Genomic DNA, 53,775 nt, shown 5'->3' with positions numbered 1-53,775 from the left:
TGCTCTCACCCCCCCTGTCCGAGAGCTTCATCCACCGCCAGACGACCGCGGGACAGGTGCGCTTCACCACCGTCGCCCTCTCGGAACTCGAAACGCGCATCCTGAACGCCGGGAACCGCGCGCTCGAACTCGAGAAAATGCATTTTGCGGCGCTGCGGACGGCGATCCTCGATCAGGGGGGCGCGATCGGCCGCGCCGCTCGGGCGCTCGCCGAGGTGGACCTGATCGCGGCCTTCGCCGACCTCGCCGTGGCCGAGGACTGGACAGAGCCGCAGGTGGACGACAGCCGCGCCTTCGCCATCGAAGCCGGCCGGCATCCGGTCGTCGAGCGCGCCCTCCGCCGGACCGGGACGCCCTTCGTGGCGAACGACTGCGACCTGTCCAAGGCCGAGACGCCGGCGATCTGGCTCATCACCGGGCCGAACATGGCGGGCAAATCCACCTTCCTGCGCCAGAACGCACTGATCGCCCTGCTCGCCCAGGCGGGCAGCTTCGTTCCCGCCCGCCGCGCCCGGATCGGCCTCGTCAGCCAGATCTTCAGCCGCGTCGGCGCCTCGGACGATCTGGCCCGCGGCCGCTCGACCTTCATGGTCGAGATGGTCGAGACCGCCGCCATCCTGAACCAGGCCGACGACCGGGCGCTGGTGATCCTGGACGAGATCGGCCGCGGCACGGCAACCTGGGACGGGCTCTCGATCGCCTGGGCCACGCTCGAGCATCTGCACGACACGAACCGCTGCCGCGCCCTCTTCGCCACCCACTACCACGAGATGACGGCGCTCGCCGGCAAGCTCGGCGGCGTCGAGAACGCCACCGTCTCCGTCAAGGAATGGCAGGGCGAGGTGATCTTCCTGCACGAGGTGCGCCGCGGTGCCGCCGACCGCTCCTACGGCGTGCAGGTGGCCCGGCTCGCGGGCCTTCCCGCCTCGGTGATCGAGCGCGCCCGCACCGTTCTCGACGCGCTCGAGTCCGGCGAACGCGAGAGCGGCCCCCGGCGGCAGGCGCTGATCGACGACCTGCCGCTCTTTCGCGCCGCGCCGCCGCCGCCCGCCCCCGCCACTCCCAAAGCCTCGCACGTGGAAGAGCGGCTGCGCGAGATCCAGCCCGACGACCTCAGCCCGCGCGAGGCCCTCAAGCTCCTCTACGATCTCCGGGCCCTCCTGCCCTGAGATCGCTTTCATTCTCGTGCAAATATCCCGCGGGGGGCCCGACCCGACGGGTCGGGCGGGGGGCGCGCAGCCCCCCTCCGACGTCGGCCCCGCTCAGGCGCCGGTGTTCGACGAAACGCCCACCTGCGCCGGGCGCAGAAGGCGGTCATGGATCATGAAGCCTTCGGTCATCACCTGGATGATCTGCCCCGCCTTCGTGCCCGGGACGGGCGCCTCGAACATCGCCTGATGCTGCTGCGGGTCGAACGTGTCGCCGACCTGCGGCGTGATCGGCCGCACGCCATGCTTGTTCATCACGTTGCGCAGCTCGCGAAGCGTGAGTTCCACGCCCTCGATCAGCGCCGCGGCGGCGGCCCGCTGCTCGTCTCCGGCCACCTCGAGCGCGCGGCTCAGGTTGTCATAGACCGGCAACAGGTCGCGCGCGAGGCGCGTGCCGCCATATTGCTCGGCCTCGCGCCGGTCGCGGTCGGCCCGCTTGCGGCTGTTCTCGGCATCGGCCAGCGCGCGCATGAAGCGGTCGCGCAGCTCGTCGCGCTCGGTGCGCAGCACCTCGAGCTCGTCGATCTCGGGCGCCTCCGCCAGTTCCGGCGCATCCACACTCTCGTCCCGGGGTGCCTGGTCCTCGGCCATCTCGTCTTTCCTTGCGTTCGTCATGCTCGTCATCCCTTGCCGCGGTCGGACACCAGCCGACCCACCAGCTGCGCCGTGTAATCGACGATCGGCACGATGCGCCCGTAGTTGAGCCGCGTCGGGCCGATCACGCCAATGGCGCCGATGATCTTTCGATCCGCGTTCATATAGGGAGAGACCACCAGAGAGGAACCCGAAAGTGAGAAAAGCTTGTTTTCCGAGCCGATGAAAATGCGCACCCCCTCGCCCGCCTCGGCCAGTTCGAGGAACTCGGCGATGTCGCGCTTGCGCTCCAGATCGTCGAAGAGCGTTCGGATCCGCTCGAAATCGGCCGCCTCGGTCGATCCCTCCAGGAGGTTGGCGCGCCCGCGCACGATCAGGCGCTCGGACTGCTCGCCCGGGTTCTCCCACACGGCAAGGCCACTCTGGACCAGATCATGCGCCAGCGCGTCGATCTCCCGCCGGCGCCGGGAAATCTCCTGACCGATGGTCTGGCGCATGTCGGCCAGCGTCCGGCCCTCGACCAGAGCGTTGAGGAAATTCGCCGCCTCGCGCATCGAAGAAGCGGTCTGACCCGGCGGCGGGCGGAAGACCCGGTTCTCGACATGGCCGTCGGCGAAGACCAGCACCACCAGCGCCCGGTCGGCCCCGAGGCTCACGAACTCGATATGGCGGATCGGCGCCTCGTGCTTGGGCGACAGGACGAGGCTGGCGCCGTGAGTGATCGAGGAGAGCGTCGCTCCCACCCGGTCGAGCAGCGACACCACGTCATGCTCGTTCCCGCCCATCGTGGCGTCGATCCGCTCGCGGTCCTCCTCCGAGACGGTGCCGACCTCGAGCAGCCCGTCCACGAACATCCGCAGGCCCAGCTGCGTCGGGATCCGCCCCGCCGAGACATGCGGGCTGTCCAGCAGGCCCAGATATTCCAGATCCTGCATCACGTTGCGGATGGTGGCCGCACTGACCTTCTCGGTCATGTGGCGCGTGAGGGTCCGCGATCCTACCGGATCGCCCGAGGCGAGATAGCCCTCGACAACCCGCCGGAACACCTCGCGCGAGCGGTCATTCATCTCGGATAGCATCTTGCTGCCTTGAGTCATCACCCAGCCTTCAAGCGACTGCCGACTTTAGCGAGGCGGCTTGGCGCCCGTCAATCGGGCTGGCCTTCACTAAGGGTTGCATCTGCGCGCGCGGGCGGCCTATCTGGCGCCGTTCCAGACATGAGGTTTCCCATGCGTCCTTCCGGCAGAAAGCTCGACCAGATGCGGTCGGTGTCCATCGAGCCCAACGTGATGAAACATGCCGAGGGCTCCTGCCTGATCCGCATGGGCGACACGCATGTGCTGTGCTCGGCTTCGATCGAGGACAAGCCGCCGCCGTTCCTGAAGAACACGGGCCTCGGCTGGGTGACGGCCGAATACGGGATGCTGCCGCGCGCCACCACCTCGCGCAACCGCCGCGAAGCCGCCTCGGGCAAGCAGAGCGGCCGCACGCAGGAGATCCAGCGCCTGATCGGGCGCGCGCTGCGCGCGGGTGTAGACCGCTCGGCGCTGGGTGAGCGGCAGATCGTGATCGACTGCGACGTGCTGCAGGCCGATGGCGGCACGCGCTGCGCCTCGATCACCGGCGGCTGGGTCGCGCTGCGGCTGGCGGTCAACAAACTCCTGAAGGCCGGGATCGTGGTCTCGGACCCGATCGTGGATCACGTCGCGGCCGTCTCTTGCGGGATCTACGCCGGACAGCCGGTCCTTGACCTCGACTACGCCGAGGATTCCACCGCCGGCACCGATGGCAACTTTGTCCTGACCGGCCGCCAGCGCCTGATCGAGGTGCAGATGTCGGCCGAGGGCGCGAGCTTCTCGCGGGACGAGATGGGCCAGCTGCTCGACCTGGCCGAAGCGGGCATCGGAGAGCTTGTGGCGGCGCAGAAGGCGGCGCTCGGATGACGCGGACGTTCTCGGGCGACCGGCTGCTGGTCGCCACCCACAACAAGGGCAAGCTCGAGGAGATCCAGCATCTCTTCGAGCCCCTCGGCATCACGGTCGTCTCGGCGGGTGAACTGGGCCTGCCCGAGCCAGAGGAGACCGAGACCACCTTTGTGGGCAACGCCCGCATCAAGGCCCATGCCGCGGCGAAGGCGGCCAGCATGGTGGCGCTGGCCGACGATTCCGGCATCACCATCGACGCGCTCGACGGGGCGCCGGGCGTCTATACGGCCGACTGGGCCATGACGCCCACGGGCCGCGATTTCGTCAAGGCGATGACCGACACATGGGCGAAGCTCGAGGCGGCCAACGCCCCCTGCCCGCGCAAGGCGCAGTTCCGTTGCACGCTGGTTCTGGCCTGGCCCGACGGGCATGACGAGGTGTTCGAGGGTGTGATGCCCGGACAGGTCGTCTGGCCGATGCGCGGCGATCAGGGCCACGGCTACGATCCGATCTTCCAGCCCGACGGCAGCGATCTGACCTTTGGCGAAATGGACCGCTGGGAGAAGAACCAGATCAGCCACCGCGCCCGCGCCTTCCGCAGCCTGATGGCGGGGTGCTTCCAGTGAAGCGCATCTCCAGCGGGTCGCCGTTCGAGACCGCGATGGGCTATTCCCGCGCCGTGGTGAAGGGCAACTGGTGCTTCGTCGCGGGCACGACGGGCTATGACTATGCCACCATGACCATGGCCGAGGGCGTGGCCGAGCAGGCCCGGAACTGCCTTGGAACCATCGCACGGGTTCTTGATGAGGCCGGTTTCGCGATGGCCGACATCGTGCGGGTGCAGTATACCGTCACCGACGCGGCGCTGATCGAGGCGCTGGCCCCCGTTCTGGGGGACGTGCTGGGCGAGATCCGTCCGGCCGCGACCATGGTCATCGCCGGGCTGATCCGCCCCGAGATGCTGGTCGAGATCGAGGTGACGGCCTTCAAGGGGTAGCGATGGACGACTGGCGGAACGGCGGCTTCGGGCTTTACCTGCACTGGCCGTTCTGTCAGTCGAAGTGCCCCTACTGCGATTTCAATTCCCATGTCGCGGCCACCATCGACCAGAGCCGCTGGCAACGGGCCTATCTGTCCGAGATCCGCCGTCTGGGCACCGAGACCGAAGGACGGGTGCTGAACTCGGTCTTCTTCGGCGGCGGCACGCCCTCGCTGATGGAGCCCGAACTGGTGGCCGCCATCCTCGAGACAGTGCGGGCCACCTGGCCGCTTGCCAATGATCTGGAAGTGACCCTCGAGGCCAACCCCGGATCGGTCGAGGCTGGCCGCTTCCGCGGCTTCCGCGACGCCGGCGTCAACCGGATCTCGATGGGGATACAGGCGTTGAACGACGCTGACCTCCGCCGGCTCGGGCGGCTGCATACGGTCGCCGAGGCGCGCGCCGCCTTTGATGTGGCGCGCACGACCTTCGACCGGGTGAGCTTCGATCTGATCTATGCCCGGCAGGACCAGTCGCTCGCGGATTGGCGGCAGGAACTGTCGGAGGCGCTGGCCATGGCGGCGGATCACCTGTCGATGTATCAACTCACGATCGAGGACGGCACGGCCTTTGGCGAGCGGTTCAGGCGCGGCACGCTGAGGGGCCTGCCGGAAGAGGAACTGTCGGCCGACATGTATGGGCTGACGCAGGATCTGTGCGACGCGGCCGGCCTGCCCGCCTACGAAATCTCGAACCACGCACAACCAGGCGCCGAATCACGGCACAATCTGATCTACTGGCGGGGCGGCGATTATGTCGGAGCCGGCCCCGGCGCTCATGGTCGCGTCAGTCTGGCGACCGGCCGCTGGGCAACGGAGGCACCAAAAGCGCCCGGCGGATGGCTGGAACGTGTCGAACGCGAGGGAAACGGCGAGCTGCCGCGCGTAAGGCTGGACCGCGAGGACCATGCGCTGGAATATCTGATGATGGCGCTGCGATTGCGCGAGGGCTTGGACAGCGAGCGTCATGCCGCGCTGGCCGGGCGACCACTGGACGAGCGGCGGGTCACCGACCTGCAGGAGATGGGCATGATCGAGACAGACGGCGCGCGGCTGCGCGCAACCACCCGGGGCCGCATGGTCCTGAACTCCGTCATCGCCTCATTGGCGGGTGAGTGACATGCGGCTGCTGTGGGTCTCGGCCGGTCTCACGTCGCTGGGGCTCGGAACGCTCGGCATCTTCCTGCCGCTGCTTCCGACCGTCCCGTTCCTGCTGCTGGCGGCCTTCTGCTTCGCCCGCTCGTCCGAGCGGCTGCATGACTGGCTAGTCACCCACCCCGTCCTGGGGCCGCCGATTCAGGATTGGCAACGTTCGGGCGCCATCTCGATCAAGGGGAAGCGGATGGCCACCCTGTCGATGCTGGCCGTCTTCGGCTTCTCGGTCGGGATGGAGCTGCGACCGGCCATCCTCGCCGTTCAGGCGGCCGTGCTGTGCGCCACCAGCATCTTCATATGGACCCGTCCCTCGGCATGACCGAGAGAGTGCGGCAGAGCGTATCCAGATCGTCGAGCGTATTGTAGCGGATCGTCAGACGACCGCTCTCTCCACCGGGCTCATGATCGATCGTGACCGACATCTTGAGATTGGCCGAAAGATCCGCCTCCAGAGCCCGCGTGTCCGCATCCTTGTCGCGCCCACCGCGTTGGGCGCTCGGCTTCCGCTTGTCGGACGCGCCACGGGCGAGCCGCTCGGTGTCGCGGACCGACAGGTTGCGTGAAATCACCTGACGCGCCAGATCCGAGGCGTTCGGCGTTGTGATCAGGGCGCGCGCATGGCCCGCCGTCAGCTTCCCCTCACGCAGCCAAGCCTGGACATCGTCCGGAAGTTGCAGCAATCTCAACAGGTTGGCAATGTGGGAGCGGCTTTTGGATAGGGCCTCGGCCAGCTTTTCCTGCGTGTGGCCAAAGCGATCCATCAGCTGACGGTAGCCCATGGCCTCTTCGATGGCGTTGAGATCCGCGCGCTGGATGTTCTCGATGATCGCGACCTCAAGAACCTCGGTGTCGTCGAACTCGCGCACGATGACGGGCAGCTCATGCACCTGCGCAAGCTGCGACGCGCGCCAGCGCCGCTCACCCGCCACGATCTCGTAACGGTCGGAGCCGGGGATCGCCCGGACGATCAGCGGCTGGATGACGCCCTTCTGCCGGATCGATGCCGCCAGATCCTCCAGCGCCTCGGGGCCGAAATCCCGACGGGGCTGGTTCGGGTTGGGAACCAGCTTCTCGACAGGCACCAGAAGGTCCGCGCGACGTCCGGCGCCCTGCCCTGCATCCACCTCTACCTGAATGTCTGCCATCAAGGCGGAAAGGCCGCGGCCGAGCCCCCGACGTTCCATCTTTCTCTCCATTCCTACGCGGGTTCCTGTTGGGCCGCAAACTTGTGCCGGGCCGCGATCTCGCGTGTCAGTGCCCGGTAAGCCTCACTGCCCTTCGATGCCGGATCGTAGGCAAGCACCGGAAGCGCATAGGACGGGGCCTCGCTGACCCGCACATTCCGCGGGATCATGGTGCGAAACACCAGATCCCCCAGGTTCTGCCGCGCGTCTCCCTCTACAAGTTGTGAGAGATTGTTGCGCTTGTCATACATCGTGAGAAGCACGCCCTCGATCTTCAACGCCGGATTTGCGGTGCTGCGCACCTCGCGAATCGTCAGCATGAGTTGCGACAGACCTTCGAGGGCAAAGAACTCGCTCTGCAGAGGCACGAGGACCGAGTCGCAGGCAATCAGGGCGTTCACCGTCAGCAGGCTCAGGGACGGCGGACAATCGATCAGGATGTAATCGAAGCCGAACGTCTCCATCGCCGGCTGCCTCAGCGCCTCGCGGAGAAGCTGGCTTCGCTTCTCGTTTGCCGCAAGCTCGATGTCCGCGGAGGCGAGATCCGCATTGGCAGGGCAGATGAAAAGCGTCTCGACCCGCGTCGGCTGAATGACCTCGGCCAGATCCGGCTTGTCAAGGAGCAGATCATAGCTGGTCTTCAGCCGGCTGCCGACATCTATGCCAAGCCCGGTAGAGGCATTGCCCTGAGGGTCGAGATCCACGACCAGAATCCGCGCACCCAGCTCGGCGAGTCCCGCGGCGAGATTGATCGCGGTTGTGGTCTTGCCGACCCCCCCCTTCTGGTTGGCAATCGCCATGATGCGCGGCTTTGCGGGGCGGATCGTCTCAGACATGAGCCAAGGCCTTCAACTTCAGGATGACAGCGCTGGGATCGGTGACGCTCGGGTGAATCTCTGGCTCCATGTTCCACGAAAGGCGCGCCGCCGCAATCTCGGACGCGTAGTTGGCGCCCTTCGGGAAGAGGCACATGCCCTCTGGCGCAAGATGAGGCGCTGCGAGCGCGCAAAGGTCCGTCAGAGGTGCAAGCGCGCGGGCACTGATGACGTCCGCCCGCTGGGGTGGCAGCTGCTCCACGCGCGCCGCGTGGGACGGCTACGCTGAGGTCGAGCGCGCGGGCCGCGGTGCGGAGAAACGTCGCCTTGCGCTGATCCGATTCGACAAGAACGAATCGCGACTCCGGTGCCTTTTCGGCGGCTATTAAGGCTACCACGATTCCGGGGAACCCGCCCCCGCTTCCGAGGTCGAGCCACGTCCCGAAGGTTGCCGGACGGAGATGCCAAAGCTGCGCCGAATCCTGGATGTGCCTTATCCAGATTTGCCCATCAGTCGACCTGCCGATCAAGTTGATCGCGCTGTTCCACTTGCGAATAAGATCCACATACCGCTCGAGCTTTCCCAGTGTTTCACGTGAAACATCCAGCGATTCGGCAACCTTGCAGTCATCCTCCGTCATCCTGCGGCGGTGCTCCTGTTGGTCCGGCGGAGGCGCGAAAGGATAAGCATCAGCGCGGAAGGTGTCATCCCCTCCAGGCGAGCCGCCTGAGCGATGGTGGCCGGCCGAGCGCGGAGCAGCTTTGCCGTCAATTCATGGGACAGGCCGGAGAGAGAGCCGTAATCGAAATCAGAGGGAATGCGGACCATCTCGTCGCGCCTGAGCGACTGGGCTTCCAGTTCCTGTCGTGCAATAAATTGCGCGTACAGTGCGTCTCTCGCCAGTTGTTGACGAATGTCGTACGGAAGCCGCGCAAGTTCGGGAATGGCCCGCTCGACCGCCGACGCCGCCTCCTCGCCGAATGCCATGACATCGTAAGCCGATCTGCGCGTGCCGTCTTGACTGATCCTGATCTCCAGACGTGCCAGATCCGTCGGAGTCAGCGTGGTCTGTTGCAGCACGGTCCGCCCCCGAGTGAGCGCGTCCATCTTTGTCAGGAACGCGTCTCGTCGGACCTGACCCACACAACCGAGGTCGATACCCGTCTGGGTGAGGCGCTGATCCGCATTGTCCGCGCGAAGCGTGAGCCGGAACTCCGCGCGCGAGGTGAACATGCGGTATGGCTCTGTCACGCCCCGGCTGGTCAGATCATCGATCATGACGCCGATGTAACTGTCAGAGCGGCTGAAATGCAGCGGCTCCCTCCCCAGCACGGCCAAGGCAGCATTCAATCCCGCCGCCATGCCTTGCGCGGCAGCCTCTTCATAACCGGTCGTGCCGTTGAGCTGGCCGGCGAAATACAGACCGGACACGGATTTCACTTCCAGCGTCGGAAGAAGCTCGCGCGGATCAAAATAGTCGTATTCGATCGCATAGCCGGGTTGAAGGATCGTGACCTCCTCCAGACCAGCAATGGTGCGGACATAACTTTCCTGCACCTCCACAGGAAGCGAGGTGGAAATGCCGTTCGGATAGACCGTGTGATCGTCGAGCCCTTCGGGCTCCAGGAACACCTGATGCCCCGTCTTGTCCGCGAAGCGAACGATCTTGTCCTCGATCGAAGGGCAATACCGCGGCCCGACCCCCTCGATGTGCCCGCCGTACATAGCGGACTGCTGCAGATTGTGCCGGACAATCTCGTGCGTCCGCTCGTTGGTGCTGGTGATCCCGCACGAAATCTGTCGAGCCACCGGAGCGCGGTTCAAAAAGGAGAACATCACCGGATCCGAGTCACCCGGTTGCATCTCCAGCCGGGACCAATCGATCGTCCGGCCATCAAGCCGCGGCGGCGTCCCGGTCTTGAGCCGACCGCGAGCCAGGTTCAGATCCATCAGCCGTTGCGCAAGCCGAACCGAGGGCCGATCTCCCATCCGCCCGCCCGGCCGCCTGTCGTGCCCGATGTGAATGGTGCCGTTCAAGAAGGTCCCAGAGGTCAGAACGACGGCCTCGGCATCAAGACGCGTGCCGTCTGCCAAAACGACGCCGGTCGCCCTCCCCTGATCCAGAACCAGATCGACGACCTCGCCCTCGACGATATCAAGACCAGGTTGTTCCAAGAGAAATTTCTGGATCGCTGCGCGGTAAAGACGGCGATCGGCCTGAGCCCGCGGGCCCTGAACCGCCGGACCCTTCTTGCGATTCAAGAGCCGGAACTGGATCCCTGCGGCATCGGCCGCCTGCCCCATCAGACCATCCAGCGCGTCGATCTCACGCACAAGATGTCCCTTTCCCAAGCCACCAATCGCAGGATTGCACGACATCACGCCGAGATCCGAGCGGCGCAGCGTCACCAACGCGGCACGCACGCCCATCCGTGCCGCCGCAGCGGCCGCTTCGCAGCCCGCATGCCCGCCCCCAATGACAATCACGTCGAACTGTTTCACGTGAAACATGCTCATTTCCCAATGCAGAAGCTGGAGAAGATCTCGCCCAGCAAGGCCTCCACATCCACCCGACCCACGAGAGAATCCAGCGCCCTCAAGGCCAGCCGCAGATCCTCCGCCGCGAGTTCCGTATGCGGCACGCCCTGCATTAGCTGAACATACGCCGATTCCATAGCCCCGATCGCGCGCCCCATGGCAAGACGATGCCGCTCGCGGGTAAAACTTCCGGCACCGGCGGTCCGAGCGAGAAGCCGATCCTGCAGCGCCTCCACCAGTTCCTGGATACCGTCGCCGGTCAGGCCGGACACGCTGAGGCCGTGCGTCGGGCGCATGTCCGCCTTCCCCTGCACGACCAGATCGTCGGCCTCTGGCTCGAGCCCGACAACGGGTCCAGTCTGATCCAGCAAGAAGATCCGCAGGTCGGCCGTCCGAGCCCGCGTCAGCGCCCGATCGATTCCCAGGGCTTCCACCGGATCCTGAGTCTCGCGCAGACCTGCCGTGTCCAGCAAGGTCACGGCGAGTCCGCCCAGGTTCATCCGCACCTCGATGACATCGCGCGTCGTGCCGGCAACTTCGGATGTGATGGCGGCCTCGCGCTGCGCCAGCGCATTCAGAAGCGTAGACTTGCCTGCGTTCGGGGCGCCAATGATGGCAACTTCAAATCCATCGCGAATCCGTTCGGCGACGCGGGAGCCATCCACTTCCCTCTTCAGATCCGACATCAGGCGCTCCAGAAGGCCAAGCACTTCGGGCGTCACATCAACCGGAACATCCTCATCGGCGAAGTCGATCGTCGCCTCCAGCAGCGCGGCCGCGCGGATCAGATCCGTCCGCCAGCGTTCCGTGCGCTTGCCGATGGCGCCAGAGAAAATCCGCATCGCCTGCCGCCGCTGGGCTTCGGTTTCGGAATCGAGCAGGTCTGCAAGCCCCTCCACCTGTGCCAGATCCAGCCGCCCATTGTCGAGCGCCCGCCGCGTGAACTCGCCGGCGTCGGCCAGCCGCAATCCCGGCTGTTCCGAGAGGGCCCGAAGGACCGACGAGACCGCAGCCGCGCTGCCATGAAGGTGTATCTCGGCCGAACGTTCGCCTGTAAAGCTGGCCCCTTCTGCAAACAACAGGATCAGAGCCTCGTCGAGGACCTCGCCGTTCCAGGTCAGGCGCCGCAGCGCCGCGCGTCGCACTTCCGGCAACGACACTCCGAAGGCAGCCACCGCCTCATGCGCCTGCGGCCCGGAAAGGCGCAATACCGCCACCCCGGCCTTGCCGCGTGCGCTGGCCAAGGCGTAGATCGTGTCCATTCCGGTGTCCCGTGATCCGGGTCTGTCAGGTGTTCATCGAGTCGAAGAACTCGGCGTTGCTCTTGGTTTGCCGCAGCTTCGAGATCAGGAATTCGATCGCATCGGTGGTGCCCATCGGGTTCAGGATGCGGCGCAGGACGTAGGTCTTCTGCAGGTCCGACTTGTCCACCAGCAGATCCTCTTTCCGCGTGCCGGACTTGAGGATGTCCATCGCCGGGAAGACCCGCTTGTCGGCAACCTTGCGGTCCAGCACGATCTCGGAGTTGCCGGTGCCCTTGAACTCTTCGAAGATCACCTCGTCCATCCGGCTGCCGGTGTCGATCAGGGCGGTCGCGATGATGGTCAGCGACCCGCCTTCCTCGATGTTCCGCGCCGCACCGAAAAACCTTTTCGGACGCTGCAGGGCGTTCGCATCGACGCCACCGGTCAGCACCTTGCCCGCCGAGGGCACCACGGTGTTGAAGGCGCGCCCCAGACGGGTGATCGAGTCGAGCAGGATCACCACATCGCGCTTGTGCTCGACCAGCCGCTTCGCCTTCTCGATCACCATCTCCGCCACCGCGACGTGCCGCGTCGCCGGCTCATCGAATGTCGAGGAGACAACCTCCCCTTTCACCGAGCGCTGCATGTCCGTGACTTCCTCGGGCCGCTCGTCGATCAGCAGCACGATCAGGTAGCACTCGGGGTGGTTGGTCGCGATCGAATGGGCGATGTTCTGCAGCAGCACCGTCTTGCCGGTCCGCGGAGGCGCCACGATCAGGCCGCGCTGCCCCTTCCCGATCGGCGCCACCAGATCAATGATCCGGGCCGAGCGGTCCTTGATCGTCGGATCGTCCACTTCCATCTTCAGCCGCTCGTCGGGATAGAGCGGCGTGAGGTTGTCGAAATGCACCTTGTGGCGGGCACGCTCGGGATCGTCGAAGTTGATCCGCGTCACCCGCGTCAGGCTGAAATAGCGTTCGTTCTCGCGCGGAGCGACGATCACGCCCTCGACGGTATCGCCGGTGCGCAGCGAGAACTGGCGCAGGATCTCCGGCGAGACGTAGATGTCGTCCGGGCCCGGCAGGTAGTTCGCCTCGGGCGAACGCAGGAAGCCGAAGCCGTCCTGCAGCACCTCGAGCACCCCGTCGCCGCCGATCTCGTAGCCTTCCTCGGCATGCTCCTTCAGGATCGAGAACATCATCTTGCCCTTGCGCATGGAAGGTGCGTTCTCGATCTCCCATTCCTCGGCCATGGCCAGCAGGTCGGCCGGGGTCTTGGCCTTCAGGTCCGCGAGGTTGAGACGTTCGGTCATGGCGATCTGCCGTTCATGGAGGGCCCACCGCACGGATGGGGCGCTTCGGTCAGGACTGGGAGATGCAATGGGCCGGACGGCCCTGCAAGGCCGCACATAGGCGCTGCAGCGCCGCGAGTCAATCGCCTTGGCCTGCGGCTCAGAGGCCCCAGAAGTTCCATTTGGCGACGGCCGAGAACACGATCACCAGCATGAGAAGCGTCGGCAGCTCGTTCATCATGCGGTAGGTGCGCCCTGCCCGGCTGTTCGTCCCGGCCGCAAAGTCCTTGCGGCGGGCCGCCAGCCACATGTGGAAGGCCGTCATGGCGATGACGGATGCGGCCTTCGTCCAGGGCCAGAGCATCGACCAGTCCACGATCCCCGGCGTGAAGACGAGCGCGAGGCCGAAAAACCAGGTCGCGACCATCGCGGGGTTCATGATCGCCCGCAGAAGCCGCCGCTCCATCGTCTGGAAGAGCGTGTCGGCCTCGGTCCCGGTTTTCACGACCTCCGCGTGATAGACGAAGAGGCGCGGCAGGTAGAACAGCCCCGCCATCCAGGCCAGCACCGAGATCACGTGAAGCGACTTGGTCCACAGGTAGTAGTCGGCCAGGAACGTGCCCATCGTGATCTCCTCGAAGCGGTTGGGCATCTGCATAAGAAAAGAAAGAATGAAAGGGAATGATGCAGTAGGGCGCAGGGATAACTGGATTTGCCGCTTTGCCCCGCCACTTGTCCACAGACACCCTACTGGGGGCAACGGTGTGTATCAATGTGGAGAGAATTTTCGTCGCCCGTGGAACACGTTCATTTTCATTAGGTTGCAAAGAATCGGGCCTGTGGATTATTTTCGCCGCTTCTGTCCCGTCCCTTGGGAGGGAGGAGTCGTCCACCGACGCCGTGACGCTTCTTCCAGAAGTGGACAACTGTGGCTCTTTGCCCGATAAGATGGGATCTTGACGGACGAACGGTCGCCGACAGCCCGGATTGTGCCGGATTCGCCGTCAGGAACAGAAGCAGACTATCCACAGCCTCCTCCCCATGCGCCTTCTCCTCGCCTCTGCCTCGGAAACGCGGCTCGCGCTCCTTCGGGCCGCGGGGCTGGAGCTTGAGGCCATCCCCGCCCGCATCGACGAGGAGGGCGTCCGCGCCGCGCTCGAGGCCGAGGGCGCCTCGCCCCTCGACGTGGCGGACACGCTGGCCGAGATGAAGGCGCAGAAGCTGGCCGAGCGGCATCGCGACGCGCTGGTGCTCGGCTGCGATCAGGTGCTGGCCTTCCGGCGCGAGGTCTGGGGCAAGGCGCCCGACCCCGAGGCGCTGCGCGCCCAGCTGGTCCGACTTCGGGGCCAGACCCACAAGCTCATCTCGGCCGTCGTCCTCTACGAGGCGGGTCGCCCGGTCTGGCGCCATGCCGGCGAGGTGCGGCTCACGATGCGCGACTTTTCCGACGGCTGGCTCGAGGACTACATCGCCCGCAACTGGCAGACCGTGCGTCACTCGGTCGGCGGCTACCATCTGGAAGGCGAAGGCGTGCGGCTCTTTTCCGCCGTCGAGGGCGATTATTTCACCGTCCTCGGCCTGCCGCTGCTGCCGCTCTTGAATTATCTGGGTCAAAGAGGCTTCATCCCGACATGACGGAACACATGCGCATCCCGCTTGCGGGGGTGATCGGATCGCCCATCGCCCACAGCCGTTCGCCGGCGCTGCACGGCTACTGGCTGAAACGCTACGGGCTCAAGGGCCACTACATCCCCATGGATGTGGCCCAGGCCGACCTGCGCGAGGTGCTGGCCGCGATGCCGCGGATGGGATTCGTCGGCTGCAACGTGACGATCCCGCACAAGGAAACGGTGATTGCGCTGGCCGACATCGTCACCGACCGGGCGGCGCTGATCGGGGCGGCCAACACGCTGATCTTCCGCAAGGACGGCAAGATCCACGCCGACAACACGGACGGGGCGGGATTCACCGCGAACCTGCGCCAGAACGCGCCCAGCTGGCAGCCTCAGGCGGGGCCGGCGGTGGTCTGGGGCGCGGGAGGCGCCGCGCGCGCCGTGATCGCGGCCCTGATCGAGGTGGGCGTGCCCGAGATCCGGCTGTCGAACCGCAGCCGGGCGCGGGCCGATGCGCTGCGCTCGGACTTCGGGGCCAAGGTGCAGGTCTTCGACTGGGTTCAGGCGGGCAACATCCTCGAGGACGCGACGACGGCGGTGAACACGACCTCGCTCGGCATGATCGGAAAGCCGGACTTCCGGGTGCCGCTGGATGCGCTGAGCCCGAAGGCCGTCGTGACCGATCTCGTCTATACGCCTCTCAGGACGCGGCTTCTTGCCGAGGCCGAGGCTGCCGGCTGCCGCACGGTGGACGGGCTCGGGATGCTGCTGCATCAGGCCGCGCCGGGGTTCGAGCGGTGGTTCGGTGTCCGGCCCGAGGTGGACGAGGACACCCGGGCCGCCGTGCTGGCGACATGAGACCGTTCCGCCTTGGTCTCACCGGCTCGATCGGCATGGGCAAGTCCACCACGGCGGCCCTTTTCGCCGAGGAGGGTGTGCCGGTGTGGGACGCCGATGCCGCCGTGCACCGCCTCTATGCCAAGGGCGGCGCTCTGGTCGCGCCGGTGGGTGCGCTCTGCCCCGCCGCGGTGCTGGAGGGCGCGGTGGACCGTGGCGCCCTGCGGGACTGGATCGCGGCGGACCCCTCGGCCCTGCCCCGGCTCGAAGCGGTGGTTCACCCGGCCGTCGCGGCCGACCGGTCGGCATTTCTGGCCTGCACACAGGCCGACATCGTGCTGCTCGACATCCCGCTGCTGTTCGAAAAGGGCTCGGAGGCCGAGATGGATGCGGTGCTCCTTGTCACGGCGCCGCCGTCCCTGCAGCGGGCCCGCGTGCTCGCGCGGGGCACCATGACCTCGGCGCAGCTCGAGGCGATCCTCGCCCGCCAGATGCCCGACCGCGAGAAGCGCGCCCGCGCCACCCACATCCTCGAGACGCTGGGGCTGGAGGCCGCGCGCGCCTATGTCCGGGCGCTGATTGCCCATATCCGCGAGAGTGCCCATGCGTGAGATCGTCCTCGACACCGAAACCACCGGCTTCGAACCCTCCGAGGGCCACCGGATTGTCGAGATCGGGGCGGTCGAGCTGTTCAACCACATGCCGACCGGGCGGACCTACCACCAGTATATCAACCCCGAGCGGCCGATGCCGAACGAGGCCTTCGAGGTCCACGGGCTTGGCGACGAGTTCCTGCGCGACAAGCCGGTCTTTGCCGAGATCGGCACGGCCTTCCTCGAGTTCGTGGGCGAGGCGCGGCTGGTGATCCACAACGCCGCCTTCGACATGAAATTCCTGAACTTCGAGCTGGGGCGGGTCGGGCTGCCGCGCCTGCCGTTCGAAAGGGCGCTCGACACGCTGGCGCTGGCACGAAAGCGGTTCCCCGGCGCGCCCGCGACGCTCGACGCGCTCTGCCGCCGGTTCGGCGTGGACAATTCGGCGCGCGAAAAGCACGGGGCGCTGCTCGACAGCGAGATCCTGGCCGAGGTCTATCTGGAACTGATCGGGGGCCGGCAGCCGGATTTCGGGCTGGCCTCCGTCTCGGGCACGCGCACGGGCGGCGCCGAGGGCGAATGGCGCCCGCGTCCCCGGCCCGTGGCCCTGCCGCCGCGGATCACCGAGGAAGAGGCCGCCGCCCATGCCGCCTTCGTGGCAAAGCTGGGCGACGGCGCGATCTGGCTCAAGCGGGTCTGAGCGTCACTGGACGGGCTGGGCGGCCTTCTGCGCGTCGGCGCGGCGGGCCAGCTCCATCCGGTAGAGCGCGAGGAAATCGACCGTGTCGATGTTGAGCGGCGGGAAACCGCCGTCGCGCGTCACGTCCGAGATGATGCGGCGCACGAAGGGGAACAGCAGGCGCGGGCATTCGATCAGCAGGAACGGATGCATCTGCTCTTCCGGCACGTTCTCGACGTGGAAGATCCCGCCGTAGTCGAGTTCCAGCAGGAACAGCGTCTCGGCCGCGCCGGACTTGTTCTTCGAGGTCACCTTGAACTTGGTGATGACCTCATACTGATGTTCGACCGACCGCTTGCGGGCGTCGAGGCTCACCTGAACCTGGATGTCGGGCTGCACGTCCCCGCCCTGCAGGCCCTTCTGGGCCACCATGTTCTCGAACGACATGTCGCGCACATACTGCGCGAGCACCTGCATCCTGATCTGCGGTGCCGCCTCGGCGGGCGCTCCGTTGGCATCGGTCATCGTGTCTCTCCCTGGGTCACGGGCCATTTCCGGCCGGTGTATCAGGTCGTTGGCTGCGCCTCAATGCCGCGTCCAGCCGGAATTGCCCGGCGGCCGGGACGGCGGGGCCAGAGGATCGCGCGGGGCCGGGTCCACCTCGTGATAGTCGCCCTCGATCGGCCGGTCGTCCGTCATGGGGCCGCGCCAGGTGGTCGTGCGCACCTGCACATTGCGGCCGAGCCGGCGGATCAGCGCGCGCCGCAGCGGCGGGATCAGCAGCAGAAGGCCCAGGGTATCGGTGAAGAAGCCGGGCAGGATCAGCAGGCCCGCCGCCAGCGACACGACGGCCCCGTCCGCCATCAGCGCCAGCGGATCCATCCGCCGCGGCATCTGAAGGGCGGCCTGCATCTCGACCCCCCGCCGGCGCAGCAGGACGATGCCGAGGGCCGCCGTTCCGAAGATGACGAGCAGCGTCGCCAGCAGGCCGATCGCCCCGCCGATGGTGACGAACAGCGCGATCTCGAGGATCGGAAGGGCAAGGACGGCCGCGAGTGGCCACATGGAAGCCTCCTGTATCATGCGACTTGTCGGGCGCGGCGGTGGACTTGCCGCCAGCCCTCCCCTACATAGGGAAGGATCGCTATCCGTACCAACCCCGATATGCCGCGGGACTTCAGGCCCGACGCCCCCGACCGAGGTAAAAATGAGTTCGTCCCTGATCCAACTGCTGGTGCTGGCCGGGATCGCCGTCTTTCTGATCATCAAGCTCAAGAGTGTTCTGGGCACCCGCGAGGGGTTCGAGAAACCTCCGGTGCCGCTGGAAGACCCCAGGCCGCGGCCCCGGCGTGAGTTTGAGGTGATCGAGGGCGGACCCGACCGCGACATCATCGACCACGTCACCGACGGCAGCCCCTCCGCGAAGGCGCTGGCCGGTATGAAGATGGCCGAGCCGGGCTTTTCGGTGTCGGAATTCCTCACCGGCGCCCGCGGGGCCTATGAAATGATCGTGATGGCCTTCGAGAAGGGCGAGCTGGAGCAGATCCGGCCCTTCCTCTCGGCCGAGGTGTTCGAAAGCTTCGAGGATGCCGTCAACGCGCGCGAGGCCGAGGGGCTGAGCGTCGAGGCGAACTTCCTCGGCCTGCGCGAGATCGACATCCACGAGGCCTCCTTCGAGCGCGACTCGCGGATCGGGCAGATCGCCGTCCGCTTCGTGGGCGAGCTGACCTCGGTCGTGCGCAACCGCGAGGGCCAGGTTGTCGAGGGCAGCCCCACCGAGATCAAGCGCCAGCGCGACGTCTGGACCTTCGAGCGGCACATGGGCGCGAACGACCCCAACTGGCAGCTCGTCGCCACCGGGGAGTGATGCGTGCCCTGCTCTGCGCGCTGGCGGTCTGCGTCGTGACGGCGGCGTCCGGTGCCGCCTCGGCGCAGGTGCTCGACTTCGAAGAGCTGGACGGCTGGCGCGACGACGATCATTCCGAGGCGCTGGCCGTGTTTCGCCAGACCTGCGACCTGCTGAAGGGGCCCGAATGGGCCCCGCTCTGCCAGCTTTCGGCCGACATGGCGGGCCGACCCGAGGCCGCGCGAGAGTTCTTCGAGCTGTTCTTCCGGCCCGTTCAGGTGGGCGACCCGCCGGCTCTGTTCACCGGCTATTACGAGCCCGAACTCGAGGGCTCGCCCGTTCGCACCTCGCGCTTCAACTGGCCGATCTACGCCCGCCCCCCCGAATTGCAGGATGGCACCGTCTGGCGCAGCCGCGCCGAGATCGACGGCGGGTTCCTGTCCGGCCGCGGGCTCGAGATCGCCTGGCTCGACGATCCGGTCGAGGTCTTCTTTCTCCATGTCCAGGGCTCGGGGCGGATCAGGATGCCCGACGGCCGGGTACTCCGCGTGGGCTTTGCGGGCAAGAACGGCCATCCCTATGTCTCGGTCGGCAAGGAGATGGTCCGCCGCGGGCTGCTGCGGCTCGAGGAGGCCTCGGCCCGGACGATCCGCGACTGGGTGCAGCGCAATCCGATCGAGGGGCGGGCGCTGCTGGGCCTGAACCCGTCCTACGTCTTCTTCCGCAAGCTGCCGCAGCTGGCCTCCGACAAGGGGCCGATCGGGGCGATGGGCCGGTCGATCACCACGCTGCGCAGCATCGCGGTGGACCCGCTGTTCACGCCGCTCGGCGCCCCGGTCTGGGTCGAGAAGGACGGACGGCGCCCGCTGCGCCGGCTGTTCGTGGCGCAGGACACCGGCGGGGCGATCAAGGGCACGCAGCGCGCGGACATCTTCTACGGCACCGGCTCACGTGCGGGCGAGGTTGCGGGCGAGGTCAAGGACGGCGGGCGGATGATGGTGCTGCTGCCCATCGACCGCGCCTTTGCCATGCTGCCGGAACACTGATGGCCCGGCGTCGGACGCTCCGCCCGGATGAGGAAGAGCTGTGGCAGGCCGTCGCCCGGTCGGCCCAGCCTCTGCATCCTCAGCGCGTCCGCACCCACACGCCCAAGCCCGATCCCCTGCCCCATGCGCCCGAACCGCGGGTGCAGGTGCCGGCCTTTCCGCATTTTCACGTCGGAGAGAAGGTCCGGCACGCCTCGGGCCACGATCTCGTGCCTGCGCTGCGCGACCAGCTTGCGGCGCAACCCTTGCGCATGGATGCCAAGAGCTTCGCGCGCATGTCGCGCGGCAAGCTCTCGCCCGAGGCGCGGATCGACCTGCATGGCATGACCCTCACCGAGGCGCATCCCGAGCTGATCCGCTTCATCCTGAACGCCCACGCCGATGGGCTGCGGCTGGTGCTGGTCATCACCGGCAAGGGCAGCCGGAGGCCGGACGATCATGGCCCGATCCCACAGCGGCCGGGCGTCCTGCGCCATCAGGTGCCGCACTGGCTGCGGATGCCGCCACTTGGGGCGGCGGTGCTTCAGGTGGCCATGGCGCATCTGAAGCACGGCGGCGAGGGCGCCTATTACGTCTATCTCCGCCGCCCCCGCTGAGGCGCGTCCTTCGCGCTTCGTGAAGGGTCACGACCAGATCGCGGGATCCGCGAACTCGATCGAATTGCCCGCGGGGTCGCGGACATAGATCGAGCGCGCACCGTTCGGCCAGTGGAAGTCCGCCTCGATCTCCACGCCCGCCTCCTCCAGCCGCCGCCGCCACAGATCGAGCGCCTCGGGCGGGATGGCGAAGCAATAGTGCCCCTGCCCGCGCGTCCCGTGCGGCGGCACCGGCAGCGCGGGGTTTGTCGGGGGCTTGGCTGTTTCCAACGGGTTGAAGACCAGCAGCACCCCGTCTCCCACCCGGAAGAAGATGTGCCGGTTTCCCGCGCGGGCCAGCACCGGCAGGCCGATCAGCCCGTGATAGAAGGCCTCGGCCGCGGCCAGATCGTCGGTATAGAGCGCGGATTCGAGGGTGCCGAGGATCGGAGGATGGGTCATGGGGATGCTCCTGTGCCGCAAGGAGGTGCAACGCTCTGCCGCCGGATCAGCTCCACCGGCAGCAGCTCGGACGGGCCGCCGAGGGTGCGGGTGTCGATCATGGCCGACAGCAGCTCGCCCGCCCGGCGCCCGATCAGGCGGCGCGGCTGCCGGATCGTGGTCAGCGCCGGCGTGAGATGGGCCACCACCTCGATATCGTCGAAACCCACCACCGAAACATCCGCCGGAACCGCGATGCCCGCGTGCTGCAGGGCCCCCATGAAGCCGCAGGCCATCTCGTCCGAGGCGCAGAAGACCGCCGTGGGGCGGTCCTTCAGACCGAGCCATGTCATCGCCGCCGCCGACCCCGAGGCCAGCCCGAAGTCGCCGCGGAAGATCCAGTCGTCGCGCAGCGGCAGCCCGAGATCGCCGAGCGCCCGTCTCACGCCCTCGAGCCTGCTTTCGGTCAGCACGTTGCCCGCGGGGCCCATGACATGGCCGATGCGCCGGTGCCCCATCTCGTGCAGGTGCCGGATCGCGATCTCGGCCCCGGCCGCATTGTCCACCCGCACCGAGGGCAGCGCCTCGCCCATCCATTCGCAGGCCAGGATCACCGGCGGGCGCCGCCGCGTGGCCAGCGCCTCGAGGGGCAGGCTGCCGTCAAAGATCACCACTCCGTCGGCCAGCCCGCTCTCGAGATAATGGGCCAACCGGCCAGCCGGGTCCGTGTGCGTGTCCGCGATCAGAAGCCCGTAACCCGCAGGCGTCAGGACGGAGGCGAGGCCCGACAGGATCTCCGAGAAGAACGGATTGGCGAGGTTCGGCACCAGCGCGAGGATGCTGCCGGTGCGCCGCCGCCGCAGGTTCCTCGCCATCGAGTTCGCGACGTAACCCGTGTCGCGCACCGCGCGCAGGACGGCCTCGCGCGTGGTCTCGGCCACGCGCTCGGGGTGCGACAGGGTGCGGCTCACCGTGGCGGTCGAGACCCCCGACAGCCGGGCAACATCCTGAATCGTGGCGACTTTCTGCGGCATCTCACCCCCCGGTTCGGCGCCATCCTGCGGTGCAGGAGAATCGTTGTAAACGATTGTTGCGTGCCTATAGTGAATCTGCAAACGATTACATCAACGACAGCGGTCGCGATGGGGACGTTGCGCCGGTGGCGACCGGAGGGAGGAAAGCGCTTGAAGACGATCAAGGGGCCTGCGCTGTTTCTGGCGCAGTTCGCGGGCGATGCTGCGCCCTTCAACTCGTGGACGTCGATCACCCGATGGGCCGCCGACTGCGGCTACGCCGGCGTCCAGGTGCCGACATGGGACGCGCGGCTGTTCGATCTCGACCGGGCGGCCGAGTCGAAGGACTGGTGCGACCAGTTTCGGGGAGAGGCCGCCGAGGCCGGCATCGAGGTGACCGAGCTGGCAAGCCACCTGCACGGCCAACTCGTCGCGGCCCACCCGGCCTATGACACGATGCTCGACGGCTTTGCCGATCCGTCCGTGCGCGGAAATCCCAAGGCACGGCAGGAATGGGCGGTGGACCGGGTGATGAAGGGCCTGACCGCCTCGCGCAATCTGGGGCTGAAGGCGATGGCCACCTTCTCGGGGGCGCTGGCCTGGCCCTATCTCTATCCTTGGCCGCAGCGCCCGGCGGGCCTTGTCGAGACCGCCTTCGACGAACTGGCCGCCCGCTGGCGCCCGATCCTCGACCATGCCGAGGAGTGCGGGATCGACCTCTGCTACGAGATCCACCCGGGTGAGGATCTGCACGACGGAGTGACCTTCGAGATGTTCCTCGAGCGCGTCGGCGGCCACGCCCGCTGCAACATGCTCTACGATCCGTCGCACTATGTGCTGCAGGCGCTGGATTACCTCGACAACATCGACATCTACGGCAGCCGCATTCGCATGTTCCACGTCAAGGACGCCGAGCTGAACCCGACCGGGCGGCAGGGCGTCTATGGCGGCTTCCAGTCCTGGGTGAACCGGGCGGGGCGCTTCCGAAGCCTCGGCGACGGGCAGGTGGATTTCGGCGCGATCTTCTCCAGGCTCACTGCGCTCGACTTCGACGGCTGGGCGGTGGTCGAGTGGGAATGCGCGCTGAAACATCCCGAGGACGGGGCGCGCGAAGGGGCGGAGTTCGTGCGCAACCACATCATCCGCGTCACCCCCAACGCCTTTGACGATTTCGCGGGCGCGGGCACCGACGAGGCCGCCAACCGCGCCATGCTGGGGCTCGACCGATGAGCCGGTTTGCAGGGCGCGAGGGGCCGATCCGGCTCGGCATGGTGGGCGGCGGCAGCGGGGCCTTCATCGGCGCGGTCCACCGGATCGCGGCGCGGCTCGACGGGAAATACCAGCTGGTGGCGGGGGCGCTCTCCTCGACGCCCGAGAAGGCGCGCGAAAGCGCGGCGGCCCTCGGCATCCCGCGCAGCTACGACGATTTCACCGCCATGGCCAAATCCGAGGCCCGGCGGCGCGACGGGATCGAGGCGGTGGCGATCGTCACCCCGAACCACATGCACGGGCCAGTGGCGCGCGAGTTCCTCAAGCGCGGCATCCATGTCATTTGCGACAAGCCGCTGACGGCGACGCTGACCGAGGCCAAGCGCCTCCAGCAGGCGGCCGAGAAGGCGGACGCCCTCTTCGTGCTCACGCACAATTACACGGGCTATCCGATGGTGCGCGAGGCGCGCGCGCTGGTGGCCTCGGGGGCGCTGGGGCGGCTGCGGGTGGTGCAGGTCGAATATCCGCAGGGCTGGATGGCGGCGCCGGTCGCCAACAAGCAGGCCGAATGGCGCAACGATCCGGCGCGCAGCGGCGCGGGCGGCTCGACGGGCGATATCGGGACGCACGCCTACAACCTCGCCCGCTTTGTGTCGGGCCTGAAGGTCGAGGCGCTGGCGGCGGACCTGTCCCAATTCGTCGAGGGGCGGCAGAACGACGACAACGCCCATGTGATGCTGCGCTTCGAGGGCGGGGCGCGCGGGATGCTCTGGTGCAGCCAGGTGGCGGTGGGGCACGAGAATTCGCTCCGCCTGCGGATCTACGGCGAAAAGGGCGGGCTCGAATGGGCGCAGGAGAACCCGACCGAGCTTTGGCACACGCCCCTGGGCGAGCCCAAGCGCCTCATCACCCGCATGGGCGCAGGCGCCGGGCCCGAGGCCGCGCGGGTGAGCCGCACCCCCGCGGGCCATCCCGAGGGCTTCCTCGAGGCCTTTGCGACCATCTATTCCGAAGCGGCCGAGGCGATCGTCGCCTACCGCGCGGGCAAGGCTGCGCCCGAGGGCGTGACCTATCCGGGCATCGCCGACGGGTTGGAGGGCATGGCCTTCATCGACGCCTGCATCCGCTCGTCGCGGCGCAACGCCGCCTGGGTGGTGCCATGACCGACCCCGTGCTCGCGATCCGCAAGGTCTCGCGGCTGTTCGGGCCGGTCCAGGTGCTGTTCGATGTGGATTTCGACCTCTGCCCCGGCGAGGTCCATGCGCTGATCGGCGAGAACGGCGCGGGCAAGTCCACCACGATGAAGATCCTCGCGGGCTATCTCGCGCCCTCGGCGGGCGAGGTGCTGCTCGATGGCCGGCCCATCCACTTCCCCTCCTCGCGCGAGGCCGAGGCTGCAGGGATCGTGATGATCCACCAGGAGTTCAACCTCGCGACCCCGCTCACCGTCGAGGAGAACATCTTCCTCGGGCGCGAGCTGAAGCGGGGGCCCTTCCTCGACCGCCGCGCCATGCAGGCCGAAAGCCGCCGCCTGCTCGAGCGGCTGCACTGCGCGGTCGATCCGGGTGCGCGTGTCTCCTCGCTGTCGGTGCCGAACCGGCAGATGGTCGAGATCGCGAAGGCGCTGGGGCTGAAGGCGCGCGTCCTCATCATGGACGAGCCGACGGCCGTGCTGACCCACCGCGAGACCGACACGCTGCTCGAGCAGGTGGACCGCCTGCGCAGGGCGGGCACCGCGATCCTCTACACCTCGCACAAGCTGGATGAGGTGGCGCGGATCGCCGACCGAGTGACGGTGCTGCGCGACGGGCGGCGGGTCATGACGGTTCCGGCGAAGGACCTCAGCGAGGACCGGATGGCGGAGGCGATGGTGGGGCGCGAGCTGTCGGACCTCTTCCCGACCAAGGGCACGCCCGCGGCCGAGCCGGTGCTTGAGGTGACGAACCTCACCGTGCCGGGCTTCGTGCGCGACGCCTCGTTCACGCTCCGGCGGGGCGAGGTGCTGGGCTTTGCGGGCCTCGTGGGCTCGGGGCGGACAGAGCTGATGGAGGGGATCGTGGGCCTCCGCCCGGCCACGGGCGAGGTGCGCATGGCGGGCCACGACCTGCCCCACGGATCGGTTGCGGCGGCGCGCGCGGCGGGCCTCGTCTATCTGACCGAGGACCGCAAGGAGAAGGGCCTGCTTCTCGGCAAGCCCTTGACCGAGAACCTGACCCTCCTCGCGCTCGACCGCTTCGGCCGGGTGCTGATCGACAAGGCCGCCGAAGAGCGCGCCCTGACGCAGGCCATCTCGGACTTCGACATCCGCGCGGGCGACCGCGGGATCAGCGCGGGCAGCCTGTCGGGCGGGAACCAGCAGAAGCTGCTTCTGGCCAAGACCATGCTGGCCGAACCGCAGGTCGTCATCATCGACGAGCCGACGCGCGGGATCGACGTGGGCACCAAGCAGCAGATCTACGGCTTCATCGCCCGCCTCGCGGCCGAGGGCCGCAGCGTGATCGTCGTCTCGTCCGAACTGCCCGAGGTGATCGGCGTGGCCAACCGCATCGTGGTGATGAGCGCGGGCCGGATCGCTGGCGAGGTCGAGGGCGACGCCATTACCGAAGAGAACATCGTCCGCCTCGCGATGGGGCTGAACCACCGGAAGGCCAGCGCATGAGTGCCGTCACCGTTCCCCGTCCCCGTTTCCAGCTTTATGTTCTCGGACCGCTGCTCGCCCTCTTCGTGCTGATCGCGCTGGGGGCCTGGCTGAACCCGAACTTCCTCAGCTATGGCAACATCACCAACGTGCTCGCGCGCTCGGCCTTCATCGGCATCATCGCGGTGGGCATGACCTTCGTCATCACCTCGGGGGGGATCGACCTCTCGGTGGGCTCGATGGCGGCCTTCATCGCCGGCCTCATGATCCTGTCGATGAACGCGCTTCTGCCCCACATGGGCGCGGGCGTCCCGGTCATTCTGATGGGGGTACTGGTGGCGGCCTGCGCGGGGCTGCTCGCGGGCTGGCTCAACGGGTTTCTCATCGCCAAGGTCGGGATCGAGCCCTTCATCGTGACGCTGGGCACCATGGGCATCTACCGCTCGCTCGTCACCTGGCTGGCCGACGGGGGCACGCTCTCGCTCGATTTCGGGCTGCGCGGCCTCTACCGGCCGGTCTATTACGGCGGGATCTTCGGCATAGCCTGGCCGATCATCGTCTTTGCGATCGTCGCCATCCTGGGCGAGATCGTGATGCGCCAGACCGCCTTCGGCCGCCATGTGGCCGCCATCGGCGCCAACGAGCAGGTGGCGCGCTACTCGGCCGTCAAGGTGCCGCGGGTGCGGATCGCGACCTATGCGCTGCTGGGCCTGCTCGTGGGGCTGGCCACCATCATGTATGTGCCGCGCCTCGGCTCGGCCTCGGGCTCGACCGGCGTCCTGTGGGAGCTTGAGGCCATCGCCGCCGTCATCATCGGCGGAACGGTTCTCAAGGGCGGCTATGGCCGGGTCTGGGGCACGGTGGTGGGCGTCCTGATCCTCAGCCTGATCGACAATATCCTGAACCTCGCCTCGATCGTCAGCCCCTACCTGAACGGCACGATCCAGGGCGTCATCGTGATCCTCGCTGTCGTGCTGCAGCGGGAGAAGAAGGCCGCCGACGCGCGGTAGATCCTTGGGAGGTATGTGATGAAACGGAGACAATTTCTGACGAGTGCCGCCGTGGCCGGTGTGGCGGCGGGTGCCGGCGCTCCCGCGCTGGCGCAGGAGAAGGTCGGCACCATCGGGATCGCCATCCCGTCGGCGACGCACGGCTTCATGGGCGGGCTGAACTTCCACGCGCAGGACACGATCAAGCGCCTGCAAGAGGTCTATCCGCAGCTCGACTTCGTGCTGGCGACCGCGGGCAACGCCGGCAAGATGGTCAACGACATCGAGGACATGGTGGCGACGCGCAACATCAGCGCCCTCGTCGTCCTTCCGTTCGAGAGCGAGCCGCTGACCTCGCCCGTGCAGGCGGTGAAGGAGGCGGGCATCTGGGTGACGGTCGTCGATCGCGGCCTGTCGGTCGAGGGGATCGAGGATCTCTATGTGGCCGGCGACAATCCCGGCTTCGGGCGCGTGGCGGGCGAGTATTTCGCGCAGAACCTCGAGTCCGGCAAGAAGATCGTCGTCCTGCGCGGCATCCCCACCACGCTCGACAACGAGCGGGTCGAGGCCTTCAACGCCGCCCTCGAAGGGTCGGGGATCGAGGTGCTCGACATGCAGCACGGCAACTGGAACCGCGACGACGCCTTCAACGTGATGCAGGATTTCCTGTCGAAACATTCGCAGATCGACGCGGTCTGGGCCGCCGACGACGACATGGCGATCGGCGCGATGGAGGCCATCGCGCAGGCCGGCCGCACCGAGGAGATGTGGGTCATGGGCGGCGCCGGCATGAAGGAGATCATCCGGCGCATCGCCGATGGCGATCCGCAGCTTCCGGCGAACGTGACCTACCCGCCGGCGCAGATCTCGACCGCCATCGAGCTGACGGCGCTGAAGCTCGTCTCCTCGACGCCGGTTTCGGGGCGCTTCATCATCGGCTCGCAGCTCGTCACGCCCGAGAATGCCGAGCAGTTCTACTTCCCCGACAGCCCCTTCTGAACAAGGTGGAGCGCGGCACCCCCATGCCGCGCTCCGGCCGCCCTACTCGGCGACCTGGGCGAGCAGCGGCTCGAACCGCGCCTTCGCCGTCCCCTTCATCGGCACCCCCGCAACCTCCTCGTGGTTGACCGGCGCGCCCACCTGGATCAGCGCCACCATCCCCATCGAGAAGTGCGGGGCGCATTTGACGCCGTAGAGCCCTTCTTCCGTCAGCGTCACCGAGACGTCCTTGCCCATCTTGCCCTTGAAGGCCTCGGCCCCCTCGGGAAGCATGCCCTTGATCGTTTCGGCGTTGTGGCCCTTGTCGGTGGCCTTGAAGAGGATCGTGTCCCCGGGCTGGGCCGCGACGAAGGCGGGCTCGAACACCATGGCGCCGTCGGCGCCCTTGTTGAGCATGATCACCTCATGCGTGGCGGCTTGCGCCGCGGTGCCGAGAACAAGCATGAGCGTGGCCGCGGCCGTTATCTTCTTGAGCATCTGGCTTTCCTTCCAACTGATGCCCTTCGCATAACAGGCGCGGTTCCGGCCCTTGTTGTGCTGCCGCAAGTTCAAATTGCGAATCACGCTTGCCGCTTCACCGGGCAGCGAGTGGCCGTTCAGGGGCCAGTTCATGCGCAAAAACGGCTTATCATGCCGCGCTGCGCAGCATGCCGCCTCCCACGCCAATTTTCATTGACGCATTCTGCAAGAGTCCCCACCGTCTCGCCATGCGGCCAAAGTCGCAGCAGTAACGACCGATCTGGAGGATGAACATGACCAAACCGGCCGAGACTTCCCGCACCATCTACGACACGATGACCCATCTTCTCTCGAGCATGTCTGCCGCGCCAATGGGGGCGATCATGGCCAAGCGCGCGCTGGACATGCAGCAGGGCATCGCCGGCGAGATGAACCAGGCCGCGCATGACTGGCTCGACCGCCGTCAGGCCGCGGTCTCGAGCCTCGTCGGCACGGCGCACAAGGTGATGGACAAGGGCTTCTCCGACACGGCGACCTTCAGCTCGATGCAGGAATGGTATGGCGGCATGGTCGAGCGTCTCGCCGCCGACATGAAGAGCCCCTACGACCTCATGCTGGCCTGCAGCGCGCACATGGTTCCCCCCACGGCCAAGCCCGCCGAAAAGCCCGCATCGACGATCCGGCGCGCCGCCTGAGGCGCCCCACGACCGGATGCCGAAGCCTGAGCCCTTCGGCATCCGCCACGGCCCGGCGCCTTTGGGGCGCACAGGGTCCGGCTTCCCGTCCAGCGCATGACTGCCCCTTCCGCCGATCCGTTGGCGGGCCTCGGCCGCACGCCCGGCGGACCTGCGGCCAGCATGCAACAGGCATCCGTCCGCGATCGGAAACATATTCAAAAGTATATGTTTCCATACCTCAAAGAGATTGTCCGGCCGTCCAAACCTTATGTATGGTGAGAAAAAGTGGCCACGGAGCCGGCTTTTCCTGCTGGTTCGGAAGGCCGGGGATGGTCGGAATGAAGTTGAACATTGAGCGGTTGAACCGGGACGAGCTGTTGGACCTCTATGGTCGGATTTCTGCGGCGCTGGATGCCTGCGAAAGCCGTCAAATCGCCAGAAAGGCGAAGGAAGAGGTCGCCAGGATCACGGGTGAGGCAGGAGAGAGCGGGCCGAGGGTGAGTTACTTCAACCCCACCAACCGCTCCGTTTCATGGAACGGGCGTGGGCGCTGCCCGAACTGGTTCAAGGTCGCCATGGCTCAGGGTCGCACGCCGGAAGAACTGGCGGCGCTCTGAGCGACGGCGCCCTCGGATAATTCTCGTTTTCGCTCCCCCCGGTCGTCGGAGCCCGCCATCCGGCAGGCGCCGAGGACCGGGGGCGGCGTCAGAGCCAACCCTCGGCTCGGGTCTCGGCGGTGCAGGCAGAGACCGCCGCCTGATACTCGGCAATCAGACGGCGGCACAGATCGGCTGCCTTGGGAATGTCGCCGATCCCGCCGACGCCCTGCCCCGCCGACCACACGTCCCTCCAGACCTTGGCCTCGGATTCCATGTCGAGATGCGGAGACGCGCCCCCCTCGGGATCGATGCCCGCGGTGGCCAGGCTCTGGCGCAGGAAGCTGGCCGGGATGCCGCTGACCTTCGGCGTATAGACGATGTCGGCGGCCGTGCTGTCGGCCACCATCCGCTTCTGCGCCTCGGGCACCATCGCTTCCTCGGTCGCGAGGAAGCGCGTTCCGAGATAGGCCAGATCCGCCCCCATCATGCGGGCCGCCGCCACTTCATGGCCCCGGTTCATGGCGCCCGACAGGACGATCGTGCCGGGAAAGAAGGACCGGATCTCGGACACCAGCGCGAAGGGGCTGAGGGTGCCGGCGTGCCCGCCCGCCCCCGCCGCCACCGCGATGATCCCGTCCACCCCCGCTTCGGCCGCCTTGCGCGCGTGCCGCGCATTCACGACATCATGGAACACCAGCCCGCCGTAGCCATGAACCGCCGCCACCAGTTCGGGCACCGCGCCGAGCGAGGTGATGATCAGCGGCACCTTTTCCTCGATGCAGATGGCGAGGTCGGCCTCGAGGCGCGGGTTCGACTTGTGGACGATGAGATTGACGCCGAAGGGCGCGGCATCGGGCACCAGACGGCTGCGGATCGTCCCGATCCACGCGCGGAACCCGTCACTCGTGCGCTGGTTCAGCGCGGGGAAGGTGCCCAGGAGGCCCGCGTTGCAGGTCTCCACCACGAGGTCGGGGCCCGAGGTCAGGAACATGGGTGCGGCGATCACGGGCGCCTTGAGGCGGCCCTTCAGGGCCTCGGGTATGGGCATGGTCTCCTCCTCACGATTGGGCCGAGGTGACACCCGCTTGCCCGTGCGGGTCAACCGTTCCGCTGCGTCCTAGAGCGGCAGGAGCAGCGGAACGAGGCCCACGCTGACGATGAGGCACAACAGCGTCAGCGGCACGCCCACCTTGACGAAATCCACGAAGCGGTAGTTGCCCGGCCCCACCACCAGCATGTTCACCGGCGAGGCGACCGGCGTCATGAAGGCGGCCGAGGCCCCCAGCGCCACGATCATGGCAAAGGGCTGGGGCGAGGCGCCCAGCCGCTCGGCCAGCGCCACGGCCACGGGCGCCATCAGCACCGCCGTCGCCGTGTTCGAGATGAACAGCCCCAGCACCGTCGTCACGCAGAAGAGCGCGCCGAGGATCATCCGCGGCCCGGCATCGCCCAGAAGGTCGATCAGCGCCTCGGCCGCCAGATCCACGCCGCCCGTCCGCTGGAGCGCGATGGAAAAGGGCAGCATCCCCACGATCAGCACCAGCGTCTCCCAGCGGATCGAGCCGAGGGCCGAGCGCATGTCGATGCAGCGGAAGAGGCCGAGCAGCAGGCAGCCCACCAGCGCCGCCTGCACGTTGGACACGAGGCCCGAGATCATCAGCCCGACGACCAGCGCCAGCACGGCGAGCGCCGCCGGCGCGCGGCGCCGTTCGGGCGCAACATCGTCGGCCTCGCCGGGCAGGTCGAGCAGGATCATCTCGCGCTGCCGCCCCGAGAGCCGCCGGATCGCCCGCCATGGCCCGACGACCAGCAGCGTGTCGCCTCCCCGCAGCTTCTCGTCCGCCACGGGCGTGGTCAGGGGGTGCGCGCCGTGCTTCAGCGCCACCACGGCCAGGTTGTGGACCGACCGGAAGCGCAGATCGACGACGCTTTGGCCGACGAGGGGCGAGGTTGCCGGAATCATCACCTCGGCCATGCCGATGTCGGACACGCGGTCGGCGAAATAGTCTCCGGTCGGCGGCAGCTCCTCAAGCCGCCAGCGCGCGCAGAGCGCGGCCAGATCGACCTCGGTCCGCGCCGCATCCAGCAGCAGGATGTCCCCCGGCCGGAGCCGGGTCGATGCCGTCGGATGGACCAGCTCGGCCCCGAAGAGGCCGCGCCGCTCGATGGCGAGAATGGTCATGCCCTGGCTGGACAGCAGGCCCGTGTCCGAGACGGGACGGCCCGCGAGCCGGGAGGCAGGGCTCAGCCGCAGCCGTGCCTCATGCCCGGCAAGGCCATATTCCGACACCCAGTCCCCCAGATGCCGCCGTTCGGCCGGGGCCGCGCCGTCCGCCGACCCGAGGAACCGGCGGGCCACCAGCATCCAGAGGATCGCCATGACGAGGATCGGCAGACCGAAGGGCGCGAAGGCGAAGAACGAGAAGCCCTCGTGCCCGCTCCGAACCAGCTCGCCATGCAGGACGAGGTTCGGGGGCGTCGCCACAAGCGTCGTCATGCCCGCCGTCAGCGCCGAAACCGAGAGCGGCATCATCAGGCGGCCGACCGGAATGCCCGAGTCGCGCGCGATGCGCAGGACCACCGGAATGAAGATGGCGACCACGCCGGTGGAACTCATGATTGCCGACAGGGCCGCCACGGACAGCATCAGGAACACGATCAGCCGCGTCTCGCTGCCGGCGGCGCGGGCGATCACCCAGTCGCCGAGCCCCTTGGTGACCCCGGTCCGCACCAGCGCCTCGCCGATGACGAAGAGCGCGCCGATCAGGATCACGTTGGGATCGGCAAAGCCCGAAAGCGACTCCTGAAGCGTGATCGCTCCGGTGAAGGGCAGGGCAACCATCATGATGACCGCCACGGCATCCATGCGCGGGCGGTTCATGGCGAACATCACGACAGCGGCACAGAGCAGGGCGAGAACAAGCGCAAGCTCGAGCGTCACTGCAAGTCTCCTTCCGGGGTCGGAGACTGCCGGGAGGGCGGCCGCTTGTCCAGCCGCCTTCCCGCAAGGTCACGGCAACCGCCCGCGCGCGGGGCGCCGCGCGGGCCGTTGATATCAGCGGATGACCGCGCCTCCGACACCACCGACCACGGCGCCGGTGATCGGGTCGTCGGCCAGCACTTCGCCGGCCACCGCACCGCCGAGGGCGCCGGTTGCGACGCGCTGGGTCCGGGTCTCGCCGCAGGCGGCAATCACGAGGCTCGCCGCGAGGGCGGGCAGCAGGAACTTGGGCATGGTCATGGCAATCCTCCGTGTCGGGTCCGGGCGGTGGTGTCCGCCCGGATCATTACGCAGAGGAATGCGCGCAGCGACAGGAACGTTCCCCGCGGCGATCGATTTGAGCGGACAACCGCGAGTGGGGCCGTCAGGCCAGAGCGGCGCGTGGAGAGAAATGGGCAATTTCCCCACGGTGGAGGGCGCGCAGGATCACCTCTTCCTCGTCCGTTGCGATGACGGCTGCGGCCACGCGGCTGCCGGGGGCCGAGATCACCCCCTCGCCCGAAAGGTTCGCAGCCGGATCGGGGATTAGCCCCAGCCAGCCGAGCCCCGCCATCACCCGCGCCCGGATCTCGGGCGCGTGCTGGCCGATGCCGGCCGTGAAGACCAGCGCGTCGATCCCGCCCATGCCCGCCGCCAGCGCGCCGATCTGGCGCAGGACGAAGCGCACGAACAGCTCCACCGCCTCTGCGGCCTCGGGCCGATCGCTCTGCAGCAGGTCGCGCATGTCGGGGCTGATCCCCGAGACGCCCAGAAGCCCGCTCTTGCGGCCGAGGATCGCCTCGATCTCGGGCCCGGTCAGGCCCTGCCGCAGGAAGTGCAGGATGACGCCGGGGTCGAGTTGCCCGCAGCGCGTGCCCATCATCAGCCCGTCGAGCGCGCTGAATCCCATCGTGGTATCGACGCTGCGCAGGTTCTCCAGCGCGCAGAGGCTGGCGCCGCTGCCCAGATGCGCCACGATCACCTTGCCCCGTCCGGCCTCGCCCAGAACCTCGGGCAGGCGCGTCGCGATGTAATCGTAGGAGAGCCCGTGAAAGCCGTAGCGCAGGATGCCTTCCTCGGCCATCGCGCGGGGCAGGGCGTAGAGCCGGGCGAGGCGGGGCCGGTCGTGGTGGAAGGCCGTGTCGAAGCAGGCGATCTGCGGCACCCCCGGCCAGCGCGCCTCGACCGCGCGGATGCCCGCGAGGTTGAAGGGCTGGTGGCTGGGGGCCAGCGGCGAAAAGCTCTCGAGCCGTTCGATCACCTCGGGCGTCAGCAGCACCGGCGCGTTGTAATCCGGGCCGCCATGCACGACGCGGTGGCCGGCGGCGTGCAGCTCGAGCGGTCCGAGCCGCCCCTCGAGCAGGCCCAGCAGCCACAGCGTCAGTTCCTTTGCGTCGCGGGCATCGGCCGGCGCGCGCAACTCGAGAGTGCCGTCGGGCAGGCTGGCCTTCAGTCGCGGCGCAAGGCCGATCCCTTCGACCAGACCGCGCACGAGAGGGGTGGCGTCCTCCACGTCGAACAGGCCGAACTTGACCGTGGAAGAGCCGATGTTCAGGACGAGCCAGACGGGTTTCATTCGGCCACCGGCTTCGTGGGCCGCGCCTCGGCGTGAAGGCGAGCGAGGGCGGCCGAGGTGAGGCGCGCCGACGGGCCGTCGGCCCGGCTGGTGAGCATGATCGGCACCTTCGCCCCCAGCACAAGGCCCGCGGCCTCGGCGCCGCCCAGATGGATCAGCTGCTTGGCGATCATGTTGCCGCTCTCGAGGTTCGGTGCCACAAGGATGTCGGCCCGGCCCGCCACGTCCGACACGATGCCCTTGGCCTTCACCGCCTCGAGCGAGATCGCATTGTCATAGGCCAGCGGCCCGTCGATCAGCCCGCCCACGATCTGGCCCCGGTCGTGCATCTTGCAGATCGAGGCCGCAAGAAGCGTCGAGGGGATCTTGCCCGTGATGGTCTCGACCGCCGACAGAAGCGCCGTGCGCGGCGTCTCGATCCCCAGCGCCATCACGAGGTCGATGGCGTTCTGCACGATGTCCTTCATCGTCTCGAGATCGGGGGCGATGTTGATCGCGGCGTCGGTGATGAACAGCAGCCGGTCCACGTCCGGCACGTCGAGGGCGAAGACATGGCTGAGGCGCCGCTCGGTCCTGAGACCCTTGTCGCGGCAGAGCACGGCCGAAAGAAGCTCGTCGGTGTGCAGCTTGCCCTTCATCAGCGCACCCGCACGTCCCTCGCGCACCAGATCGACCGCCACCTCGGCCGCGGCATGGCTGTGCGGCGCGTCGATGATCCGGCTTTCGTCCAGCGTGACGTTGGCCGCCGCCGCCGTGGCGAGGATCCTTGCACGAGGCCCGACCCAGAGCGCGGTGATGATGCCCGCCGCCTCGGCCTGGATGGCGCCCAGAAGGCTCAGGTCGTCGCAGGGATGGACGATGGCGGTGGGCAGGGGCGGCAGGGCGCGCGCAGCGAGGATCAGGTTGGCAAAGCGCGCGCCGGGCGTGTGCAGCCGCACCTCGGGCAGGTGCGAGACCGGCCGGCGCACCTTCTCGCGGGGCGCCAGCACCAGCGCCTCGCCGGTGATGACCATCTCGCCGGACTGGTTGAGGCAGACGCAGTCGAGCGTGACCTTGGCCGAGGCCATGTCCTTTTCCCGCACCGTCACGCGGACAGTGATCTTGTCGCCGGGCGAGACGGGCCTGCGGAACCGCAGCGACTGTCCGAGGTAGATCGTGCCGGGGCCGGGCAGGCGGGTGCCCAGCACCGCCGAGATCAGCGCGCCGCCCCACATCCCGTGCGCGATCACATGGTGAAAGCCCGTCTCGGCCGCATAGGTCGCATCCAGATGCGCCGGGTTCACGTCGCCCGACATGACGGCGAACAGCTCAATGTCCTCGGGGGTGAGCACGCGGTCCACCTCGGCGCTGTCGCCGATCTGCAGCTCGTCCAGCGTCCGGTTCTCGACCGTGGTGATGGAAGGATCACATCCGAACATGTCGGCCTCCGTCGATATGGGTCACGGTTCCGGTGACGCCCGAGGCGGCATCGGAGGCGAGGAAGGCGGCCACGGCCCCCGCCTCGTCGATGGTCACGAGCCGCCGCTCGGGCGAGCGGGTCCGGGCATCCTCGATCAGCGCGTCGAAATGGTCGATGCCGCTGGCTGCGCGGGTCGCGATCGGGCCGGGCGAGAGAACATTGGCCCGGATCCCCTGCGGCCCCAGTTCGGCCGCCACATGGCGGGTGCAGGCCTCCAGCGCGGCCTTGACCGGGCCCATGATGTTGTAGTGATCGACCACCTTCTCGGCGCCATAATAGCTGACGGTCATCATGCTGCCCCCGGCGGCCATCAGCGGCTCGGCCAGCCGCGCCATGCGCAGGAAGGAATGGCACGAGATGTCCATCGCCTGTGCGAAACCCGCGGCCGAACAGTCGGTCACGCGGCCGTGCAGATCCTCCTTCGGGCAGAAGGCGACCGAGTGGAGCAGGAAGTCGAGCCGGCCCCAGCGGCCGCGGATGTCCTCGAACAGCGCCTCGAGCGCGCCCTCCTGCGCAAGGTCGAGCGGCAGGAGCGCCGCGGCCTTCACCTCTTCGGCCACCGGCCGGACATGGGGCAGGGCGCGTTCGTTCAGGTAGGTGAGCGCAAGCTCCGCCCCGGCCGCGGCGAAGGCGCGCGCGCAGCCCGCGGCGATCGACTGGCCGTTGGCGACGCCCACCACCAGCCCGTATTTTCCCTTCAGCATCGTCTTGTCCCCTCAGCGCTGCAGGATGTAGGCGCCGGGCGCGTCGCACAGCGGCGGGTAGCCGGCCGATGCGCTGCCCGTCGGCGGCAGTTTCGCCCTGGCCGAGGATCGCTCGGCCAGCCAGGCACCCCAGGCCGGCCACCATGATCCCTCGACCGGGGCATGGGCGGCAAACCACTCGTCGGCGTCCTTGTAGGGGTCGTCGCGTTGGGTGGTGGCGATGCGGAAGTGCCGCCGCGGATGGCCCGGCTCGGACACGATGCCGGCATTGTGCCCGCCCGAGGTGAGGATGAAGGTCGTCTCGGTCTCGGTCAGCCGCTGGATCTTGAACACCGACCGCCAGGGCGCGACATGGTCCGTCTCGGTGCCTACGGCAAGGATCGGCACCCGCAGCTCGGTCAGCGACAGCTTGCTGCCCTCGAGTTCGAACTTGCCCTCGGCGAAGCGGTTCTCGAGGAAGAGCTGGCGGAGATATTCCGAATGCATCCGGTAGGGCATCCGCGTGGAATCCCCGTTCCAGGTCATCAGGTCGTTCGGATGCGGCCGCTCGCCCATCAGATATTCGTGGATCATCCGCGACCAGATCAGGTCGTTCGAGCGCAGCAGCGTGAAGGCGCCGCTCATCTGGTCGCTGTCGAGATAGCCCTGATGCCACATCATGTCCTCGAGCAGCGCCACCTGCGCCTCCGAGATGAAGAGCGCCAGTTCCCCTGCTTCCGAGAAATCGACCTGCGCGGCAAAGAGCGTCATCGAGGCCAGCCGCTCGTCATGGTCTCGGGCCATCTGGGCCGCCATGATCGACAGAAGCGTTCCGCCGAGGCAGTAGCCCGCGGCATGGACCTTCGGGGCGCCGGTGATCGCCTGAATGGCCTTGAGAGCGGCCCGCGGCCCTTGGTCGATGTAGTCCACGAGGCCGAGGTCGCGGTCCTCGGGGCCGGGGTTGCGCCAGGAGATCATGAAGACGGTGAAGCCCTGCGCCACGAGCCAGCGGACCAGCGAATTCCGCTCCGTCAGGTCAAGGATGTAGTATTTCATGATCCAGGCCGGCACGATCAGAACCGGCTCGGGATGCACCTGCCGCGTGGTGGGCGTGTACTGGATCAGCTCCATCAGATGGGTGCGCGCCACCACCTTGCCCGGCGTCACGGCCAGGTTCTCGCCAACGCGGTAGTCGCCGGTGTCCATCGGGGCGCCGGTTGCGAACTGCATCATGTCGCCGGTGAAGTTCACCGCGCCCTGGATCAGGTTGGCGCCGCCGGTCTCGGCGGTGCGGGTCAGGATCTCAGGGTTGAAGAACGGCACGTTCGAGGGCGACCAGACGTCGAGGATCTGCCGGACCGAGAAGCTGAGGGCGGCCTCGTGCGCCCGGTCCATGCCGCGCAGCCCGGTCGTTGCCGCCTGCCACCAGTCCTCGGTCAGAAGGAAGCTGTCGCGCAGCGCGGCAAAAGGTTGACTGCTCCAGGCCTCGGCCGCGAAGCGGCGGTCCTTCACCGGCGCCTCATGCGCCTGAAGCCCCCCCTCCATGATCGCTGTCGCCGACTTGACGGCCTTTTCCCACAGCTCCGCCTGCTTGCCCGGTGCCGCCGCCAGATGCATCATCCAGTCCAGCGTCGCCGTCGCCAGCACCGACGGGGCAAGCCCCCGCGTCATGCCCGCGATCGTCGCCCGCGCCGCCCGATCAAGCGCCTGCCCATAGGCCGGCACGCCTTCCGCATTCCACTTCATGTCAGACATTGGTCTTTCCGTATCCGGTGCACCGGGAGTCGATCTTAACCTGATTTCATGAAAACGATGTAATGCAGCCGCAGCATTGAGGACTTGAGCAGGATCAACTTGCTCAATTGCCTTGATTTAAGGCGATCGCTGTGATGCTGCGTTGCAGCGCAATGACTTAGTCTGACCCTGTCGGGATCATGTGCGTCACGATGCCGCGCGACGCCATGAGGCATTGACGGAACGGTTTTGCGCTCTATCTGCCCGAATCACGAGTGAAGCGATTCTCCGACGCTTGCGGCAACGGGGAAGGGGCTGTCGAGTTCCGAGCGGTGGTGCATGTCCAGGATCCGTCATATCCGCCTGATCTTCGTGTTCAACCTCATGATCGCGGTCATGCTGGGGACGGGGTTGGCGCTCTGGACGCCGGATCTGCCGCGGGCCGAACTCGAGCAGCGGTATCTCGCCAATCCCGCCGATCTTGTGGAGGTCGAGGGCACCACGCTGCACATGCGCGACCGCGGACCGCGGGACGCGCCGGCCGTGATCCTGATCCATGGCTTCGGCTCCAGCCTGCACACCTGGAGCGCCTGGCAGGAGCGCATGGCCGGCAGCCGGCGCGTGATCAGCTTCGACCTGCCCGGCTTCGGCCTCTCTCCGCCCGATGCGACCGGGGATTATTCCGATGCCCGCGTGTCGCAGATCGTGCTCGGCATCATGGACCGGCTGGGCCTCGAGCAGGCGGATCTCATCGGCAATTCCATCGGTGGCCGGATCGCCTTCACCTTTGCGGCGGCCCATCCCGAGCGGGTGCGCAAGCTCGTCCTCGTGTCGCCCGACGGCTACGAAAGCCCCGGCTTTACCTACGGTCAGGCGCCCGAGGTGCCGATGCTGGCGCAGGCGGTGCGTTTCTGGCTGCCAAAACCGCTGCTGCGCCTCTCGCTGGGCATGGCCTATGCCGATCCGACCGTGATGTCCGATCAGATCGTCAGCCGCTACCACGACCTGATCCGGGCGCCCGGCGTGCGCGAGGCCCTGTTCGACCGGATGCGCCAGACGGTGCTGGTGCCGCCCGAGACGCTGCTGGCCGATGTCCGCGCGCCGACCCTGCTGCTTTGGGGGGAGGAGGACGCGGTGATCCCTGCGGCAAATGCCGGATCCTACGCCCGGGCCCTGCGCGATGCGCAGACGGTCCTTCTGCCCCGCATGGGCCATGTTCCGCAGGAAGAGGGACCGGCCCGGTCGCTCGCCCCCGTCGAAGCCTTCCTCGCCACCTGAGCGCCGCCTGACGGTCCTCCTGCCCGGCGCGAGCGGCGTCGGAGGAACCTCGCCGTCGGCGGGGCGTTGGCCGGGGAAGGTATCCCGCACAGGAGGACGGCGCAGATGGAGATGAATATGTTCCAACTTCGGGGCTTCGGGGGCCTGATCATCCTTGCGCTCGATCTGTGGGCCTTGGTATCCATTCTCGGCTCCTCCGCTTCGACGGGGCGGAAGGTGCTCTGGGCGCTGATCGTCATCCTGCTTCCCGTGGTCGGCTTCATTCTCTGGCTGATCCTCGGTCCGCGCTCGGCGTCGCGGGGGATCTGATCGGACCCGGATCGCCTCGGGCCACCCAGATGGAGGACGAGTTGATGGCCGGGATCAGACCCTTTGCCGCGCCGGAACCTGCGGCGCTGAAGGCGCTCGAGACGTTGCACCTGCGGTGCGTCGATGTCCTTGCCGGCTTCGAGACCATGGTGGGGCGGGCCGAGCCCGAGTTCCGCGCCACGGCCGAGCGGTTCCGCGACCTTCACCGCGCGCAGGCGCAGGAGCTTGCGGAAATGATCGCCCGCTTCGGCCGCGAGCCCGAGATCGACGGCAGCCTCATGTCCACGGTGAACCGGGCGGTCGTGTCGCTGCGGTCGCTCATCAACGGGATCGACGGCAGCATCCTCGACCAGATCCAGGATGGCGAGCAGCATGTGGTCGATGCCTTCGACGATGCGCTGGGCGCGGGGCAGCCCATCGACGTGACCGCCCGCCTGCGGTCCATGCGGCGCGAGCTGTGCCTCCTGCTGTTCGAGACCCAGGCGGCGGCGACGGGGCGCTGAACCCGGTTCATTCTCTGGAAAAAGCAAAAGGCCCGCCGAGGCGGGCCTTGTCGTCGTGGTGCCAGTGGTTCAGAGGCCGCGCATCCAGTCATCGACCTTGCGCTCGGCATCGGCCTTGTTGTCGCCATACTTGCGCTGGAGGAGGCCGACCATCCGCTCGCGGTCGCCTTCGACCTGATCGAGCTCGTCATCCGTCAGCTCACCCCACTTGGTGCGAGCCTGACCCTTGAATTCCTTCCAGCGACCGCTGATCTGATCCCAATTCATCTCACTTGCTCCTTGTACTGTTCCCTTATCGGGCTGCCGGAAGAACGCCTCGCGCAAGGCACGGGTTCCGCCTTGCCTCGCATCGACGGCCCGGTGCCGTGGGGTCAGGACGCGGCGGCCGCGCTGCCCTCGGCGTCCGTCTCGTTGCGGGCTTCCGCGTCGGCCAGTGGCCGGATCTCGAACCGCACCTTGAGGCTGTGGCGCGTCTCGGTCCGCTCGATGCAGACCTCGCCGCCGATCTGCTGGGCAAAGCCGGCCAGAAGCTGCGCGCCCAGCCCCGTGCCCATCGCGGCCGTCTCGGGCGAAGGGGGGGCGGTGCCCACGCTGTTCGTCACCTCGATCACCGCCATTGCGGCGTCCTCGCGCCGCAGCGACACATCAAGCCGCGGCGTCTCGCCCGGTGGAGCGCCCGCATATTTCATCACGTTGGTGAGGGCTTCGGTCAACAGGAGCGCCAGCGGCACCGCCTGATCCGGTGTCAGGCGCACATCGCCGAAATCGGTGTGGACGGCGATCCGCCGCCCCGGTCCGGTGGCGAGATTCACGACCTGCCGCACGATGTCGGACAGAAGCTCGTCGGCCCGGATGTCGGTGAGGCCGGTGGTCTGATAGAGCCCGCGGTGGATGGTGGCGAGGCTCATCACCCGATCCTGCAACCCCTTCATCAGCCCCTTGGCCTCGGGCGTGCGGGCCTGCCGCATCTGCATGTTCATGATCGAGGCGATGAGCTGGAGGTTGTTTTTCACCCGATGGTGGACCTCGCGCAGCAGGACCTCCTTCTGGTGGACCATGTCCTCGAGTTCCGCCTCGTCATGCAGAATCGTGTCCGTCATGCGGGCGAAGGACTCGGCAAGCTGCCGGATCTCTTGCGGCGCGTCGGCGTAGTCCTGCGGATCGACGACCCGGCTGCCCTTGGCAAAGTCGAGGATCGCCTTGCGCAGGTGCCGGATCGGCCGGACGATCATCCTCTCGGCCGCGAGCCATGTCACCAGCAGGCAGGCCAGCCACATCAGTGAGGGCAGGGCGAAGGACGGCAGGGCGCGGATCCAGAGCCCGGCCTCGCCCCCCGCGGGCCACGAGCCGAGGGCATAGAGCCGTTCGGGGATGATGGGAACGATCGAATAGACCCGCTCCCCGCCGTCTTCCGTGGGCGCGGTAAAGGCGATGCTGCGCGACTCCCCGGCGAGCGCGGCCAGTGCGCGGTCGCGCGGCAACAGGTGGCGGCCGGACTCCAGGCCTGCCGACGAGGTGAGGATCTGGCCGGCGCCGTTGAAGGTCACAAGGACCGGAGGGACCTGCCCCGAGGAGACGTTCGGCTGTCCGATCAGCGCGCTGTGCGCCAGCGAGATCGCCAGAATACCCAGTTGCCGCCCGCTCGAGTCCGTCACCGGATTGCTCGCGATCACCACCGACTTGCCCGAGAGCCGCCCGTGCGGGTTCACCTGAAGCAAAGGTTCGCCGGCCTGAAGGGCGAGCGCCGCGGCCTCGGAGTCCGACATGTCCCGTTCCTCACCGAAGGAAGAACAGGTCATCCTCAGGTCATTGCCGATGAAACCGATGACCTCGTAGATCTGCGACGCCTCGCGCACCTCCTGCAGCGCGTTGCTGCAGGCGTCGCCCGTGGCCAGAAGCGGCCGCACCACCTGGGCCAGGGCCGCCGCTGCGCCCTGCGCCTTCTGGATCAGGCGGACCTCATGCTCGGCCGCGCGCATCGTCTCGCCCGTCAGAGCGGCTTCGGACCGGGCCTCGGCCTCGCGCAGCACGGCATGGGACTGCACCACGGAAATCGCACCCAGCGGAAGCAGCGCCAGCGCGAGCAGGAAGGCCATGCGCGACCCGATCCTGTCCGCGTAGCGGCGCTGCAACCCGGAGAGGGATGTCATGCAGCCGTCATCCCCGACCGGGACATGACAGCCATCGTCTGCCCATCCACGCCGGAGAAGATCTCCTCGCCCTTCTCGAGGCCCAGAAGCTCGGCCAGACGGGCCCGCGCGCGGTTGGCGCGGCTCTTCACGGTGCCGACCGCCACGCCCATCATGGCCGCCGCATCCTCATAGGCAAAGCCGGAGGCCCCCACGAGGATCAGCACCTCGCGGTGTTCGGGCGACAGCTGGTCGAAGGCCGCGCTGAAGTCCGAGAAGGCCAGATGGCCGTCATGGGCGGGCTTCACATAAAGCGTCGCCGCATGAATGCCTTCGGGGTCGGGTACCTCGCGGCGGTGCTTGCGCTTGTCCGAATAGAAGGTGTTGCGGAGAATGGTGAAGAGCCACGCCCGCAGGTTCGTTCCTTCGGTGAACTTGTCGAAGTTCGTCCAGGCCTTCACGATCGTGTCCTGCACGAGGTCGTCGGCGACGGCCACGTTGCGGGTAAGGCTGATGGCGAAGGCGCGCAGCGCCGGGAGGTGTTCGGGCAATTCTTCCCGCGGATCACGACGCTCGGGCGGCGAAGTCTGCGTGCTGGTCATATCCCTGGCCCCTTCTGCCGCAGTTGGTCGAGCAATTGCGCAAAACGGTCCGGGATTTCCTGCACCAGGGCCTCCTCGTAAACGCGCCTGAGGTTCTCGTCGATCTGTCGTTGCAGCTCCTTCCGGTTGCCTTCTTTCGTCTTGCCCCGTCCCTTGACTGCCGCCTCGGCAGGCGATGCCTTGGGTTCCGTAGATTGCGTCATGGAAACTGCCACGCCCTTTACAAAAGTTGATAGAATCCCCGGAACCGAACGCTACGACCCGCGTTCGGTTCCCAAGAATGTTGCAGACAGGGGACCTTGTATATGACCTCCGACACGACGCCCGACCTCGCAAGTGTGATCGGGAGCAACCTGCCGTATCTGCGTCGCTACGCGCGGGCGCTGACCGGCAGCCAAGAGACCGGCGACCGGTATGCCGCCGCGACGCTCGAGGCCATTCTGGAGGATACGCATATCTTCGAGGCGACCGAAAGCCCCAAGGTGGCGCTTTTCCATGCGTTCCACCTGGTCTGGGCCAGCGCGGGCGCGCCCCTGGGCGAGCCGGACACGCGCCTGTCCCAGCGGGCGCAGGACCATATGGCCCGCCTCACGCCCAACACGCGCGAGGCACTCCTGCTGCACGCCATCGAGAGCTTTCACCACGACGAGATCGGCGCGATCATGCAGATCGACCCGTCCGAGGCGGCCGAGCTGATCGAGATCGCGCAGCGCGAGATGGCGAACTCCGTCGCGGGCCGCATCATGGTGATCGAGGATGAGGCGATCATTGCCATGGACATCGTGGCCATCGTCCGCGAGATGGGCCACGGCGTGACCGGCATTGCCCGCACGCGCACCGAGGCGGTGGCGCTGGCGGCCAAGGAGCGGCCGGACCTGATCCTTGCCGACATCCAGCTTGCGGACAACTCCTCGGGCATCGATGCGGTGAACGACATCCTCAAGCAGTTCGAGGACATTCCGGTCATCTTCGTGACCGCCTTCCCCGAACGTCTGCTGACCGGCAAGAGGCCCGAGCCCGCGTTCCTGATCACCAAGCCCTATTCGGAGGATCAGGTGCGCTCGGCCGTCAGCCAGGCGATGTTCTTCTCGTCCACCGAGACGCTGAACGCCTGACCCGTGCCGGCGCCGTCACCCCGCAACCTGGCCCCGCCGCTCATCCGCGGCGCGGGCCAGCAGGGCGAGGACGGCATCCGAGGTGAACGGACGCGAAAGCACCCACCAGTCCCGGCTGTCGCCCGCCGCTTCCGCCTCTTCGCCAAGCAGCACCAGACGGGTGCCCTGCTCGAGCAGCGCCCGGATCACCGGATGGGCGAGTGCCTTGTCCGGTGCCAGACCCACGAAGGCCACGCAGATCCGGCAATCGGGCGCGAGGTCTTCGGGGCGGCGCCCCAAAATCACCTCTGCCGTCGGGTCATGGTCAAGGATGGTCTGCGCAAGGTCCTGGGCGATGACAACATGCTTGAGGGCTATGAAATAACGGGCGCGCATCGGTTCAAACATTCATGAAGCTACAGACAAGGCACGCTATGCGCCCATTTCACCGCCCCTGCATTAAACTATGACATGTTGACGCCCGCTATAGCCCCCGGTGCGACTCCCTGTCGGAACTGCCCGCTGCGGCGCAAGCCGCTGTTCCTGCCCTTTTCCGATCGCGAACTGTCCTTCATGGAAGCGTTCAAGGTGGGCGAGCTTGTCGTGGGCCCGAACGTCATGCTGCTCGAGGAGGGGCAGGGCAGCGCCCACCTCTTCACCGTGCTGAGGGGGCTTGGCATCCGCTCGACCATGCTCGAGAACGGGCGGCGGCAGGTGATCAACTTCCTTTTTCCCGGAGATTTCGTGGGGCTGCAGGCAGGATTGGCGGGGGAAATGCGCCACTCGGTCGAGAGCACCACGCCGATGGTGCTCTGCGTCTTCAACCGCGCGGATCTCTGGACGCTGTTCCGCGAAGAGCCGGAACGCGCCTATGACCTGACCTGGATCGCGGCGGTCGAAGAGCACTTCCTCGGCGAGACCATCGCCTCGCTCGGGCAGCGGGACGCCACCGAGCGGCTTGGCTGGGCGCTGCTGCGGATTCACGAGCGCCTTACGGCGGTCGGTCTCTCCGAAGACGGCCGAGTGCCGATGCCCTGGCGGCAGCAGGACCTGGCGGACGCGCTGGGCCTGTCGCTCGTCCATACCAACAAGACCATCCGGCGCCTGCGCGAGATCGGCCTCGCGCACTGGAGCGCGGGCATGCTGTCGATCGACCGCGAGCGGCTTGCCGCCCTGGCCCTGACCGACCCGGATCGCCCGCGGCGACGGCCCCTGATCTGACGGCCGGAACCCGGAGGGAGGTTTTGCGTTGCTTGTCCACAGGATGGGCAACCGTTCCGCCCGAGTCCAAACTCAAGTTCGGAGATTCATTCTATGTATGGGAAGACCTTCGCGGCCGCCCTTCTGGGTGCGGCCCTGACTCTGCCTGCGCTGGCTTCGGCCGACGAACCCACGATCAAGTCGATCGATGTCGAGACCTCGCTGAGCGACCTGAGCAACGCCGAGGCCGCGGCCTACTGGAACTCGCTCGACACCGATCTCGAGACGGCGATCGCGGCCCTGCTCGTCGGCCGCCTGGCTGACGAGGGCATGGACATCAAGATCGACATGAACGAGGTGGCGCTCGCCAACTTCTTCGAGGCGGCGGTCGGAGCGGCCGAAAGCACCATGTCGGGCACGGTGAACGTGATCGACCTGAACAACAACACCAATTTCAAGACCTTCGACCTGACGGTGACGATGGCGCAGGCCGCGCCGATGCTGCCGCCGGGCGCCGATATCACCATCATCGCGCCGACCAGCGATGAGGTCTATTCGGCGATGGTCGCCACCTACGCGGCCGCCGTGGTGGATCGTATCGACAACTGATCCGGCTTTCCCGTCTTGACGGTCAGGGGCGGCACGTCGGTGCCGCCCCTGTTTCTTGAGTGGCGGGCACCCGCCAGCGAGAGGGTGGCGGCACTGCCAAACCTGTGGGTGAAAACGAGTTGCGCCGCCAGCAGGGGAGGGAAAACCCTGATGGCGGCGCTTGGCCCGTGGCAATTCAGGGCAAGGCGTCGGGGAAAAGCGCCAGCCACGGGATTGCCGGTTCAACCTCCGGCAGAGGTGGAAGTTCCACATCTTCAGAAAAAATCTTTCTGATCTTCAACCCCGCGCCGGATCGGCGAGAGAAAGCGCCCGCAAGCCCCGCAAGACGCCCGCCGACGGCGGAACCAGCGGGATCAGGCAGGCCTGAACCGCGTGATAGAGGTCGGGCTTGCCGCGAAACACCCGTTCCACCGGATGCAGCGCAGGATCAAGCTCGGCGAACCAGCCGCCGTGCGCGCGATCGAGGAAATGCGCCGCGACAAAGTCCCAGATCCTGCGATACCAGCCCTCGAACCGCTCGTCGCCGCCCGATTGGCGCAGCGCATGCGCCGCGCCGATGCCTTCCGCGCAGGGCCACCAGTAGCGGTCCTCGCGGTCGGGGCGGTCGCTCCAGTGCAGCGTGTAGTAGAAGCCGCCGTGGCGATAGTCCCAGCCGATGCGGGTCGTGTGCAGGAACAACGCCTCGGCCGCCTCCTGCAACCAGCCGTTGCGCCGCCCCCCGAGGTGCCAGAGTTGCACGAGCAGCCGGCTCCACTCCAGGGCATGACCCGGCGTGGTCCCGGCCGGGCGAAACATCGGATCGCCCGTGTAATCGCGGTTCACCTGCCAGCGGTCGTCGAAATGCTCGGGCACCCGCCATCCTTCGGCGCGCGCGTGGCGATCGATGAGAAGGAGCGCGATGCTCTCGGCCATCCGCAGCCACTCGGTCTCGCCGGTCGCCTCGAAGGCGGCCATCAGCGCCTCGGTCAGATGCATGTTCGAGTTCTGCCCCCGGTAGGGGCCGAGCGAATGCCAGTCCTCGGTGAATTCCTCGCGCGAGGCACCGGCGGAGGCGTCCCAGAACCGGGTGCGGATCACCTCGGCCACGTCCGACAGCAGCCGGTCCGCGTCCGCGTGCCCCGCCATTCGGGCCGATGAGGCCGCCAGCAGCACGAAGGCATGGCCATAGGCCTGCTTGGTGGCGTTGATCGGCCCCTCCGGCCCAAAGCTCCAGACATAGCCGCCGTGGCGGGCATCGCGGTGGCGGGTCCAGAGCGTCTCCATCCCGTGATCGATCATTCTCCCGGCCCCCGGCAGGCCCAGCTCCTGCGCGAGGGCGTAGCAATGGACCATGCGGGTCGTGTCATGGATCTGGCGCAGCGCACCCGCGGGCCCCTCCAGCGGCTGCCATTGCCGGTCGAGCGGCCGGAAGCCGCCCGCAGGATCAAGGGAGGGCAGGAAAAGATCGAAGAGCTGCCGCGCCTGATCCAGCAGCCACAGCCGATGCGCCGGCCGCTCCACCCAGTCCGGTCCGCCGTTGGCGATCGCGACCATCCCTGCCTCCCTCTTTACGGGCAGGATAGCCGTCCGCGCCCGGTCAGGCCAGAAGATGCCTCAAGAGGTCCGGCAGCTCGTCATGGTGGCTGAACAGGCCGTGATGCGGAAGGTCATGCACGGGCGCGTGCCGATAGCCCCCGGTGAACAGCGCAAAGCGCAGCCCGGCGGCCTCGGCGGTCGCCGCATCCACCTCGCTGTCGCCGACATAGAGCACGACCTCTTCCGTCAGCGCCGCCGCCGCGGCCCGCAGCGGTGCGGGATCCGGCTTGCGCTGGGGCAGGCAATCCCCGCCCACAATGGCGTCGAAGAGGTCGAGGATGCCGAAGTTCGAGAGGATCTGGCGCGAGGCCGCATAGGGCTTGTTGGTGCAGAGCGCGATGCGCCAGCCGTCGGCGCGGAGATGCCTCAGCGCGGCTTCGGCCCCCGGGTAGACGCTGGTCAGGGCGGTCGGATCCGCTTCGTAATGTTTCATGAAGCGATCCTGCATCTCGGCATGGCGATGCCCGTCGGGCGTCTCGCCGCGCGCGGCCAGCACCCGCTTGATCAGGACCGGCACCCCGTTGCCGATGAAACCGGTGATCTCGGCCAGCGAAAAGGGCTCCGCGCCCTCTTCGGCCAGAGCCCGGTTGACAGCCGCATGAATGTCGGGCGCGGAATGGACGAGCGTCCCGTCCAGATCGAAGACCACACCCGGCATCAGGCCACCGGCGCCAGAAGGTCGAGCCCGGCCAGCCCGCCAAGCTCGGACAGGCAGCCGACAAGCCGATCCGCCCCGGCAAATTCCTCGTGCCGCGTGTAAAACCCCGGCGAGACGATGCAGCGCAGCCCGGCACCCTTGGCCGCGCGCAGCCCGTTCAGCGAATCCTCGATGGCCACGGCCAGGTCCGGCGCCATCCCCAGCTCGCGCAGCGCCAGATGATAGACATCGGGGGCCGGCTTCTTCTCGGCCACCATGTCGCCCGCGGCGATGACGTCAAACACCTCGGTGGCCGCCGTGCCGAAACAGGCCCGGCACAGCGCCTCGACGTTGGGCAGGCTGGTCGTCGTCGCCACCGCAAGCCGGACACCCGCCCCCTTCGCCTCGGCAATGAGATCGGCAATGCCGGGGCGGAGCGCGATCTCGCCCTCGGCCATCAGCGCCACGAACCGCTCGGTCTTGGCCTTGTGGATGTCGGCGATCGGCAGCGGAGCGGGGTCTCCCTTCTGCTGGCGCAGGAAGCGCGCGATCCGCTCCTTGCCGCCCGTGGTGGTCAGCAGCTCGCGGTAGTCGTCGCGGTCCCAGAACCAGTCCACCCCGATCGCGGCGAAGGTTTCGTTGAACGCCCGGCGGTGCAGCTCCTCCGTCTCCGCGAGCGTTCCGTCCACATCGAAGATGATCGCTTCGATCATTTCGCCAGCGCCTCCGCCGCCCGGCGCTCGCTGTCGAGCCCGCCCCTGAAGACACGGCTCGCCCGGATGTCCGCTTCCTCGATGGTCGAGAGCGCCCGGGCGTCGAGCGGCCCCGAGGCATGGGTGAAGAGACGGTTGGCCTGCCGGAGCCGCGCGCGGTCGAGGGCGTTGCGGATCGAGCGCGCGTTGGCGAAATGCGGCTGCGCGCGCCGCAGGCCGATATAGTCCCGCAGCGCCGCCTCGGCGCCGGCCGTCATGTGATAACTCTGGTCGTCCAGCATGTGTCCTGCGATCTCGAACAGTTCGTCGTCGGTGTAGTCGGGGAACTCGATGTGGTGCGCGATGCGCGAGCGAAAGCCGGGGTTGGACTGGAAGAAATTCTCCATCCGGTCCGCATAGCCGGCCAGGATCACCACGAGGTCGTCGCGGTTGTTCTCCATCACCTGCAGCAGGATCTCGATGGCCTCCTGGCCGTAGTCGCGCTCGTTGTCGGGGCGGTAGAGGTAATAGGCCTCGTCGATGAAGAGCACGCCCCCCATGGCGCGCTTCAGCACCTCCTTGGTCTTGGGCGCCGTATGGCCGATATACTGCCCCACCAGATCGTCACGTGTGACGCTGACGAGATGGCCCTTGCGGACATAGCCCAGCCGGTGCAGCAACCCCGCCATCTTCAGCGCGACGGTGGTCTTGCCCGTGCCCGGATTGCCGGTAAAGCTCATGTGCAGCGTCGGCGTCTCATGCGCCAGACCCAGCTTCTGCCGCGCCCGCTCGACCAGCAGCAGCGCCGCCGTCTCGCGGATCCGGTCCTTGACCGGCTTCAGCCCGATCAGTTCGCGGTCGAGCTCCTCGAGCACCTCCTTCGCGCCCGAGCCCTCATATTCGGCATGCAGGTCGATCGAGCTGGGGGCGGCTGCCGCGTCGTTCATCTCGAACTCCGGTGTTGTCGTTGCATCTGAGAGTAGCCCACGCGGGTGCGGGTCAAGCCAAGCCATTCGTCGCAGGCGGCCGCCCCTCTCTTCATTCTCGTTCAAATATCCCGCGGGGGGACCGGGGGGCGCGAAGCCCCCCGGCCTTGTCCGTCCGCCGATCCGTGGGAGGAGCGGCTCAGCGGACGATGCCGTGCGTGTAGCGGATGGACCGGCCGTCCACCTCGGTTCGGTCCATGCGGATGGTCGGCTCGACCTTCGGGCGGTTGACGATGAAGCTCATCGTCACGGTCTCGAAGCCGCGGGTGGAGTCGAAGGCGTTGATGCGGATGTAGTGGTCGGCGAAGGCCTTGCGGCATTCCTCCAGCTCCATCATCACGCCCTTGGGGTCGCGCAGGTCGAACATCGGCATCCCCCACATCTCCCAGTAGGTGTTCCGGGGATGGGGGGCGTCGGTGTATTCCAGGCTCACGGCCCAGCCGCGCGACAGGCAATATTCCACCTGCGCCGAGATCTGTTCGTCGGTCAGGTCCGGCAGGAACGAAAAGCAGCCCTGGGTGATGCGCATGTCCGCTCTCCTTACATCGAGACCGAGGCCGTCGGCACGAAGTCCGACGTGTCGGTGGAGGTGTAGTTGAAGGTGATGTTGCCCCAGACATCGAGCGCCGCTTCCAGCGGCTTGCACCATTTTGCGGCGGCGCGCAGGATCTCGGGGCCTTCCACGTCGATGTTGCGGCCCTCGTTGCGGGCCAGGACCATCGCCTCCAGCGCCACGCGGTTCGCCGTCGCGCCCGCCTGAATACCCATCGGGTGCCCGATGGTGCCGCCGCCGAACTGCAGCACCACATCATCGCCAAAGAGGCTCAGCAGCTGGTGCATCTGCCCCGCATGGATGCCGCCCGAAGCGACCGGCATCACCTTCTTCAGATCCGCCCAGTCCTGCTCGAAGAAGAGGCCGCGCTGCAGGTCCACCGTGTTGAAGGGCTCGCGGCAGACGTTGTAGTAGCCCTGAACGGTCGGCGGGTCGCCTTCCAGCTTGCCCACGGCCGTTCCGCAATGCAGGTGGTCCACCCCGGCCAGCCGCAGCCACTTGGCGATCACGCGGAAGCTGATGCCGTGGTTCTTCTGCCGGGTGTAGGTGCCGTGGCCCGCGCGGTGCATGTGCAGGATCATGTCGTTCTGCCGGCACCACTCCGAGATGGACTGGATGGCGGTATAGCCGATGATCAGGTCCACCATCACGATGACCGAGCCGAGCGACTTGGCGAACTCGGCCCGGCGGTACATCTCCTCCATCGTGCCGGCGGTGATGTTGAGGTAGTGGCCCTTGACCTCACCGGTCTGGGCCGAGGCGAGGTTCACCGCCTCCATCACATAGAGAAACCGGTCGCGCCAATGCATGAAGGGCTGCGAGTTGATGTTCTCGTCGTCCTTCATGAAGTCGAGGCCGCCCTTCAGCCCCTCGTACACCACCCGGCCATAGTTCTTGCCCGAAAGGCCGAGCTTCGGCTTCGTGGTAGCGCCCAGCAGCGGCTTGCCGAACTTGTCCAGCCGCTCACGTTCCACGATGATGCCGGTCGGCGGGCCCTTGTAGGTCTTCACATAGGCGACGGGGAAGCGCATGTCCTCGAGCCGCGCGGCCTTGAGCGGCTTGAAGCTGAAGACGTTGCCGATGATCGAAGCCGTCAGGTTGGCGATCGAGCCTTCCTCGAACAGGATCAGGTCGTAGGCGACGTAGCAGAAATACTGCCCCGGCGTGCCGGGCACGGGTTCGACCTTGTAGGCCTTGGCGCGGTAGCTGTCGCAGGCGGTCAGCCGGTCGGTCCAGACCACGGTCCAGGTCGCGGTCGAGCTTTCGCCCGCCACCGCGGCCGCGGCCTCGATCGGGTCCACCCCCTCCTGCGGCGTGATGCGGAACAGCGCCAGCACGTCGGTGTCCTTGGGCTGATAGTCCCCGTCCCAATAGCCCATCTGGGCGTATTTCAGGACGCCCGCCTTGTAGCGTTCCTTGCCCTTGATCTCGGTGTTCTTGGTGTCCATCTCACTCCCTCCCTTCATGCGGCCTTGGCGGTCTGCACCGCCGGATCGAGCGCGCCGCTCGCGTAGCGCTTCGCCATATCATCCATCGGGATGACGGTGATCTTCGAGGCATTGCCCGCCGTGCCGAACCGCTCGAAACGGTCGCGGACGAGGGTTTCCATTTCCTTCATCGCGGGGATGAGGAACTTGCGGGGGTCGAACTCCTTCGGGTTCTCCATCGCGACCTTGCGGAACTGGCCGGTCAGCGCCATGCGGCAGTCGGTGTCGATGTTGACCTTGCGGACGCCGTGGCGGATGCCACGCTCGATTTCCTCGACCGGGACGCCGTAGGTCTGGGGCATCTCGCCGCCATACCTGTTGATTAGATCCTGCAATTCCTGCGGCACCGAGGACGAGCCGTGCATCACCAGATGCGTGCCGGGCAGGCGCTTGTGGATCTCCTCGATCACCGACATGGCGAGTATCTCGCCGTCGGGCTTGCGGCTGAACTTGTAGGCGCCGTGGCTGGTGCCCATCGCGATCGCCAGCGCGTCCACCTTGGTCGCCTGCACGAAATCGACCGCCTGGTCCGGGTCGGTCAGCATCTGACTGTGGTCGAGCTTGCCTTCCGCGCCCGAGCCATCCTCGGCCTCGGCCTCGCCCTTCTCCAGCGAGCCCAGCACGCCCAGTTCGCCCTCGACCGAGGCGCCGACCCAGTGGGCGGCGTCCGTCACGCGGCGGGTGATGTCCACGTTGTAGTCGTAGGAGGCCACCGTCTTCATGTCCGCTTCCAGCGAGCCGTCCATCATCACAGAGGTGAAACCGTGCCGGATCGCCGAGAGGCAGGTCGCCTCGTTGTTGCCGTGGTCCTGATGCAGGCAGATCGGGATCTGCGGATACATCTCGGCCAGCGCCTCGACCATGTGACGCAGCATGATGTCGCCGGCATAGCTGCGCGCGCCGCGGCTGGCCTGCAGGATCACCGGCGCGTCGCAGGCCGCGGCGGCCTTCAGGATCGCCAGACCCTGCTCCATGTTGTTGATGTTGAAGGCGGGCACGCCGTAGCCGCGCTCTGCGGCATGGTCGAGCAATTGTCTGAGCGTGATCAGGGCCATGGTTTCCTCCCGGGCGTCAGGTCAGTTCAGGACGGATGAAGTCAGGTCAGGTCAGGTCGGATCGCGTCCGGCCCGAGGGTGCGGGCCGGGGAAGGTCGGTTTCGCGTCAGGTCAGGCCGCGGCGGTCCGGGGATCGGGGGCCGCGGGGCAGGGTCAGGCCACCATGCTCTCGCGCACGAGGCGCTCGATCAGCGGCGTGAGGATCAGTTGCATCGCCAGATCCAGCTTGTTGCCGGGCACCACGATGGAATTCGCCCGGCTCATCCACGAGCCGTGGATCATCGAGGTCAGGTAGGGGAAGTCGATCCCGCGCGGATTGCGGAAGCGGATCACCACCACGCTCTCGTCGGCCGTGGGGATCCACCGCGCGATGAACGGGTTCGAGGTGTCCACCACCGGCACGCGCTGGAAGTTGATGTCGGTCTGCGAGAACTGCGGCACGATGCAATGCACATAGGCGTGCATCCGGCGCAGGATCACATCCGTCACGGCCTCCGTCGTATAGCCGCGGGTGGCGCGGTCGCGGTGGATCTTCTGGATCCATTCGAGGTTGATGACCGGCACCACGCCGATCTTCAGATCGGCCAGCGCGGCGATGTTGACCTCGCTGTTGACCACCGCCCCGTGCAGCCCCTCGTAGAACAGGAGGTGGCTGTCGGGATCAAGGTCGCGCCATTCGGTGAAATTGCCCGGCGCCACGCCCGTCCGGGCCGCTTCGGCATCGTCATGCACATAGGTGCGGGTGCGGCCGCGCCCCGTACCGCCATATTCGCGGAAGACCCGCTCCAGCTCCTGCAACTCGTTGGCTTCATAGGAGAAGTGCGAGAAGGTGGCGTCGCCCGCCGCATAGCGCCGGTCCAGCTCGGCCTTCATGTCGGCGCGGTTGAAGCGGTGGAAGGCGTCGCCCTCGATCGAGACCGCCTTGACCCCTTCGCGCCGGAAGATCTGGTCGAACGTGTGCTTTACGGTCGAGGTGCCCGCGCCGGACGAGCCCGTGACCGAGATGATGGGATGTTTCTTGCTCATGGTGGTTCAGCTCCGGAACAGGCCGCGATTGCCGAAGAGGGCCGACGTCTCCTGCTCCGGCAGGTCGTGGTAGGCCGTGATGCGGGCCACCTTCTCGGCGGACCCGAAGATGAAGGGCGTGCGTGCATGAAGGCGCGTGGGCGTCTGGCCGAGGATCGGGTTCTCGCCGTCCGTGGCGCCACCGCCCGCCTGGGTGATGACGAAGGCGATCGGCGCGCATTCATAGAGGTAGCGCAGCCGGCCCTGTTCATAGCCCTTGCGGCTGTCGCGCGGGTAAAGGAACACGCCGCCCCGCGCGAGGATGCGGTGGGTCTCGGCCACCAGCGAGGCCAGCCAGCGCATGTTGAAGTTGCGCCCGCGCGGACCTTCGGTGCCGGCCACGCAATCGTCGATGTAGGCGCG

60 protein-coding genes and 1 pseudogene (2 of these 61 only partly in view) are annotated in these 53,775 nt (G+C 67.4%); 26 read left to right on the top strand and 35 right to left on the bottom strand.

Features of this window, described 5'->3' with window-relative positions:
• Window positions 1-1,169, top strand: partial view of a DNA mismatch repair protein MutS gene (gene mutS / locus FG154_RS05805; RefSeq protein WP_145105232.1) — the 3' end only. 1,459 nt of this gene lie to the left of the window's left edge; only the last 1,169 of its 2,628 coding nucleotides appear in the window; its start codon lies off the left edge, out of view; it ends in the stop codon at window positions 1,167-1,169.
• Between the two features lie 93 nt (window positions 1,170-1,262).
• Here the strand turns inward: mutS and FG154_RS05800 are convergent, their stop codons facing one another.
• Window positions 1,263-1,823, bottom strand: a complete 561-nt coding sequence (locus FG154_RS05800) for a nucleotide exchange factor GrpE (RefSeq protein WP_186312295.1) — start codon at window positions 1,821-1,823, stop codon at window positions 1,263-1,265.
• A gap of 5 nt (window positions 1,824-1,828) precedes the next feature.
• On the bottom strand, window positions 1,829-2,899 hold the full coding sequence (hrcA, locus tag FG154_RS05795; RefSeq protein ID WP_145105225.1) for a heat-inducible transcriptional repressor HrcA: 1,071 nt from the start codon (window positions 2,897-2,899) through the stop codon (window positions 1,829-1,831).
• A 132-nt stretch (window positions 2,900-3,031) separates the two neighbouring features.
• Between hrcA and rph the strand changes: the two genes are divergently transcribed.
• Genes rph through FG154_RS05770 form a run of 5 tightly spaced genes read left to right on the top strand, consistent with a single transcriptional unit; the run spans window position 3,032 to window position 6,239 of the window.
• Window positions 3,032-3,745, top strand: coding sequence for a ribonuclease PH (gene rph, locus FG154_RS05790; RefSeq protein ID WP_186312294.1), 714 nt, complete (start codon window positions 3,032-3,034; stop codon window positions 3,743-3,745).
• Window positions 3,742-4,353, top strand: a complete 612-nt coding sequence (rdgB, locus tag FG154_RS05785; RefSeq protein ID WP_145105219.1) for an RdgB/HAM1 family non-canonical purine NTP pyrophosphatase — start codon at window positions 3,742-3,744, stop codon at window positions 4,351-4,353. Before rph ends, rdgB begins: the two co-directional genes overlap by 4 nt.
• Window positions 4,350-4,724: a RidA family protein gene (locus tag FG154_RS05780; protein WP_145105216.1), complete on the top strand. Its 375-nt coding sequence runs from the start codon at window positions 4,350-4,352 to the stop codon at window positions 4,722-4,724. The genes rdgB and FG154_RS05780 overlap by 4 nt, the downstream gene beginning before the upstream one ends.
• 2 nt (window positions 4,725-4,726) lie before the next feature.
• Window positions 4,727-5,884, top strand: coding sequence for a radical SAM family heme chaperone HemW (hemW, locus tag FG154_RS05775; RefSeq protein ID WP_145105213.1), 1,158 nt, complete (start codon window positions 4,727-4,729; stop codon window positions 5,882-5,884).
• Between the two features lies 1 nt (window position 5,885).
• Window positions 5,886-6,239 carry a YbaN family protein gene (locus FG154_RS05770; RefSeq protein ID WP_145105210.1) on the top strand — a complete coding sequence of 118 codons (354 nt, stop codon included), beginning with the start codon at window positions 5,886-5,888 and terminating at the stop codon, window positions 6,237-6,239.
• Here the strand turns inward: FG154_RS05770 and FG154_RS05765 are convergent.
• From FG154_RS05765 to hemJ, 7 genes and pseudogenes are all read right to left on the bottom strand, one after another.
• Complete coding sequence (locus FG154_RS05765) at window positions 6,214-7,116, bottom strand: ParB/RepB/Spo0J family partition protein (RefSeq protein ID WP_186312293.1); 903 nt, start codon at window positions 7,114-7,116, stop codon at window positions 6,214-6,216. The genes FG154_RS05770 and FG154_RS05765 overlap by 26 nt on opposite strands.
• Window positions 7,117-7,118: 2 nt before the next feature.
• Window positions 7,119-7,940 (bottom strand): ParA family protein, encoded by an 822-nt coding sequence (locus FG154_RS05760; protein ID WP_011909612.1) that lies wholly within the window; start codon window positions 7,938-7,940, stop codon window positions 7,119-7,121.
• Window positions 7,933-8,560: pseudogene (gene rsmG, locus FG154_RS05755) on the bottom strand (16S rRNA (guanine(527)-N(7))-methyltransferase RsmG). The gene FG154_RS05760 and the pseudogene rsmG overlap by 8 nt, the downstream one beginning before the upstream one ends.
• A complete protein-coding gene (gene mnmG, locus FG154_RS05750; protein WP_186312298.1) occupies window positions 8,557-10,422 on the bottom strand; it encodes a tRNA uridine-5-carboxymethylaminomethyl(34) synthesis enzyme MnmG in 1,866 nt (621 codons plus the stop codon). The pseudogene rsmG and the gene mnmG overlap by 4 nt, the downstream one beginning before the upstream one ends.
• A gap of 11 nt (window positions 10,423-10,433) precedes the next feature.
• Window positions 10,434-11,720 (bottom strand): tRNA uridine-5-carboxymethylaminomethyl(34) synthesis GTPase MnmE, encoded by a 1,287-nt coding sequence (gene mnmE / locus FG154_RS05745; RefSeq protein ID WP_145105202.1) that lies wholly within the window; start codon window positions 11,718-11,720, stop codon window positions 10,434-10,436.
• Window positions 11,721-11,745: 25 nt separating this feature from the next.
• Window positions 11,746-13,014: a transcription termination factor Rho gene (gene rho / locus FG154_RS05740; protein WP_145105199.1), complete on the bottom strand. Its 1,269-nt coding sequence runs from the start codon at window positions 13,012-13,014 to the stop codon at window positions 11,746-11,748.
• Between the two features lie 139 nt (window positions 13,015-13,153).
• On the bottom strand, window positions 13,154-13,651 hold the full coding sequence (hemJ, locus tag FG154_RS05735) for a protoporphyrinogen oxidase HemJ (RefSeq protein ID WP_186312292.1): 498 nt from the start codon (window positions 13,649-13,651) through the stop codon (window positions 13,154-13,156).
• 383 nt (window positions 13,652-14,034) lie between these two features.
• On the opposite strand from hemJ, the gene FG154_RS05730 reads away from it, so the two are divergent.
• From FG154_RS05730 to dnaQ, 4 genes are read left to right on the top strand one after another with little or no spacing between them, the layout of a single operon-like run.
• Complete coding sequence (locus FG154_RS05730) at window positions 14,035-14,628, top strand: Maf family protein (RefSeq protein WP_145105194.1); 594 nt, start codon at window positions 14,035-14,037, stop codon at window positions 14,626-14,628.
• The gene (locus tag FG154_RS05725; RefSeq protein ID WP_145105191.1) at window positions 14,625-15,464 is read left to right on the top strand and encodes a shikimate dehydrogenase; all 840 of its coding nucleotides are present in this window, start codon (window positions 14,625-14,627) and stop codon (window positions 15,462-15,464) included. The genes FG154_RS05730 and FG154_RS05725 overlap by 4 nt, the downstream gene beginning before the upstream one ends.
• On the top strand, window positions 15,461-16,054 hold the full coding sequence (gene coaE, locus FG154_RS05720; RefSeq protein WP_145105188.1) for a dephospho-CoA kinase: 594 nt from the start codon (window positions 15,461-15,463) through the stop codon (window positions 16,052-16,054). Before FG154_RS05725 ends, coaE begins: the two co-directional genes overlap by 4 nt.
• Window positions 16,047-16,736, top strand: a complete 690-nt coding sequence (gene dnaQ, locus FG154_RS05715; RefSeq protein WP_145105185.1) for a DNA polymerase III subunit epsilon — start codon at window positions 16,047-16,049, stop codon at window positions 16,734-16,736. The genes coaE and dnaQ overlap by 8 nt, the downstream gene beginning before the upstream one ends.
• Window positions 16,737-16,739: 3 nt before the next feature.
• Here the strand turns inward: dnaQ and secB are convergent, their stop codons facing one another.
• Both secB and FG154_RS05705 read right to left on the bottom strand, forming a co-directional pair.
• Entirely contained in the window at window positions 16,740-17,240 is a 501-nt protein-coding gene (gene secB, locus FG154_RS05710) for a protein-export chaperone SecB (protein WP_145105182.1), read from the bottom strand.
• A 60-nt stretch (window positions 17,241-17,300) separates the two neighbouring features.
• Window positions 17,301-17,780, bottom strand: coding sequence for an FxsA family protein (locus FG154_RS05705; protein ID WP_145105179.1), 480 nt, complete (start codon window positions 17,778-17,780; stop codon window positions 17,301-17,303).
• A 142-nt stretch (window positions 17,781-17,922) separates the two neighbouring features.
• Here FG154_RS05705 and FG154_RS05700 point away from each other — a divergent pair, with 142 nt between their 5' ends.
• The 3 genes from FG154_RS05700 to FG154_RS05690 are packed head-to-tail and all read left to right on the top strand — an operon-like array spanning window position 17,923 to window position 20,203.
• Window positions 17,923-18,582 (top strand): Tim44/TimA family putative adaptor protein, encoded by a 660-nt coding sequence (locus FG154_RS05700; RefSeq protein ID WP_011909624.1) that lies wholly within the window; start codon window positions 17,923-17,925, stop codon window positions 18,580-18,582.
• Window positions 18,582-19,607 (top strand): murein transglycosylase A, encoded by a 1,026-nt coding sequence (gene mltA / locus FG154_RS05695; RefSeq protein ID WP_145105176.1) that lies wholly within the window; start codon window positions 18,582-18,584, stop codon window positions 19,605-19,607. The genes FG154_RS05700 and mltA overlap by 1 nt, the downstream gene beginning before the upstream one ends.
• The gene (locus FG154_RS05690; RefSeq protein ID WP_145105173.1) at window positions 19,607-20,203 is read left to right on the top strand and encodes a Smr/MutS family protein; all 597 of its coding nucleotides are present in this window, start codon (window positions 19,607-19,609) and stop codon (window positions 20,201-20,203) included. The genes mltA and FG154_RS05690 overlap by 1 nt, the downstream gene beginning before the upstream one ends.
• Window positions 20,204-20,230: 27 nt before the next feature.
• Here the strand turns inward: FG154_RS05690 and FG154_RS05685 are convergent, their stop codons facing one another.
• Together FG154_RS05685 and FG154_RS05680 are read right to left on the bottom strand one after the other, a co-directional pair.
• Window positions 20,231-20,644, bottom strand: a complete 414-nt coding sequence (locus FG154_RS05685; protein WP_145105170.1) for a VOC family protein — start codon at window positions 20,642-20,644, stop codon at window positions 20,231-20,233.
• Window positions 20,641-21,657, bottom strand: coding sequence for a LacI family DNA-binding transcriptional regulator (locus FG154_RS05680; RefSeq protein WP_145105167.1), 1,017 nt, complete (start codon window positions 21,655-21,657; stop codon window positions 20,641-20,643). The genes FG154_RS05685 and FG154_RS05680 overlap by 4 nt, the downstream gene beginning before the upstream one ends.
• A 150-nt stretch (window positions 21,658-21,807) precedes the next feature.
• On the opposite strand from FG154_RS05680, the gene FG154_RS05675 reads away from it, so the two are divergent.
• From FG154_RS05675 to FG154_RS05655, 5 genes are read left to right on the top strand one after another with little or no spacing between them, the layout of a single operon-like run.
• Window positions 21,808-22,866: a sugar phosphate isomerase/epimerase family protein gene (locus FG154_RS05675; RefSeq protein ID WP_145105164.1), complete on the top strand. Its 1,059-nt coding sequence runs from the start codon at window positions 21,808-21,810 to the stop codon at window positions 22,864-22,866.
• Window positions 22,863-24,008 carry a Gfo/Idh/MocA family protein gene (locus FG154_RS05670; RefSeq protein WP_145105161.1) on the top strand — a complete coding sequence of 382 codons (1,146 nt, stop codon included), beginning with the start codon at window positions 22,863-22,865 and terminating at the stop codon, window positions 24,006-24,008. The genes FG154_RS05675 and FG154_RS05670 overlap by 4 nt, the downstream gene beginning before the upstream one ends.
• Complete coding sequence (locus FG154_RS05665) at window positions 24,005-25,504, top strand: sugar ABC transporter ATP-binding protein (protein WP_145105159.1); 1,500 nt, start codon at window positions 24,005-24,007, stop codon at window positions 25,502-25,504. The genes FG154_RS05670 and FG154_RS05665 overlap by 4 nt, the downstream gene beginning before the upstream one ends.
• Window positions 25,501-26,493, top strand: coding sequence for an ABC transporter permease (locus FG154_RS05660; protein WP_011909632.1), 993 nt, complete (start codon window positions 25,501-25,503; stop codon window positions 26,491-26,493). Before FG154_RS05665 ends, FG154_RS05660 begins: the two co-directional genes overlap by 4 nt.
• 18 nt (window positions 26,494-26,511) lie before the next feature.
• Window positions 26,512-27,471, top strand: a complete 960-nt coding sequence (locus FG154_RS05655) for an ABC transporter substrate-binding protein (RefSeq protein WP_145105154.1) — start codon at window positions 26,512-26,514, stop codon at window positions 27,469-27,471.
• 42 nt (window positions 27,472-27,513) lie between these two features.
• On the opposite strand, the gene FG154_RS05650 is transcribed toward FG154_RS05655, so the two are convergent.
• Window positions 27,514-27,948 carry a pseudoazurin gene (locus FG154_RS05650; RefSeq protein WP_145105151.1) on the bottom strand — a complete coding sequence of 145 codons (435 nt, stop codon included), beginning with the start codon at window positions 27,946-27,948 and terminating at the stop codon, window positions 27,514-27,516.
• A gap of 275 nt (window positions 27,949-28,223) precedes the next feature.
• On the opposite strand from FG154_RS05650, the gene FG154_RS05645 reads away from it, so the two are divergent.
• Both FG154_RS05645 and FG154_RS05640 read left to right on the top strand, forming a co-directional pair.
• Window positions 28,224-28,625: a hypothetical protein gene (locus FG154_RS05645; RefSeq protein WP_145105148.1), complete on the top strand. Its 402-nt coding sequence runs from the start codon at window positions 28,224-28,226 to the stop codon at window positions 28,623-28,625.
• 320 nt (window positions 28,626-28,945) lie between these two features.
• Window positions 28,946-29,224: an H-NS family nucleoid-associated regulatory protein gene (locus tag FG154_RS05640; RefSeq protein ID WP_145105145.1), complete on the top strand. Its 279-nt coding sequence runs from the start codon at window positions 28,946-28,948 to the stop codon at window positions 29,222-29,224.
• Between the two features lie 88 nt (window positions 29,225-29,312).
• Here FG154_RS05640 and FG154_RS05635 read toward each other — a convergent pair whose 3' ends face one another.
• The 7 genes from FG154_RS05635 to FG154_RS05605 form a co-directional block, all read right to left on the bottom strand.
• Entirely contained in the window at window positions 29,313-30,254 is a 942-nt protein-coding gene (locus FG154_RS05635; RefSeq protein WP_145105143.1) for an NAD(P)H-dependent flavin oxidoreductase, read from the bottom strand.
• 69 nt (window positions 30,255-30,323) lie between these two features.
• The gene (locus FG154_RS05630) at window positions 30,324-32,147 is read right to left on the bottom strand and encodes an SLC13 family permease (RefSeq protein ID WP_145105140.1); all 1,824 of its coding nucleotides are present in this window, start codon (window positions 32,145-32,147) and stop codon (window positions 30,324-30,326) included.
• Window positions 32,148-32,261: 114 nt separating this feature from the next.
• A complete protein-coding gene (locus FG154_RS05625) occupies window positions 32,262-32,447 on the bottom strand; it encodes a hypothetical protein (RefSeq protein WP_145105137.1) in 186 nt (61 codons plus the stop codon).
• A gap of 124 nt (window positions 32,448-32,571) precedes the next feature.
• On the bottom strand, window positions 32,572-33,762 hold the full coding sequence (locus FG154_RS05620) for an acetate/propionate family kinase (RefSeq protein WP_145105134.1): 1,191 nt from the start codon (window positions 33,760-33,762) through the stop codon (window positions 32,572-32,574).
• Entirely contained in the window at window positions 33,759-35,180 is a 1,422-nt protein-coding gene (locus FG154_RS05615) for a bifunctional enoyl-CoA hydratase/phosphate acetyltransferase (protein ID WP_145105131.1), read from the bottom strand. Before FG154_RS05615 ends, FG154_RS05620 begins: the two co-directional genes overlap by 4 nt.
• Window positions 35,167-35,925, bottom strand: a complete 759-nt coding sequence (fabI, locus tag FG154_RS05610) for an enoyl-ACP reductase FabI (protein ID WP_145105128.1) — start codon at window positions 35,923-35,925, stop codon at window positions 35,167-35,169. Before fabI ends, FG154_RS05615 begins: the two co-directional genes overlap by 14 nt.
• A gap of 12 nt (window positions 35,926-35,937) precedes the next feature.
• The gene (locus FG154_RS05605; RefSeq protein WP_145105126.1) at window positions 35,938-37,659 is read right to left on the bottom strand and encodes a PHA/PHB synthase family protein; all 1,722 of its coding nucleotides are present in this window, start codon (window positions 37,657-37,659) and stop codon (window positions 35,938-35,940) included.
• A gap of 318 nt (window positions 37,660-37,977) precedes the next feature.
• On the opposite strand from FG154_RS05605, the gene FG154_RS05600 reads away from it, so the two are divergent.
• From FG154_RS05600 to FG154_RS05590, 3 genes are all read left to right on the top strand, one after another.
• The gene (locus tag FG154_RS05600) at window positions 37,978-38,916 is read left to right on the top strand and encodes an alpha/beta fold hydrolase (protein WP_145105123.1); all 939 of its coding nucleotides are present in this window, start codon (window positions 37,978-37,980) and stop codon (window positions 38,914-38,916) included.
• A 105-nt stretch (window positions 38,917-39,021) separates the two neighbouring features.
• Window positions 39,022-39,225: a PLD nuclease N-terminal domain-containing protein gene (locus FG154_RS05595; protein WP_145105120.1), complete on the top strand. Its 204-nt coding sequence runs from the start codon at window positions 39,022-39,024 to the stop codon at window positions 39,223-39,225.
• Window positions 39,226-39,269: 44 nt separating this feature from the next.
• Window positions 39,270-39,728: a ferritin-like domain-containing protein gene (locus tag FG154_RS05590; RefSeq protein WP_145105117.1), complete on the top strand. Its 459-nt coding sequence runs from the start codon at window positions 39,270-39,272 to the stop codon at window positions 39,726-39,728.
• A 69-nt stretch (window positions 39,729-39,797) separates the two neighbouring features.
• Here the strand turns inward: FG154_RS05590 and FG154_RS05585 are convergent, their stop codons facing one another.
• The 4 genes from FG154_RS05585 to FG154_RS05570 all read right to left on the bottom strand — a co-directional run bounded on the left by FG154_RS05585 (window position 39,798) and on the right by FG154_RS05570 (window position 42,662).
• Window positions 39,798-39,995, bottom strand: coding sequence for a CsbD family protein (locus FG154_RS05585; RefSeq protein ID WP_145105114.1), 198 nt, complete (start codon window positions 39,993-39,995; stop codon window positions 39,798-39,800).
• 104 nt (window positions 39,996-40,099) lie between these two features.
• Window positions 40,100-41,878 (bottom strand): sensor histidine kinase, encoded by a 1,779-nt coding sequence (locus FG154_RS05580; RefSeq protein ID WP_145105111.1) that lies wholly within the window; start codon window positions 41,876-41,878, stop codon window positions 40,100-40,102.
• A complete protein-coding gene (locus tag FG154_RS05575) occupies window positions 41,875-42,459 on the bottom strand; it encodes an RNA polymerase sigma factor (RefSeq protein WP_011909649.1) in 585 nt (194 codons plus the stop codon). The genes FG154_RS05580 and FG154_RS05575 overlap by 4 nt, the downstream gene beginning before the upstream one ends.
• On the bottom strand, window positions 42,456-42,662 hold the full coding sequence (locus FG154_RS05570) for a NepR family anti-sigma factor (protein ID WP_145105108.1): 207 nt from the start codon (window positions 42,660-42,662) through the stop codon (window positions 42,456-42,458). Before FG154_RS05570 ends, FG154_RS05575 begins: the two co-directional genes overlap by 4 nt.
• A 102-nt stretch (window positions 42,663-42,764) precedes the next feature.
• Here FG154_RS05570 and phyR point away from each other — a divergent pair, with 102 nt between their 5' ends.
• Complete coding sequence (gene phyR / locus FG154_RS05565; RefSeq protein ID WP_145105106.1) at window positions 42,765-43,574, top strand: response regulator PhyR; 810 nt, start codon at window positions 42,765-42,767, stop codon at window positions 43,572-43,574.
• 15 nt (window positions 43,575-43,589) lie between these two features.
• Here phyR and FG154_RS05560 read toward each other — a convergent pair whose 3' ends face one another.
• Entirely contained in the window at window positions 43,590-43,961 is a 372-nt protein-coding gene (locus FG154_RS05560) for a hypothetical protein (RefSeq protein ID WP_246100141.1), read from the bottom strand.
• A gap of 63 nt (window positions 43,962-44,024) precedes the next feature.
• Between FG154_RS05560 and FG154_RS05555 the strand changes: the two genes are divergently transcribed.
• Together FG154_RS05555 and FG154_RS05550 are read left to right on the top strand one after the other, a co-directional pair.
• Window positions 44,025-44,774 carry a Crp/Fnr family transcriptional regulator gene (locus FG154_RS05555; protein ID WP_145105103.1) on the top strand — a complete coding sequence of 250 codons (750 nt, stop codon included), beginning with the start codon at window positions 44,025-44,027 and terminating at the stop codon, window positions 44,772-44,774.
• Window positions 44,775-44,867: 93 nt separating this feature from the next.
• On the top strand, window positions 44,868-45,362 hold the full coding sequence (locus tag FG154_RS05550) for a hypothetical protein (RefSeq protein ID WP_145105100.1): 495 nt from the start codon (window positions 44,868-44,870) through the stop codon (window positions 45,360-45,362).
• A 276-nt stretch (window positions 45,363-45,638) separates the two neighbouring features.
• Here FG154_RS05550 and FG154_RS05545 read toward each other — a convergent pair whose 3' ends face one another.
• The 9 genes from FG154_RS05545 to FG154_RS05505 form a co-directional block, all read right to left on the bottom strand.
• Window positions 45,639-46,895, bottom strand: coding sequence for an AGE family epimerase/isomerase (locus FG154_RS05545; protein WP_145105097.1), 1,257 nt, complete (start codon window positions 46,893-46,895; stop codon window positions 45,639-45,641).
• 43 nt (window positions 46,896-46,938) lie between these two features.
• Entirely contained in the window at window positions 46,939-47,595 is a 657-nt protein-coding gene (gene gph, locus FG154_RS05540) for a phosphoglycolate phosphatase (protein ID WP_145105094.1), read from the bottom strand.
• The gene (locus FG154_RS05535) at window positions 47,595-48,287 is read right to left on the bottom strand and encodes an HAD family hydrolase (RefSeq protein ID WP_145105091.1); all 693 of its coding nucleotides are present in this window, start codon (window positions 48,285-48,287) and stop codon (window positions 47,595-47,597) included. The genes gph and FG154_RS05535 overlap by 1 nt, the downstream gene beginning before the upstream one ends.
• Complete coding sequence (gene cbbX / locus FG154_RS05530) at window positions 48,284-49,213, bottom strand: CbbX protein (protein ID WP_145105088.1); 930 nt, start codon at window positions 49,211-49,213, stop codon at window positions 48,284-48,286. Before cbbX ends, FG154_RS05535 begins: the two co-directional genes overlap by 4 nt.
• Before the next feature lie 178 nt (window positions 49,214-49,391).
• The gene (locus tag FG154_RS05525; RefSeq protein ID WP_145105085.1) at window positions 49,392-49,781 is read right to left on the bottom strand and encodes a ribulose bisphosphate carboxylase small subunit; all 390 of its coding nucleotides are present in this window, start codon (window positions 49,779-49,781) and stop codon (window positions 49,392-49,394) included.
• 11 nt (window positions 49,782-49,792) lie between these two features.
• The gene (locus FG154_RS05520; RefSeq protein ID WP_145105082.1) at window positions 49,793-51,253 is read right to left on the bottom strand and encodes a form I ribulose bisphosphate carboxylase large subunit; all 1,461 of its coding nucleotides are present in this window, start codon (window positions 51,251-51,253) and stop codon (window positions 49,793-49,795) included.
• A gap of 14 nt (window positions 51,254-51,267) precedes the next feature.
• The gene (gene fba, locus FG154_RS05515) at window positions 51,268-52,347 is read right to left on the bottom strand and encodes a class II fructose-bisphosphate aldolase (RefSeq protein WP_145105079.1); all 1,080 of its coding nucleotides are present in this window, start codon (window positions 52,345-52,347) and stop codon (window positions 51,268-51,270) included.
• Between the two features lie 153 nt (window positions 52,348-52,500).
• The gene (locus FG154_RS05510; RefSeq protein ID WP_145105075.1) at window positions 52,501-53,373 is read right to left on the bottom strand and encodes a phosphoribulokinase; all 873 of its coding nucleotides are present in this window, start codon (window positions 53,371-53,373) and stop codon (window positions 52,501-52,503) included.
• A gap of 6 nt (window positions 53,374-53,379) precedes the next feature.
• Window positions 53,380-53,775 carry the 3' portion of a class 1 fructose-bisphosphatase gene (locus FG154_RS05505; protein ID WP_186312291.1) on the bottom strand. Its footprint extends 612 nt past the window's final position, so only the last 396 of its 1,008 coding nucleotides appear in the window; the start codon falls outside the window, past its right edge — the gene reads right to left on this strand; its stop codon occupies window positions 53,380-53,382.

The organism is Cereibacter sediminicola (assembly GCF_007668225.1).
Lineage (GTDB): Bacteria > Pseudomonadota > Alphaproteobacteria > Rhodobacterales > Rhodobacteraceae > Cereibacter_A > Cereibacter_A azotoformans.
Note: the sequence above shows the minus strand (reverse complement) of the source record. Positions and strands in the feature narration are given on the sequence as shown.

Bases quoted from the DNA above. Each gene is read 5' to 3' on its own strand.
- cbbX (WP_145105088.1), bottom strand. From the start codon at position 49,213: ATGAACGACGCGGCAGCCGCCCCCAGCTCGATCGACCTGCATGCCGAA.
- FG154_RS05535 (WP_145105091.1), bottom strand. From the start codon at position 48,287: ATGATCGAAGCGATCATCTTCGATGTGGACGGAACGCTCGCGGAGACG.
- FG154_RS05520 (WP_145105082.1), bottom strand. From the start codon at position 51,253: ATGGACACCAAGAACACCGAGATCAAGGGCAAGGAACGCTACAAGGCG.
- FG154_RS05725 (WP_145105191.1), top strand. From the start codon at position 14,625: ATGACGGAACACATGCGCATCCCGCTTGCGGGGGTGATCGGATCGCCC.
- FG154_RS05690 (WP_145105173.1), top strand. From the start codon at position 19,607: ATGGCCCGGCGTCGGACGCTCCGCCCGGATGAGGAAGAGCTGTGGCAG.
- rho (WP_145105199.1), bottom strand. From the start codon at position 13,014: ATGACCGAACGTCTCAACCTCGCGGACCTGAAGGCCAAGACCCCGGCC.
- FG154_RS05600 (WP_145105123.1), top strand. From the start codon at position 37,978: ATGTCCAGGATCCGTCATATCCGCCTGATCTTCGTGTTCAACCTCATG.
- FG154_RS05665 (WP_145105159.1), top strand. From the start codon at position 24,005: ATGACCGACCCCGTGCTCGCGATCCGCAAGGTCTCGCGGCTGTTCGGG.
- FG154_RS05650 (WP_145105151.1), bottom strand. From the start codon at position 27,948: ATGCTCAAGAAGATAACGGCCGCGGCCACGCTCATGCTTGTTCTCGGC.
- FG154_RS05640 (WP_145105145.1), top strand. From the start codon at position 28,946: ATGAAGTTGAACATTGAGCGGTTGAACCGGGACGAGCTGTTGGACCTC.
- FG154_RS05705 (WP_145105179.1), bottom strand. From the start codon at position 17,780: ATGTGGCCACTCGCGGCCGTCCTTGCCCTTCCGATCCTCGAGATCGCG.
- FG154_RS05615 (WP_145105131.1), bottom strand. From the start codon at position 35,180: ATGTTCGGATGTGATCCTTCCATCACCACGGTCGAGAACCGGACGCTG.
- phyR (WP_145105106.1), top strand. From the start codon at position 42,765: ATGACCTCCGACACGACGCCCGACCTCGCAAGTGTGATCGGGAGCAAC.
- coaE (WP_145105188.1), top strand. From the start codon at position 15,461: ATGAGACCGTTCCGCCTTGGTCTCACCGGCTCGATCGGCATGGGCAAG.
- FG154_RS05585 (WP_145105114.1), bottom strand. From the start codon at position 39,995: ATGAATTGGGATCAGATCAGCGGTCGCTGGAAGGAATTCAAGGGTCAG.
- rdgB (WP_145105219.1), top strand. From the start codon at position 3,742: ATGACGCGGACGTTCTCGGGCGACCGGCTGCTGGTCGCCACCCACAAC.
- fabI (WP_145105128.1), bottom strand. From the start codon at position 35,925: ATGCTGAAGGGAAAATACGGGCTGGTGGTGGGCGTCGCCAACGGCCAG.
- FG154_RS05525 (WP_145105085.1), bottom strand. From the start codon at position 49,781: ATGCGCATCACCCAGGGCTGCTTTTCGTTCCTGCCGGACCTGACCGAC.
- gph (WP_145105094.1), bottom strand. From the start codon at position 47,595: ATGCCGGGTGTGGTCTTCGATCTGGACGGGACGCTCGTCCATTCCGCG.
- mnmE (WP_145105202.1), bottom strand. From the start codon at position 11,720: ATGGACACGATCTACGCCTTGGCCAGCGCACGCGGCAAGGCCGGGGTG.
- secB (WP_145105182.1), bottom strand. From the start codon at position 17,240: ATGACCGATGCCAACGGAGCGCCCGCCGAGGCGGCACCGCAGATCAGG.
- FG154_RS05560 (WP_246100141.1), bottom strand. From the start codon at position 43,961: ATGTTTGAACCGATGCGCGCCCGTTATTTCATAGCCCTCAAGCATGTT.
- FG154_RS05570 (WP_145105108.1), bottom strand. From the start codon at position 42,662: ATGACGCAATCTACGGAACCCAAGGCATCGCCTGCCGAGGCGGCAGTC.
- FG154_RS05700 (WP_011909624.1), top strand. From the start codon at position 17,923: ATGAGTTCGTCCCTGATCCAACTGCTGGTGCTGGCCGGGATCGCCGTC.
- FG154_RS05555 (WP_145105103.1), top strand. From the start codon at position 44,025: ATGTTGACGCCCGCTATAGCCCCCGGTGCGACTCCCTGTCGGAACTGC.
- FG154_RS05635 (WP_145105143.1), bottom strand. From the start codon at position 30,254: ATGCCCATACCCGAGGCCCTGAAGGGCCGCCTCAAGGCGCCCGTGATC.
- FG154_RS05580 (WP_145105111.1), bottom strand. From the start codon at position 41,878: ATGACATCCCTCTCCGGGTTGCAGCGCCGCTACGCGGACAGGATCGGG.
- FG154_RS05625 (WP_145105137.1), bottom strand. From the start codon at position 32,447: ATGACCATGCCCAAGTTCCTGCTGCCCGCCCTCGCGGCGAGCCTCGTG.
- FG154_RS05800 (WP_186312295.1), bottom strand. From the start codon at position 1,823: ATGACGAACGCAAGGAAAGACGAGATGGCCGAGGACCAGGCACCCCGG.
- mltA (WP_145105176.1), top strand. From the start codon at position 18,582: ATGCGTGCCCTGCTCTGCGCGCTGGCGGTCTGCGTCGTGACGGCGGCG.
- FG154_RS05730 (WP_145105194.1), top strand. From the start codon at position 14,035: ATGCGCCTTCTCCTCGCCTCTGCCTCGGAAACGCGGCTCGCGCTCCTT.
- hemJ (WP_186312292.1), bottom strand. From the start codon at position 13,651: ATGCAGATGCCCAACCGCTTCGAGGAGATCACGATGGGCACGTTCCTG.
- FG154_RS05545 (WP_145105097.1), bottom strand. From the start codon at position 46,895: ATGGTCGCGATCGCCAACGGCGGACCGGACTGGGTGGAGCGGCCGGCG.
- FG154_RS05645 (WP_145105148.1), top strand. From the start codon at position 28,224: ATGACCAAACCGGCCGAGACTTCCCGCACCATCTACGACACGATGACC.
- FG154_RS05620 (WP_145105134.1), bottom strand. From the start codon at position 33,762: ATGAAACCCGTCTGGCTCGTCCTGAACATCGGCTCTTCCACGGTCAAG.
- FG154_RS05680 (WP_145105167.1), bottom strand. From the start codon at position 21,657: ATGCCGCAGAAAGTCGCCACGATTCAGGATGTTGCCCGGCTGTCGGGG.
- hemW (WP_145105213.1), top strand. From the start codon at position 4,727: ATGGACGACTGGCGGAACGGCGGCTTCGGGCTTTACCTGCACTGGCCG.
- dnaQ (WP_145105185.1), top strand. From the start codon at position 16,047: ATGCGTGAGATCGTCCTCGACACCGAAACCACCGGCTTCGAACCCTCC.
- FG154_RS05655 (WP_145105154.1), top strand. From the start codon at position 26,512: ATGAAACGGAGACAATTTCTGACGAGTGCCGCCGTGGCCGGTGTGGCG.
- FG154_RS05660 (WP_011909632.1), top strand. From the start codon at position 25,501: ATGAGTGCCGTCACCGTTCCCCGTCCCCGTTTCCAGCTTTATGTTCTC.
- FG154_RS05605 (WP_145105126.1), bottom strand. From the start codon at position 37,659: ATGTCTGACATGAAGTGGAATGCGGAAGGCGTGCCGGCCTATGGGCAG.
- FG154_RS05550 (WP_145105100.1), top strand. From the start codon at position 44,868: ATGTATGGGAAGACCTTCGCGGCCGCCCTTCTGGGTGCGGCCCTGACT.
- FG154_RS05770 (WP_145105210.1), top strand. From the start codon at position 5,886: ATGCGGCTGCTGTGGGTCTCGGCCGGTCTCACGTCGCTGGGGCTCGGA.
- FG154_RS05590 (WP_145105117.1), top strand. From the start codon at position 39,270: ATGGCCGGGATCAGACCCTTTGCCGCGCCGGAACCTGCGGCGCTGAAG.
- hrcA (WP_145105225.1), bottom strand. From the start codon at position 2,899: ATGACTCAAGGCAGCAAGATGCTATCCGAGATGAATGACCGCTCGCGC.
- FG154_RS05510 (WP_145105075.1), bottom strand. From the start codon at position 53,373: ATGAGCAAGAAACATCCCATCATCTCGGTCACGGGCTCGTCCGGCGCG.
- FG154_RS05575 (WP_011909649.1), bottom strand. From the start codon at position 42,459: ATGACCAGCACGCAGACTTCGCCGCCCGAGCGTCGTGATCCGCGGGAA.
- FG154_RS05760 (WP_011909612.1), bottom strand. From the start codon at position 7,940: ATGTCTGAGACGATCCGCCCCGCAAAGCCGCGCATCATGGCGATTGCC.
- FG154_RS05765 (WP_186312293.1), bottom strand. From the start codon at position 7,116: ATGGAGAGAAAGATGGAACGTCGGGGGCTCGGCCGCGGCCTTTCCGCC.
- FG154_RS05685 (WP_145105170.1), bottom strand. From the start codon at position 20,644: ATGACCCATCCTCCGATCCTCGGCACCCTCGAATCCGCGCTCTATACC.
- FG154_RS05595 (WP_145105120.1), top strand. From the start codon at position 39,022: ATGGAGATGAATATGTTCCAACTTCGGGGCTTCGGGGGCCTGATCATC.
- FG154_RS05670 (WP_145105161.1), top strand. From the start codon at position 22,863: ATGAGCCGGTTTGCAGGGCGCGAGGGGCCGATCCGGCTCGGCATGGTG.
- fba (WP_145105079.1), bottom strand. From the start codon at position 52,347: ATGGCCCTGATCACGCTCAGACAATTGCTCGACCATGCCGCAGAGCGC.
- rph (WP_186312294.1), top strand. From the start codon at position 3,032: ATGCGTCCTTCCGGCAGAAAGCTCGACCAGATGCGGTCGGTGTCCATC.